General features: G+C 52.4%; 52 protein-coding genes (1 of these 52 running past the window's edge). 26 read left to right on the top strand and 26 right to left on the bottom strand.

The annotated features are described in order from the left end of the window. Positions 1-297, top strand: partial view of a cysteate racemase gene (gene cuyB, locus CRO57_RS21320; RefSeq protein WP_097155548.1) — the 3' portion only. 1,134 nt of this gene lie to the left of the window's left edge; the window shows 297 of its 1,431 coding nt (coding positions 1,135-1,431); its start codon lies off the left edge, out of view; it ends in the stop codon at positions 295-297. Between the two features lie 174 nt (positions 298-471). Beyond that, the gene (locus tag CRO57_RS21315; RefSeq protein ID WP_244580179.1) at positions 472-1,770 is read left to right on the top strand and encodes a dicarboxylate/amino acid:cation symporter; all 1,299 of its coding nucleotides are present in this window, start codon (positions 472-474) and stop codon (positions 1,768-1,770) included. 109 nt (positions 1,771-1,879) lie between these two features. On the opposite strand, the gene CRO57_RS21310 is transcribed toward CRO57_RS21315, so the two are convergent. Then, positions 1,880-5,020: a bifunctional diguanylate cyclase/phosphodiesterase gene (locus tag CRO57_RS21310; protein ID WP_097155547.1), complete on the bottom strand. Its 3,141-nt coding sequence runs from the start codon at positions 5,018-5,020 to the stop codon at positions 1,880-1,882. A gap of 507 nt (positions 5,021-5,527) precedes the next feature. Further along, positions 5,528-5,956: an organic hydroperoxide resistance protein gene (locus CRO57_RS21305; RefSeq protein ID WP_097155546.1), complete on the bottom strand. Its 429-nt coding sequence runs from the start codon at positions 5,954-5,956 to the stop codon at positions 5,528-5,530. Between the two features lie 103 nt (positions 5,957-6,059). Between CRO57_RS21305 and CRO57_RS21300 the strand changes: the two genes are divergently transcribed. After that, positions 6,060-6,497, top strand: a complete 438-nt coding sequence (locus CRO57_RS21300; RefSeq protein ID WP_097155545.1) for a MarR family winged helix-turn-helix transcriptional regulator — start codon at positions 6,060-6,062, stop codon at positions 6,495-6,497. A gap of 26 nt (positions 6,498-6,523) precedes the next feature. Here CRO57_RS21300 and CRO57_RS21295 read toward each other — a convergent pair whose 3' ends face one another. Then, complete coding sequence (locus CRO57_RS21295; protein WP_097155544.1) at positions 6,524-7,219, bottom strand: class I SAM-dependent methyltransferase; 696 nt, start codon at positions 7,217-7,219, stop codon at positions 6,524-6,526. 101 nt (positions 7,220-7,320) lie between these two features. Between CRO57_RS21295 and CRO57_RS21290 the strand changes: the two genes are divergently transcribed. After that, on the top strand, positions 7,321-7,740 hold the full coding sequence (locus tag CRO57_RS21290; RefSeq protein WP_097155543.1) for an Rrf2 family transcriptional regulator: 420 nt from the start codon (positions 7,321-7,323) through the stop codon (positions 7,738-7,740). 352 nt (positions 7,741-8,092) lie between these two features. Here CRO57_RS21290 and rlmF read toward each other — a convergent pair whose 3' ends face one another. After that, positions 8,093-9,031, bottom strand: a complete 939-nt coding sequence (rlmF, locus tag CRO57_RS21285; protein WP_097155542.1) for a 23S rRNA (adenine(1618)-N(6))-methyltransferase RlmF — start codon at positions 9,029-9,031, stop codon at positions 8,093-8,095. A 179-nt stretch (positions 9,032-9,210) separates the two neighbouring features. On the opposite strand from rlmF, the gene CRO57_RS21280 reads away from it, so the two are divergent. After that, complete coding sequence (locus CRO57_RS21280; protein ID WP_097155541.1) at positions 9,211-9,696, top strand: RidA family protein; 486 nt, start codon at positions 9,211-9,213, stop codon at positions 9,694-9,696. A gap of 372 nt (positions 9,697-10,068) precedes the next feature. Further along, entirely contained in the window at positions 10,069-11,046 is a 978-nt protein-coding gene (locus tag CRO57_RS21275; RefSeq protein ID WP_141401306.1) for a hypothetical protein, read from the top strand. A 51-nt stretch (positions 11,047-11,097) separates the two neighbouring features. On the opposite strand, the gene CRO57_RS21270 is transcribed toward CRO57_RS21275, so the two are convergent. After that, positions 11,098-11,994, bottom strand: a complete 897-nt coding sequence (locus CRO57_RS21270) for a LysR family transcriptional regulator ArgP (protein WP_097155539.1) — start codon at positions 11,992-11,994, stop codon at positions 11,098-11,100. A gap of 100 nt (positions 11,995-12,094) precedes the next feature. Between CRO57_RS21270 and CRO57_RS21265 the strand changes: the two genes are divergently transcribed. Both CRO57_RS21265 and CRO57_RS21255 read left to right on the top strand, forming a co-directional pair. Continuing rightward, positions 12,095-12,703 carry a LysE/ArgO family amino acid transporter gene (locus CRO57_RS21265; protein ID WP_097155538.1) on the top strand — a complete coding sequence of 203 codons (609 nt, stop codon included), beginning with the start codon at positions 12,095-12,097 and terminating at the stop codon, positions 12,701-12,703. Positions 12,704-13,045: 342 nt separating this feature from the next. After that, positions 13,046-14,329, top strand: a complete 1,284-nt coding sequence (locus CRO57_RS21255) for a DUF1963 domain-containing protein (protein ID WP_097155536.1) — start codon at positions 13,046-13,048, stop codon at positions 14,327-14,329. A 19-nt stretch (positions 14,330-14,348) separates the two neighbouring features. Here CRO57_RS21255 and CRO57_RS21250 read toward each other — a convergent pair whose 3' ends face one another. Together CRO57_RS21250 and CRO57_RS21245 are read right to left on the bottom strand one after the other, a co-directional pair. After that, the gene (locus CRO57_RS21250) at positions 14,349-14,570 is read right to left on the bottom strand and encodes a hypothetical protein (RefSeq protein ID WP_097155535.1); all 222 of its coding nucleotides are present in this window, start codon (positions 14,568-14,570) and stop codon (positions 14,349-14,351) included. A gap of 102 nt (positions 14,571-14,672) precedes the next feature. Then, positions 14,673-17,663 (bottom strand): choice-of-anchor D domain-containing protein, encoded by a 2,991-nt coding sequence (locus tag CRO57_RS21245; protein WP_170956204.1) that lies wholly within the window; start codon positions 17,661-17,663, stop codon positions 14,673-14,675. 98 nt (positions 17,664-17,761) lie between these two features. Here CRO57_RS21245 and CRO57_RS21240 point away from each other — a divergent pair, with 98 nt between their 5' ends. Continuing rightward, the gene (locus tag CRO57_RS21240; RefSeq protein ID WP_097155533.1) at positions 17,762-18,664 is read left to right on the top strand and encodes a LysR substrate-binding domain-containing protein; all 903 of its coding nucleotides are present in this window, start codon (positions 17,762-17,764) and stop codon (positions 18,662-18,664) included. A gap of 62 nt (positions 18,665-18,726) precedes the next feature. On the opposite strand, the gene CRO57_RS21235 is transcribed toward CRO57_RS21240, so the two are convergent. The 7 genes from CRO57_RS21235 to CRO57_RS21205 all read right to left on the bottom strand — a co-directional run bounded on the left by CRO57_RS21235 (position 18,727) and on the right by CRO57_RS21205 (position 26,334). Beyond that, positions 18,727-20,007: a spinster family MFS transporter gene (locus CRO57_RS21235; RefSeq protein WP_097155532.1), complete on the bottom strand. Its 1,281-nt coding sequence runs from the start codon at positions 20,005-20,007 to the stop codon at positions 18,727-18,729. Positions 20,008-20,309: 302 nt separating this feature from the next. Continuing rightward, positions 20,310-20,921 carry a uridine kinase family protein gene (locus CRO57_RS21230; RefSeq protein WP_097155531.1) on the bottom strand — a complete coding sequence of 204 codons (612 nt, stop codon included), beginning with the start codon at positions 20,919-20,921 and terminating at the stop codon, positions 20,310-20,312. A 649-nt stretch (positions 20,922-21,570) separates the two neighbouring features. Then, positions 21,571-22,857: a hypothetical protein gene (locus CRO57_RS21225; protein ID WP_097155530.1), complete on the bottom strand. Its 1,287-nt coding sequence runs from the start codon at positions 22,855-22,857 to the stop codon at positions 21,571-21,573. 96 nt (positions 22,858-22,953) lie between these two features. Next, entirely contained in the window at positions 22,954-23,325 is a 372-nt protein-coding gene (locus tag CRO57_RS21220; RefSeq protein ID WP_097155529.1) for a hypothetical protein, read from the bottom strand. Between the two features lie 26 nt (positions 23,326-23,351). Next, positions 23,352-24,857, bottom strand: a complete 1,506-nt coding sequence (locus tag CRO57_RS21215; RefSeq protein WP_097155528.1) for a tripartite tricarboxylate transporter permease — start codon at positions 24,855-24,857, stop codon at positions 23,352-23,354. A 10-nt stretch (positions 24,858-24,867) separates the two neighbouring features. Beyond that, complete coding sequence (locus CRO57_RS21210; RefSeq protein WP_097155527.1) at positions 24,868-25,332, bottom strand: tripartite tricarboxylate transporter TctB family protein; 465 nt, start codon at positions 25,330-25,332, stop codon at positions 24,868-24,870. Positions 25,333-25,368: 36 nt separating this feature from the next. Further along, the gene (locus CRO57_RS21205) at positions 25,369-26,334 is read right to left on the bottom strand and encodes a Bug family tripartite tricarboxylate transporter substrate binding protein (RefSeq protein ID WP_097155526.1); all 966 of its coding nucleotides are present in this window, start codon (positions 26,332-26,334) and stop codon (positions 25,369-25,371) included. Between the two features lie 173 nt (positions 26,335-26,507). On the opposite strand from CRO57_RS21205, the gene CRO57_RS21200 reads away from it, so the two are divergent. Next, complete coding sequence (locus tag CRO57_RS21200; protein ID WP_210200964.1) at positions 26,508-27,158, top strand: GntR family transcriptional regulator; 651 nt, start codon at positions 26,508-26,510, stop codon at positions 27,156-27,158. 97 nt (positions 27,159-27,255) lie between these two features. On the opposite strand, the gene CRO57_RS21195 is transcribed toward CRO57_RS21200, so the two are convergent. The 3 genes from CRO57_RS21195 to CRO57_RS21185 all read right to left on the bottom strand — a co-directional run bounded on the left by CRO57_RS21195 (position 27,256) and on the right by CRO57_RS21185 (position 32,051). Then, positions 27,256-28,860: an alkaline phosphatase family protein gene (locus CRO57_RS21195; protein ID WP_097155706.1), complete on the bottom strand. Its 1,605-nt coding sequence runs from the start codon at positions 28,858-28,860 to the stop codon at positions 27,256-27,258. 270 nt (positions 28,861-29,130) lie between these two features. After that, complete coding sequence (locus tag CRO57_RS21190; RefSeq protein ID WP_097155525.1) at positions 29,131-30,168, bottom strand: TAXI family TRAP transporter solute-binding subunit; 1,038 nt, start codon at positions 30,166-30,168, stop codon at positions 29,131-29,133. Then, complete coding sequence (locus CRO57_RS21185) at positions 30,165-32,051, bottom strand: TRAP transporter permease (RefSeq protein ID WP_097155524.1); 1,887 nt, start codon at positions 32,049-32,051, stop codon at positions 30,165-30,167. Before CRO57_RS21185 ends, CRO57_RS21190 begins: the two co-directional genes overlap by 4 nt. Positions 32,052-32,217: 166 nt before the next feature. Here CRO57_RS21185 and CRO57_RS21180 point away from each other — a divergent pair, with 166 nt between their 5' ends. From CRO57_RS21180 to CRO57_RS21165, 4 genes are all read left to right on the top strand, one after another. After that, positions 32,218-33,009, top strand: coding sequence for an IclR family transcriptional regulator (locus CRO57_RS21180; protein ID WP_097155523.1), 792 nt, complete (start codon positions 32,218-32,220; stop codon positions 33,007-33,009). Between the two features lie 256 nt (positions 33,010-33,265). Beyond that, a complete protein-coding gene (locus tag CRO57_RS21175) occupies positions 33,266-35,551 on the top strand; it encodes a bifunctional diguanylate cyclase/phosphodiesterase (protein WP_097155522.1) in 2,286 nt (761 codons plus the stop codon). A 96-nt stretch (positions 35,552-35,647) separates the two neighbouring features. Continuing rightward, on the top strand, positions 35,648-36,856 hold the full coding sequence (locus tag CRO57_RS21170) for a GGDEF domain-containing protein (RefSeq protein WP_141401305.1): 1,209 nt from the start codon (positions 35,648-35,650) through the stop codon (positions 36,854-36,856). Between the two features lie 575 nt (positions 36,857-37,431). After that, the gene (locus tag CRO57_RS21165) at positions 37,432-37,983 is read left to right on the top strand and encodes an RNHCP domain-containing protein (protein ID WP_210200963.1); all 552 of its coding nucleotides are present in this window, start codon (positions 37,432-37,434) and stop codon (positions 37,981-37,983) included. A 64-nt stretch (positions 37,984-38,047) separates the two neighbouring features. Here CRO57_RS21165 and CRO57_RS21160 read toward each other — a convergent pair whose 3' ends face one another. Then, on the bottom strand, positions 38,048-39,712 hold the full coding sequence (locus tag CRO57_RS21160) for a GMC family oxidoreductase (RefSeq protein WP_097155519.1): 1,665 nt from the start codon (positions 39,710-39,712) through the stop codon (positions 38,048-38,050). A 205-nt stretch (positions 39,713-39,917) separates the two neighbouring features. Between CRO57_RS21160 and CRO57_RS21155 the strand changes: the two genes are divergently transcribed. Next, positions 39,918-40,838: a LysR family transcriptional regulator gene (locus CRO57_RS21155; protein ID WP_097155705.1), complete on the top strand. Its 921-nt coding sequence runs from the start codon at positions 39,918-39,920 to the stop codon at positions 40,836-40,838. Positions 40,839-40,955: 117 nt separating this feature from the next. Here the strand turns inward: CRO57_RS21155 and CRO57_RS21150 are convergent, their stop codons facing one another. The 4 genes from CRO57_RS21150 to CRO57_RS24835 all read right to left on the bottom strand — a co-directional run bounded on the left by CRO57_RS21150 (position 40,956) and on the right by CRO57_RS24835 (position 44,699). Further along, positions 40,956-41,729 carry a 2-keto-4-pentenoate hydratase gene (locus tag CRO57_RS21150; RefSeq protein WP_170956203.1) on the bottom strand — a complete coding sequence of 258 codons (774 nt, stop codon included), beginning with the start codon at positions 41,727-41,729 and terminating at the stop codon, positions 40,956-40,958. Between the two features lie 122 nt (positions 41,730-41,851). Continuing rightward, positions 41,852-42,967: a TauD/TfdA family dioxygenase gene (locus CRO57_RS21145; protein WP_097155517.1), complete on the bottom strand. Its 1,116-nt coding sequence runs from the start codon at positions 42,965-42,967 to the stop codon at positions 41,852-41,854. Between the two features lie 507 nt (positions 42,968-43,474). After that, a complete protein-coding gene (locus tag CRO57_RS21140; protein ID WP_170956202.1) occupies positions 43,475-44,077 on the bottom strand; it encodes a DUF4304 domain-containing protein in 603 nt (200 codons plus the stop codon). 49 nt (positions 44,078-44,126) lie between these two features. Then, entirely contained in the window at positions 44,127-44,699 is a 573-nt protein-coding gene (locus CRO57_RS24835) for a hypothetical protein (RefSeq protein ID WP_170956201.1), read from the bottom strand. Between the two features lie 235 nt (positions 44,700-44,934). Between CRO57_RS24835 and CRO57_RS21130 the strand changes: the two genes are divergently transcribed. Together CRO57_RS21130 and CRO57_RS25030 are read left to right on the top strand one after the other, a co-directional pair. Further along, complete coding sequence (locus CRO57_RS21130; protein ID WP_097155514.1) at positions 44,935-45,132, top strand: DUF3955 domain-containing protein; 198 nt, start codon at positions 44,935-44,937, stop codon at positions 45,130-45,132. Between the two features lie 6 nt (positions 45,133-45,138). After that, a complete protein-coding gene (locus CRO57_RS25030; RefSeq protein ID WP_210200962.1) occupies positions 45,139-45,315 on the top strand; it encodes a hypothetical protein in 177 nt (58 codons plus the stop codon). Positions 45,316-45,406: 91 nt separating this feature from the next. Here CRO57_RS25030 and CRO57_RS21125 read toward each other — a convergent pair whose 3' ends face one another. Together CRO57_RS21125 and CRO57_RS21120 are read right to left on the bottom strand one after the other, a co-directional pair. Next, on the bottom strand, positions 45,407-46,885 hold the full coding sequence (locus CRO57_RS21125) for a methyl-accepting chemotaxis protein (protein ID WP_097155513.1): 1,479 nt from the start codon (positions 46,883-46,885) through the stop codon (positions 45,407-45,409). Between the two features lie 372 nt (positions 46,886-47,257). Then, positions 47,258-48,025, bottom strand: coding sequence for a helix-turn-helix transcriptional regulator (locus tag CRO57_RS21120; protein ID WP_141401304.1), 768 nt, complete (start codon positions 48,023-48,025; stop codon positions 47,258-47,260). A 304-nt stretch (positions 48,026-48,329) separates the two neighbouring features. Between CRO57_RS21120 and CRO57_RS21115 the strand changes: the two genes are divergently transcribed. The 9 genes from CRO57_RS21115 (at position 48,330) to CRO57_RS21075 (ending at position 56,298) form a co-directional block, all read left to right on the top strand. Next, the gene (locus CRO57_RS21115; protein ID WP_097155511.1) at positions 48,330-48,731 is read left to right on the top strand and encodes a hypothetical protein; all 402 of its coding nucleotides are present in this window, start codon (positions 48,330-48,332) and stop codon (positions 48,729-48,731) included. A gap of 11 nt (positions 48,732-48,742) precedes the next feature. Beyond that, positions 48,743-49,306: a hypothetical protein gene (locus tag CRO57_RS21110; RefSeq protein ID WP_141401303.1), complete on the top strand. Its 564-nt coding sequence runs from the start codon at positions 48,743-48,745 to the stop codon at positions 49,304-49,306. A gap of 78 nt (positions 49,307-49,384) precedes the next feature. Continuing rightward, positions 49,385-50,914 carry an SH3 domain-containing protein gene (locus CRO57_RS21105; RefSeq protein WP_141401302.1) on the top strand — a complete coding sequence of 510 codons (1,530 nt, stop codon included), beginning with the start codon at positions 49,385-49,387 and terminating at the stop codon, positions 50,912-50,914. A 10-nt stretch (positions 50,915-50,924) separates the two neighbouring features. Next, the gene (locus tag CRO57_RS21100) at positions 50,925-51,599 is read left to right on the top strand and encodes an SH3 domain-containing protein (protein WP_097155508.1); all 675 of its coding nucleotides are present in this window, start codon (positions 50,925-50,927) and stop codon (positions 51,597-51,599) included. Then, entirely contained in the window at positions 51,596-52,627 is a 1,032-nt protein-coding gene (locus CRO57_RS21095; protein ID WP_097155507.1) for a hypothetical protein, read from the top strand. Before CRO57_RS21100 ends, CRO57_RS21095 begins: the two co-directional genes overlap by 4 nt. A gap of 5 nt (positions 52,628-52,632) precedes the next feature. Next, entirely contained in the window at positions 52,633-53,208 is a 576-nt protein-coding gene (locus tag CRO57_RS21090) for a LemA family protein (protein ID WP_097155506.1), read from the top strand. Positions 53,209-53,233: 25 nt separating this feature from the next. Further along, entirely contained in the window at positions 53,234-54,571 is a 1,338-nt protein-coding gene (locus tag CRO57_RS21085; protein ID WP_097155505.1) for a hypothetical protein, read from the top strand. An 11-nt stretch (positions 54,572-54,582) separates the two neighbouring features. Further along, entirely contained in the window at positions 54,583-56,046 is a 1,464-nt protein-coding gene (locus CRO57_RS21080) for a vWA domain-containing protein (protein ID WP_097155504.1), read from the top strand. A gap of 42 nt (positions 56,047-56,088) precedes the next feature. Next, on the top strand, positions 56,089-56,298 hold the full coding sequence (locus tag CRO57_RS21075; protein ID WP_141401301.1) for a hypothetical protein: 210 nt from the start codon (positions 56,089-56,091) through the stop codon (positions 56,296-56,298). Between the two features lie 216 nt (positions 56,299-56,514). Here the strand turns inward: CRO57_RS21075 and CRO57_RS21070 are convergent, their stop codons facing one another. Together CRO57_RS21070 and CRO57_RS24830 are read right to left on the bottom strand one after the other, a co-directional pair. Further along, positions 56,515-56,826, bottom strand: a complete 312-nt coding sequence (locus CRO57_RS21070; RefSeq protein ID WP_097155502.1) for a hypothetical protein — start codon at positions 56,824-56,826, stop codon at positions 56,515-56,517. Positions 56,827-56,840: 14 nt separating this feature from the next. Next, positions 56,841-57,671, bottom strand: an 831-nt coding sequence (locus CRO57_RS24830; protein WP_210200961.1) for a CdiA C-terminal domain-containing protein, incomplete at its 5' end; no start/stop codon positions are given.

Raw genomic sequence — 57,671 nt, 5'->3', positions numbered from 1 at the left:
CAGAATGCCCTGGAGGAGGTCGGACTGGAAGCGGTCATTCCGGATGGACCTTTTCAGGCCAAGGTGATGGAATCCATCTATGGGCCACAGGGCGTGAAAGCCGGATATACGGACGGGCTTTGCAAGGAGCAGATCATGCAGGCCTTTGTGCACTTGATTGAGAAAGGTGCCGAAACGATCATTCTTGGCTGTACCGAGCTTCCGCTCATCGTCGCTGATGGTCCGGACTGTCTGGGTGTGGTGCCGGTTGATCCGACCGATGCGCTGGCGCGCCGGTGTGTGCGGCTTGGTTCATGATTGAGGTCATGAGCGTACCTTTTCATCACTAAATTTTCGAGTGATCACAGTGGCTTGCAAAATTTGCAACGCCATTTCGCAGTTTGCACGGCTTTGAAACGCGGCTTGGTGTTAACGTGGCGCAATTTCATGCAGCTTCACCACATTTGCTGCATAAAAAACAGGGAGAGAGAAATGGGTAATGTGAAACAAAAGACAGGGCTTTTTGCCCCGTGGCGGAATATGCTGCTTTGGAAGCAGATCGTGGTCGGGCTGGTTCTTGGAATTGTGGTTGGCTGTGTGCTGAACATGACCGGTAATGCGGCGATTGCCGGAACCATCAAATATATAGGAACGGTGTTCCTTTCGCTGATCAAGATGCTGATTGTGCCCTTGATTTTTGTTTCTCTGGTCTGTGGCATGGCGTCAATCGGCGATATTGCCCGGATGGGACGGATCGGTTTGAAGGCGATTGTTTTCTATCTGCTTACGACTGCTTTTGCCATCACCATCGGCTTGGTTCTGGGCACCCTGTTTCAGCCTGGTGTCGGAATTGATCTGGGTACTGCCGTTGCCATGGAGGCGAAAGCCGCACCGTCATTCCTGGATCAATTGGTTGCAATCGTTCCTAAAAATCCCATTGCGGCAGCTGCCGATGGCAAGGTGTTGCAGATCATTTTCTTCGCCATCCTGTTTGGTCTTTCGATCAATCTGGTCGGGGAGGTCGGAAAACCGGTCAGAGATTTCTTTGAATCCCTGAATTCCGTTGTTCTGAAACTGACGGAAATCGTCATTTCATTTGCTCCCTATGGTGTCTTTGCGTTGATGGCATGGGTTGCAGGCACATATGGTCTGGATCTGCTTTTGCCATTGGGAACCGTTATCGCCGCTCTTTATATCGGCTGCGTTCTGCATGCCATCTTTGTTTATGGTGGCCTGATAACTGCTCTTGGACGTCTGAACCCCGTGCGCTTCTTTCAAGGCATCGTTGAGCCTCAGATCGTTGCTTTCACCAGCACCTCGTCCTCGGGTACCTTGCCGGTGACCATGACTGCGGTGCAAAAGAATCTGGGTGTGAACCGCTCTGTTGCGAGCTTCACGCTTCCTCTTGGAGCAACCATCAATATGGATGGCACTGCCATGTATCAAGGGGTTGCAGCTTTGTTCGTGGCACAGGCTTTTGGTGTCGATTTGGGCATGTCGGAATATGTGACCATCATTCTGACCGCCACCCTTGCTTCCATCGGTACTGCCGGAGTTCCCGGTGCAGGCCTTGTCATGTTATCGCTTGTGTTGTCTTCGGTTGGTTTGCCGCTGGAAGGTGTCGCGATCATTGCGGGTATTGACCGTATTCTTGATATGGCGCGTACATCGCTCAATGTTACCGGCGATGCTGCTTGTACCGTTCTGATCGCCAAATCCGAAAATGAGCTGGAATTGGCTGCCTATGACAAACCGCATGTGTTGGAAGCAGCTTCTCTTTCAAAGACATAGGGCCAAATTCACTCTTTGAAAGCAATCCGGATCATGGATTTGCAATTCCGGGGATCCGTTTTCCCGGTCGGCTGCCTGGTTTCAGGTGGCCGACTGTGTGGTGCAATTTCTATGCTGCGCCGAAGAGCGGTTGAATTTTGTCGATTTCGGCCAGGAATCGAGCGGGATGCCAGTGTTCGATCCAGCTTTCCGTTTTTTGTTTGTCCATGGGCCTTTGAATGAAATAGCCTTGGGCAGAGCAATTGCTGAATTGCCGCAGGATCGTGAATTGTTCGCGGGTTTCCACCCCTTCGCAGACCACATGCATTCCCATCAGATTGGTCATCGAAATGAGTGATGAGACGATGCCGCTTTGTTTGATGTCCTCATTGATTTCGCGGATGAAGGATTGATCGATCTTCAGGCCATTGACCGGCAGGGACGATAGATGCGACAGGGAAGCATAACCGGTGCCGAAATCGTCGAGCTCTACCAGAATGCCACGCTCGCGCAGCAGGGTCAGGATATTGGCAATGTCCGAATTGGGATCATCGAACAGATAGGATTCCAGCACCTCTACAGTCAGATGGTTCGGACTGACCTGATGCTTTTGCATGGCAGCGGAGAAATCATCCAGGAAATTGCCGCGTTTGAGATGCTGTGGGGACAGATTGATGGCGATCCGTCCAAAATCCACGCCTTTGTTCGACCAATCTTTAGCGGTGGTCATGGCCTGATCCAGAACACAGCGACTGAGTGCAGGACCAAGGCCCGTATTCTCGGCAATGGGAATGAAATATGCCGGTGAGACCAGACCTTGTTCCGGATGGTTCCATCGTACCAATGCCTCGAAGCCGGAAATGGAGCCGTCGGAGAGATCGATCTGCGGCTGATAATACAGCTCCAGCTGATCTGCCTCGATCCCGACACGCAGATCTGTCTCGATCCGGGCCTCCATATCAATCTTGTCCTTCATCTCGCTGGTGAAGAATTGATAGCCATCGCGACCCAGTTCCTTGGTTTTGTAGAGCGCGAGATCGGAGAAAATCATCAATGCATCAAGGCTGTCGGCATCTTCCGGATAGCGGGCAATGCCCAGGCTCACGGTAGGATTGAGCGTGGAACTCTCATATTTGACCGGAATGGAGATGATGTCGGTGATTTCTGCGCAGATATCGTCAAGGCCATCGCTGTCATATCCTGCGACAATGGCCAGAAATTCATCGCCGCCCCAACGATAGGGTTTGAAGCCGGGCAGATCATTGGACAGATGAATAAGGCGATTGCCAAGGGTGCGCAACAGATGATCGCCTGCTGCATGGCCCAATGTGTCATTGACGCGCTTGAAATTGTCCAGATCAATCTGTACGAGGGCAAAGCCGGACTGTTTCGGATTGTCGGAAAACTGCTCGGTGAGATCACGCTGGCAGCTGGCCCGGTTGGACAGGCCTGTCAACTGATCATAATAGGCAATATGCTCCAGTTTCCTGACGAGATTTTCATTCTCGGTGACATCCATATAGGTGGTGATGAAGCCGCCACCCTTGATCGGGAAATCATGAATTTCCAGAACGGTGCCGTCGATATCGCGATTGCGTCTGCGATATTCGCAACCTTTTCTGACACGGGATATTTCGTCGCTGATATGGCTGTCGATATCCTCTCTGTTCTGCTCGTCCCGATGGGCCTGATGACGCACGATATCCTTGAAGTTCGAGCCGACCGGAAAGTCCTCCTCTGATAGATGCAGGGTCTCATAGAAGGCAGAATTGGCTGCAGTCAGGTGCAGAGCTTGCGAATAGACACCGATGCCTCCGGGGAAGTTTTCGAAGGTTGATTTGAGAATTTCCAGATTGGCGGAGAGCTCATTCTGAACAGACTGGAGCTTGTGCTCGCGTTGGCGGTGCTCGGTGACATCAATCAGAACCGTGATGACGCTGTTATTTTCAAGGGCATGGCGCTCGATGATGATTTCGCGGCCATCGGCATGCTTGCGCTCTTCCGATGTGAAAGACGCGCTGCGGCGAAAGGCTCGCTGTTGCTTGTAGAATTCTTCATCCGAGCGTTCATCCTTGCCCCAGATGCCATATTCTCGAAACAGAACCAGCAGGGTGTCGTGGGACAGGCCCGGCTTGATGAAGTCTTTGATCGGGTCAACAAGGTCGAGATAGGCGGAATTGGCCATGATAAGTTCGTCATCGGATGACCAGATGGCAATGCCGTTGCGCATGGCATTGACCGAGGCCAGCAGATGCTGCTGGGTGGCGTTCAGGTCTTTGCGGGCATGATCAGCAACCCCGCGCTGTTCGCGCGCGACGAAAAGCTGATAGATGATAAAACCAAATGCCGTCGAGAAGATCAGGCCAAGAACGGCTACCCACTGGGTGAGTTGTGAAGAATGCGCCTTGATGAAGGCCTCGGTTGGAACTGCATGTACACTGAAGGCCTGATTGGCATAAGCAAATTTGATTTTGGCTCCGGGAAGGCTGATGGCATCTTCGGCGACCCTTGATTCATGGATCAGCATATTGTCCATATGAACAGAAAGATTTACCCTTGTGACAAGATCAACCAGCAGGCTGTCCTCGGGTTTCCATCCGCCCATCGTGATTGCCGCATTCTCAAAATGCGCCTTTGAGTAAAGCGTGTTGAGCCAGGTTTCGATCTTGAAGACAGCCAGAATGAATCCGTCAAACTGATTGTCGCGCAGAAGCGGCAGATAAACCAGCATGCCCTTGCCGCCCTGAACCAGATCAATGGGCTGGGAGAGGGTAGGACCTTCTTTGATTTTGGCTTTTTCCAGCGCCCTTTTTCTTCTTGGTTCCTTGCCGAGATCGAGATTCAGCGCTGCCTCATTGCCTTTTAGTGGTGCGACCCAACGGGCAATATAGTTGGTGTCCACCCATTCCAGTGCCTGATAGCCGGGCTGGTCCTGAATATAGGCTTGGGCATCTGACAGAAATTCATTTCTGGGTGTGCCGGTACTCGCCTTCCAGCGATCTGCCATCCGTTGCAGGCTTTTAACACGTGTCGACAGATCTACCTTGATGACCGAGGCAAGCACCGCTGCCTCGCGCTCCAGCTCCGAGGCAATTCTGAGGCGATCATCATGCTGCAATTTTCCGACGAGGCCGAATATGATGAAAAGACCCAGAAAGGTCGTGATAAGGCCAAGAACATGTGGTCTGAAGCGATGGGCTATTGCCTGATCCATAGACGACTCAGCAGCTTTTTTTAAGGTTTTGCCTTCATTTTCAGCTGATCCAGCCATGTTGCATCCCCCATATTCCGTTCGTCTGATAGATCAGATCCGAATTTTGGTCACGATCAATCAATATATATATTGAAGTCTTCAGTTATTTTTGGTTTTCTCTGTCTTTTATAGTTTAAAAATTATATATTGATCTAATATAACAATGTATTAATTATATAATTTTAAGTTTTGATCATTTATGTCAAAATATTTATTCCATTCAATATTTCCATTGATGAATTGATTATTGCTCAATTCGTGGAGATGGCTAAAACTATCCGTTGATCGTTCGGTCGGGAATGGATATTGGCCTGGATCAGGCTTTCTGTTCTTTGTGGCATCGGTTTTTTGGGGTATGCGAACAGACAAACACCCCTGGCACCGGGTGGTGAGGGGTGTCCGTATTTCCAGGTCTATGTCTTGAAGCGCTTTCTTATCTGAAAAGTCTACAATTTTTCGCCGAACAGGCTCATTGTTTTAAGCGAGTTCTTATCTGAAAAGTCTACAACTTTTCAGGAACACGCTCTAAACCAGCTCGGTTTTCACATTGACATTGCCGCGCACGGAGTTGGAATAGGGGCAGATGTGATGGGCGGCTTCGGTCAGACGCTCGGCTGCACCAGCCTCCACGCCGGGTAGGGACACTTTCAGCAGAACGGTCAGGCCAAAGCCACCGGCATCCCGTGGACCGATGCCGACTTCGGCGGCCACATTCACATCATCGGGGACCTTTGGCAGGCTGTCATCCTGAGTGGTGGCGAACTTCATCGCCCCGATATAGCAAGCGGAATAGCCCACCGCGAAAAGCTGCTCGGGGTTATAACCGTTGCCATCGCCACCCATCTCGGTTGGCGGGGCGAGATCCAGAACCAGATCGGTGCCGGTGACTGAGCCTTGACCATCGCGGCCGCCAGTGGCTGATCCATGTGCGGTATAGATTGGAGAAACAGACATCACTTTTCCTTTTATCGGTGGCGATTATATCGTGAACGATATATTGATGCCTTTCAAAATGTCAAGGCTTGCGATCAAATCGTGTCCGATATAAAAGAGAAGCATGACAAAACGCACTCTTCCCCTCAGCCAGCAGCTTTGTTTTGCCCTCTATTCGGCCAACAATGCCATGGGCCAGCTCTATCGGCCCCTATTGGCCGAGCTGGGCCTGACCTATCCTCAATATCTGGTGATGCTGGCTCTTTGGGAAAGGGATGCGCTGAGTGTGGGCGAATTGGGCAAATCTCTGGTGCTGGAAAGCAATACCCTGACGCCGCTTCTCAAACGCATGGAAGCGGCTGATTTTGTAATGCGCAATCGCGACAAGGATGATGAGCGCGTCGTGATTGTCTCCCTGACAGACAAGGGAAGACAGCTCGAGGAGAAAGCCCATGATATCGGGATTTGCGTGATCCGCAAGGCAGAGGATGATGCGGTCGATCTCCTGGCGCTTCGCGATCAGATCTTCGAGCTGGCTGATCGTCTGCGCGGGACGGAGTAGGGCCGCAGTTCGTTTACGCCCGGATGCTATATGGCATTGTCTTTGTAGGCTACCCAACCCTTAAATGTGAATGCGGTATAAAATAACTGGATGTTCCCAAAGCCAGCATCTTCTAGAATGTTCTCATCTTCTGTTGGTGTCAGCACGGGTAGTTTTTCGCGCATCGCTTTGATACTGCTCTTGGATTTATGGACATCGACACCAGAAGCGCTGATGAATTCAGAATAACGGTTAAGCCACAGATCTTTCTGCCCTCCTTCAAGCGGAAAGCTGTGATGGGCTACAATCAATGGGGATCTTGTATCAAGTCTGCGAAAAATCTCACGGACTGTTCGTAAGCGTTCTTTCAATGGAAGAAAATGCAGGGTCAGGAGGCAGACCGCACCATCGAATAGACCCTGTGGTGCGTCATCTATATAACCGTTTACAAGAGTGACACGCTCCAAGTCTCCACCCAACGTGACTGCAGCCTGATTTAACATGTCCATAGATGGGTCAACGCCGGTGAATTTCCAACTTTTATATTGTGTAGCAAGGGCTTTGAGTTCCATTCCTCCGCCCGCACCCAAAACAAGAATATGACCATCTTTGGATACTCTTTCTGAGAGCAGGACACCGACCATTTGATGCAGGCTTTGCAGTCCTGGAACTTGCCTCTGCACACGTTCTGCATAACTTGCTGCATTCCCTGCTTTGGACAGGGCGCTTGGATTGACTTCCATTTTTGGCAATTCATAATCTCCATTATTGATTATTGTATCTTTAAATGATACGAATAATGATATGTATCGTCAAATATCTATTGGGAAATCGAATTGTTGGGATGAACAAAGACACGCGATTATCTGGAGTCCTGCACGTTCTTCTACACTTGGATCATGCAAAAAACCCCCTGACATCAACGACTTTGGCGAAAACTATGGATACAAATCCAGCTGTCTTTCGACGAATGATGGCAGGACTGAGAGATGCAGGAATTGTGCGATCCGATAGAGGGCCTGGAGGTGGTTGGAAGCTCGAACAACCATTGGATAAGATAACTCTTCTGGACGTCTACAAAGCAATTGGGCAGTCTGAAATATTCTGCTTCGGTCTTCGAAATGATTCATCAGATTGTAAGGTGGAACTGGCAGTAAATGATGTGCTTTCAGAGGCAATGGATGACGCCAAAATTATCTTACTCAGACAATTTGATGAGATTTTTCTGAGCCAAATTGCCAAGCAAATTGATGTCTCAGCTTAACAAAATCCGGATTTTCGTCAGGTGTTTTGTTTGATGAGATCCTGATTGGTATTAGGCCGTAGACTCATAAATGCGGTGCATTTGGTAGAGGCAAGTCTTTCTGCTCACAAGGAGAAAGAGTGAAGACAATGTGGTTCATTTTCAAGCTCTTACGACGTGGTGAGCAGAAAGAATTGCCCTATGCCCTAGCATATATGTTTGTTTTAGGAATTTCGAGATGACCGCTCCAGAAGAAAGGCTATGTGAACTCGGGTTGGAATTGCCAGCACCGACCAAAGCGCCAGAGGGCGTGCATCTGCCTTTTCCCTGCCGCATGGAATGACCGCCTGGTATGGTGGTGTCAGAATAGGCCTCATCTCTCTGCGGGCTTGTTTGCGTCTTTCAGATAGGAAGATCGCTGGCTTTTCTTGATGTAAGTCCAGGCAATGAAACGGCTTGTCTTTTGACCCTGTGCCATTTCGATGATTTTGAAATCGGCCACTTTGGTTTTTGCCAAAAGTCTGGAGAGGGGCTTGAGATTGTCCTTTTTCGACACCAGCGAGCTGAACCACAGGCACTGGTCGGCGCATGCCGTGCTTTGCTCGATCATGCGCGTCAAAAATTTTATCTCGCCGCCCGGACACCAAAGCTCGGCATTTTGACCGCCGAAATTGAGCTTCTTTGACTGCCCTTTGCCAAGATTGCGCCACTTGCGCCGGGTGCCTTTGTTCGCTTGCTGCATGGAAGAATGGAACGGCGGATTGCATAGGGTGATGTGAAAGACATCACGGGGTTTGATCACGCCTTTGAAGATATTCTCTGCCGTCTTTTGTCGTCTGAGATTGATGTTCAGCTTGTTGAATTCGCAAATCTGTTGTGCCGATTTGATGGAGACCGGGTCTATATCGACGCCGGTGAAATGCCAGCCATATTCGCTTTGGCCGATGAGCGGATAGACCAGACTGGCACCGGTGCCGATATCCAGCGCCTTGATATGACGTCCGTGCGGAATGTGTTGATTGTTATCGCAAGCAAGCAAGTCCGCCAGATAGTGGATGTAATCGGCGCGGCCGGGAATGGCAGGGCATAGATATGTCTCGGGGATATCCCAGAAGTCGATGCCGTAATAGGATTTCAGCAGCGCCCTGTTCAGCATGCGGACGGCTGCGACATCCTGAAAATTGATCGTCGTCTGACCAGCAGGATTGCGAAGCGTGAAGGCCTCCAGCTCAGGGGTCTCTGCCACCAGCCGCACAAAATCATACCCCTCAATATGGTGACTACGGGGATGCAGTTTGGTGTTGCTGGCCATGGGGCGTCTTTCATTCGAGTTGATGGTCTAACTCTCTAAAGGCAATCGTCAATGAAAACAATGTTTGGCCCCAAGCTGACGCGCAAGGACCTGCCGAGTAGCTGAAGCGGACGAGGATCCAAGAATCGGATATGTCTTTTGCTAAAGTCTTTAAATATGTCTGTTTTAGGAATTTCGAAATGACCACTCCAGAAGAAAGACTCATTGAACTCGGCTTGGAATTGCCAGCACCGGCCAAAGTACCGGATGGTGTGCATCTGCCATTCTCTTTCATCAATGTTCGTGGAGACAGATTGTTGTTCTCCGGCAGCCCCAAAAGTGCGCCAAACGGAACCATCGCTGGCCCCTTTGGTGTGGTGGGAGCGGATTTCACCACCGAGCAAGCTTATGCCGATGCCCGAATGATTGGGCTGTCGGTGCTTGCCAATATCAAGGCAGAGATTGGAGAGCTGTCCCGCATTGTCGGTTGGAGCCGTGTTTTTGGCATGGTTGCCTCGGCCCCCGGCTATAATGAGCAGCATCTGGTGGTGAATGGCTTCAGCGATCTTGTGATCGATGTGTTTGGACCGGACGTGGGTCGTCATGCCCGCTCTGCCATCGGGGTCTCTGCATTGCCTCTTGGCTTTGCCATGGAGATTGAAGGCGAAGTCCAGATTTTGTGCTGATTTGGCCTGGATTTACAGGGTTTGGATCTCTCTCTGGTGTTAGGCTGGATGGGTGGGGTCGATGTTGCGCACTTCTTGAAAGCGGTCTTTCTTTCTGATCGCAGCAATCTCTTCCATCAGCTGTTTTGATCGCGGATTGAGTGGTTTTATTCAACTTATATTAGAGATTTTATAAGATGCTCTTATCGTGTTGCTAGTGAGATTTTTCGATATAAAAATCCTTCTTGCAAAGCCAATGGACAAAGCTGGTATGGGCGATGAAATCGTCCTCAGTGCGAACAGGATAGTCCGACAATGAGTGATGCACGCTCAACCGATAGAGCAGACAAAATCTCGACAAGAAAGAAGTTGCTGAAAGCCGTTCACCCGGAGTTGGAAGAATTTTTCGAAAGTAAGGAAGCAGAGCGCCTTGTTAAGCAGAACGTAGCTAGACGCGAAAAGGTTCATCTCAGATCCAAAAAGCGTTTGAGACGAAAAGGACTGGATCATCCTCTGGATTTGACCCGGCTTAACAAAGAACTTGAGGCTGCTGATTTGCCGCTGAAACGTGCAATGGAGAAGCATCGAGAACTTCTTCAGCAGCGCCCTGAAATTCCAGTTACAATCTCACATGAGCCGCTTTCTCCTGCTTCAAACGGCCCGGAATTTTACCTCGCAATGCAGGCAACAGCCGATGGCAATCATATTAGTGTTGACCATTTTCGGCTCGGGATCGGTTTCTTTTCTGATTTGTCAGATTTTCTAAGCGATCAAGAGGCATGGCTGCAGGGTCTTCAATCATCTGTCTCCGTGGAAAGGCTTTCCTATAATTCTTTGCCTGCCAAGCTGGTTCTGGAAGAATATGAAACCGAAGATACATATATTCGGTACGGGAGTGGAAATAACGGCTTTCGTGCGGAACTGTTTCTTCAACCCAGTATATATGATGCTCTTCTGGGTGTATTGCCGCAACACGAAGAAACAGAGCAATTTCGCGGGGTTTTGGGCTTGGCTCTTCGCCCTTTCGTTGTTGCCAGAATAAAGTGTGCGCCCTTTTCTGCCCCAGAAAAGAAAAAATTTGAACCAGGCACACCTATTGCCGACGCAATTTCGAAAACCATCGAGATCGAGCAAATCACATTCACGCATCTTGAGCTGCTAGATGATGCCGAAGACGTGCGTGATGCGGACTTTGTCAGCAAGGATCAAAAAAAATATCGAACCACAGATCAATGGCATGTCGTTCAAACAAAAGCTCCCGCCAGCGAAAATGCAACTTCAAAGCAGGAAGTGCACCCTGCGACGAAATTTATTATCAAGGCGGGGTTTTGGTCGGTTGCGCTCTATCTCCTGTATATCAAGATTTTTTGACTTATCAGACAAGGTGTTCGGGCACTAAGTGTCTGGATCTCTCATCGCTGATCACTCTGTGGTTGCGCGAAGGGCGGCGCGGCCTGCTTTCAGCACGGCTTCGCTGACCTTGGCGATTGATGCTCCGGCGACACGGTTGGCTTGCCAATAGAGCGGCACATCAAATGGTGTCCCGGGCACCAGCGGTGCCAGCCGTCCGCTGGCGATATGGTCGGCCACCAGAAGCTCCGGGTTCATGCCCCATCCGATCCCGGCAAGGGCTCCTTTCACAAAGGCATTGGTGGATGGCAACCAATGGGATGGGGGAGAGAAATCCTGACCAAAGACCTGTTTCATCCAGCGATATTGCAGCTGGTCCTTGCGATCAAAGATCATGCAGGGCGCTTGTTTCAAAGCATCAAGCGTCACCTGACCATCGGGGAAGAATTTCTCGATGAAGACAGGGCTGGCCGTGGCCTGATAGCGCAAGTTGCCGATCAGCTTGCTGTCGCAGCCCTGAATTGACTGGCTGCGGCTGGTGACGGCACCGGCCACTTCTCCGCGCCTCAGCCACTCATCGCTGTGGTCCTGATCATCCACCACGACATCGAACAAGACATCGGGCAGCTCCGCTATGGCGTTGACAAACCATGTGTCCAGACTGTCCGCATTGATCGCTATGCGAACTGGGACCGCATGGCCCATTCCGTCGGCACTGCCAGGCAGAGCATCGCGCACATTGCCTTCCATAAGGGCGACCTGTTCGAGATGTTGACAGAGGCGCAATCCGGCCTCAGTCGCTTCGCAGGGTTGACCCCGCACGACCAGCACCGTTCCGACGCGCTCCTCCAATAGCTTCACCCGTTGGGAAATGGCGGAAGGGGTGACATGGAGCTGTTTGGCCGCCCGATCAAAAGAGCCGGTGCGAACAACGCTGGCGAGGGCTTCCAACAGGTCATAATCAAACATGAGATTAGAATTTCTAATTTATCATTAGCAACATTAGTTACTCTAACTCATCTCATCCTGATAGCAAAGGAAAACACACAGACTTCTTGAGGATAGCACCATGATGCAGGCCTTCATTTCCGGATTTTTGCTCAGCTTTGGTTTGATCATGGCAATAGGATCGCAGAATGCCTTTGTGTTGCGTCAGGGCATTCGCGGCCAACATGTTTTGCCGCTGGTGCTGACCTGTGCCATATCCGATGCGCTTCTAATCACAGCAGGGGTCGTGGGCTTTGCGCAGATCATTGCGATGGTGCCCTGGCTTGATCAGGCCATGCGCTATTCCGGGGCATTATTTTTGCTGATCTATGGCGCAATCAGCATGCGCTCTGCCTTTCGCGGGCAGGCGGAAGGGCTCAATCCCGTTGATCAAGCTGACAGTCCCCTTTGGCCGACGATTCTAACCTGTCTTGCCCTGACATGGCTGAACCCGCATGTCTATCTCGATACGGTTGTGCTGCTGGGAACGGTCTCCAGCCAATATGACCCCATGGCCTGGAGCTTCGGCATGGGAGCGGCATCGGCGTCCTTCGTCTTCTTTTTCTCGCTGGGCTATGGCGCCCAGATCCTGCGCCCGGTCTTTGCCAAGCCAACCTCCTGGCGGGTCCTTGACGGGCTCGTCGCCCTGATCATGTGGAGCATCGCCGCCGGTCTTCTCTTTGGGAGGTGATGGGGGGGGGTGGGCACACAGGTGCGCGATGGGGATTGAAGGCGAGGTGCTGGTTTAGCGCAGATTTACCGTTCGTACTGGGTGCAGCGAACTCACAAAAAGTGCCCATTGTGGCGAATGCTGCGTGTAGCAGGAATGTCTGCAAATGGAATTTTACCTTGGACCCAATAGTGCCTCATATCGCTATTGGCAACGTTAAAGCCAACGAGTTCTTATAACAGAGAATAGGATTGAGTTGGCGATAATACTTTTCACAAACCGAGCCAAATTAACCGCAACTTAAGTTGTGAATTCTAAACCCCTGCGTGTATTGGGTGTTTGTAAGCGCGTGGAGAGTTTCTCATGTTTGGTCGCAGGAGCAAGAAGAAGTCAGATGGTAACGCAAAGACTTTCTTAAAGAATTTTATTGACCATCAAGAAAAAACAGAACGAATGAAGGAAACTGCGCGCGCTGAAACGCGGCCAATCGCTGTGCTCAAACCGCAAATCCCGATTGGAGCTGGGCCCTCTGCAGGTTGGTTTGGCGGTAAAACCGCACTCCCAGAAAAAATGCCTTGGCCCGAACAAGACGGCAAGAAGCTTGTTTTCGTGGGTCAAATAGACCTCGCTGCGCTGCCACAAGATCTATGGTCGGGTCTTGGCCCACGATCAGGTTGGCTTGCCATTTTTCTGCCTGCAGAGGGGGAACTTAAACCTACCTTGTTGCATTTTGAAGGACCGTTGGCCGAAGTTGCTACCCCATTATCCAGGCAGTTTCCAAATGATGCTAGCTGGACCCGCTGCCATGACTTTAAAAACCCAGAAACTTTTGTGCTCCCGAAGTGGCCGATCGTCGTCGAAAGACGTTCTGGCAATGAACAGCACGAAATAGGCGCGCCAATATTGGCAGAGGACCAGCAGTCTGGCACACTTATAGATCCGGCTTACCACCCGTTCAATGAACAAACAACATCATTGCTCCTTGATTGCCTCTCCGAAACCGTGATCGATATGGCAAAAAGTATCGTAAGGTTTCCAGCGATGAAAAAACTACGCCCAGAAGATGCAGCGTGGTTTGAACGCCAGAAACCAATAATGCTCAGCACCTTCGTTCGGTTCTTTGAAATTGAGGGCCAGATGCGCGCAGAAAGGAAAATATGCGAGCACCGGATAAATGGCTATATAAAAGAACTTCAAAAACTTGATTGCTATGATTTTGAATATTCCCGTACCGATGGGGATGGCTATTGCGAGTTGGTCCTACGAGAAACGAAACTTCTCGACCCACTACCAGTTCGGACAAGCATTGAAGGATGGTGGAGCCGCTACAACGCCTCTCTGACTAACCACGCGTTGACGGCTTACACATCCAAGTCTCAGGCCCTTCCAAAGGCATTACAAGATCGTTTGGAAGCAACTTGGCAAAAAGAAGCTCAGCAGGGAATGGGCGTGATGGGCCATGCTCCAGTTGGCCACATTTACACACCACATGGAATAGAAAGTCCAAACGAAATACTTCTAGAGCTTCCCACCAGCAAACTAACTGGCTGGATTTGGGGAGACTGCTATTCTCTGGTTCTGCTAATTAAGCGCTCTGATCTTAAAAAGGGAGACTTCAGCTCTATTATGTATGATATTACAAACTAATAGAGGTGCTTGACAGTATTTATAAACCGCGCAGCGGCGTGTCTGTTTCAAGCACAATTTTTGCAAAATCAGATTGGTCGTCCATTGATTGGTCCAGAACGGATGATCCGCATGCTACATGTTGAAGAAGCAAGCCCAAAAAGCGGTCATTTACACGAACTGTGTGAATGTCGTAAATGTCCGCATTTTGTGAGTTCATGGATTGCACAGCGAATGACTGCTGACCAGCTACTTTTGTCATTGAACACAGCGCTCGAAGGGGCCAAGCCCTAAACTGTCTCTTCCGATCCCATCACGCGGTTGATGATAATTTCACCAGTGACACTTGGATGCGGTGCGTTGGTCAGTTTAATGGAACGCGGATACCGAGCTTGAAGCCATAGCTGGTCGTGTTTGTACCGACGCCGTCATATTTGCCCGAAAGGGAAAAAGCGCTACCAGTGTGCAAATTCAGATCCAGGCCGGTCTCAATTGACGCTGAGAGCCCGATATTGGCATCACCATAAGATCCATTGGACGGCTTCTCACCCCTATTGAAGGCATATTGGCCTTTTGTTTCCAGCCAGGATGTCAGTGCTCCACCTTTCTCAAATGGGGCAGTATAGGACAAACGCGGCGCGAAACTGACTTGCCCTTGCGCCACTGTCTGGTCGGGTATCCGAACATTCAAACTGTCCGTATAGGCGCTCTGATATTCCTCGATATAGGCAAAGGCCAATGTGGGGTGGAGCGTCCATCGATCCAGGACATATTGCCCGGTCAGCGATCCATCCACCATCCAGCGGTTGGTGGTGAACTGATCCTTGTAGGTGCCAAAGGGAGAGATGGAATTTTCCGACATGCCCCAGGTGCTGGACAGATCAAGAAACAGGCTGTCAGTAAGCGCGACTGTTGCATAAGGGCCGACCATGAAGCCGGTCCCCGATACCTTGCCGGTGGTGGCGGCAAAGGTCTGGTCCATCCAGTCGATCTGTGCCTTGGCCCCAAGCAGAATATCCTTGCTCAGCAAATAGTCAGCGCCAAAATGCACGATGCCAAACTGCCCGGACTGGTCTTTCTTGTCGTCGAAAATATTGAAACGCCCTTCCGACCAGATGTCCCATCGGCCCATCTGCGGCAGTTCGAAACTGCGCGTTCTGTTGTCAAAAAAGCTAAGAGCTTCCTGTGCACTGGCCGAATAGGACAGCAGACCTTCATTCAAGGTGAGGGCCATGGGGGAAGGCAATTGCGCAACAAAACCCAATGGTGTGGTGACGCTTGCCGTGCGCTCCCGTGGTGACGCGCCTTGTTGCAAGCGGGCGAGCCGACGTGTGCGATCCGCCTGGTTCCGGAGGATCAAAGTGTTTCTTGCGCTCAGATAGTCAACAATCATCTGGCTGGTCACGTCCCGGCTCTGTGTCAATGTGAAAGTGCAGGTTACGCTCTCATTTGCTGCGAGCCGAATGGTTGCAGAACGCGCTGCAGGGTCGGTGGTTGAATCATCATCCGAACAGGATATGGCCGATATACCATAGCCCAGTGCACCGAGATCTGCCGCCACGATCCGATGAGTACCCGGCGCTATCCCTGTCACATTGCTTTGCGCCGATCCGCCCGCTGAAGTGAGTGAGAGATTCAGCGCGCCGGTCGCAGAGGTGAAATCAAGATTTGTATCCGGTCCCGCCACATTCAGCACGATCGTCACGCCGCCTCCGACAGTTGTGCCCGTCCCCGCAATGGCAAAATTGTAAGGGTTCTCATCCGCATCATCACTGGCAATGTTCAGAGTCGCGGCATGAGATCCCACAGCCGACGGATTGTAGGTTACAACAAGTGTAGAACTGCTGCCCGCGGCGATGGTTGCGGACGGCTGGGTGGTAATGGAAAACTCTCCCGCATCGGGGCCTGACAGGGTTGCCGCGTTAGCACCAAGGGTCAGGATACTGCTGCCCGGATTGCGGATCGTATAGGTACGGCTGATCGTGTCTGTCGCGATGTCCGCCGCACCGAAATCGGTGTGGTCGGCTGTGCTGGGCGAACTATCGCCATCAATGATCGCCTGGCCATTGCCTGTTACATCGATTTCGGCGGCGCTGGCAACGCCCAGGCCGTAAAGGTTGATGTAAAATGTGCTCTCATCTGCATCATCACTGTTTATGAGCAATCCAGTTATCGTTCCTCCGAGCCGCGACGTGAATCGCACAATCACATCACTTGATTGACCCGGCTGTATCACCGAGGCGGGCTGAGCGAGAACGGAGAAACCGGCGGTATTGTTGAGTATACTCGCCGCATTGGGTCCCAGAGTAAGAGGAGCCGTCCCGATATTTGAAATTCTGAAGACTTTATCGACGGCAATGGCGTTTGCGTCGACAGGGCCAAAAAATGTGTAGGTTGATGGGTCACCAAAATCAAAGCTTATATTTGAAGCGATATCGCTTCCAAGATGTGTCACCTGGACTTCTGCAGCACCGGCATCACCCGTTCCTGCAATAACAAAATCGAAAGGCGATCTTGACGGATCATTGTTCGCAATGGTGACAAGAGCGGTACGACGGCCAACCGCGCCGGGATTGAACTCTATCGTGAGATAGCCCCGCTGACTTGGTGTCAATGTGCCAGCGGGTTGCTGTGTTACGGTAAAATCGGCGGCATGGGCACCGCTAATCGTAACGTTACCGGGCAACACAAGATTTTCCGTGCCAATATTTCTCAACTGAAATAAACGGCTGGATGTTCCGCCATTCACGTCAACTGAACCAAACTCGGTGCCGGTTCTCGCGTGCGTAGTGGTGCTTCCATCAAGCACTTCGAAACCAAACAGGTCGGTGTAGCGAACCTGTATGCTGGGCCCTTCGCCTGTGCCCGAAATCGCAAAATTGTAAGGGTTTTCGTCTGCATCATCATTCGCGATGTTTACCGTGGCACTCAGGGGCCCTGTATCAGCGGGATCGAAGGTGACGGTAAAGGTTGTCGAGCTGGCGGGAGGCACCACGCTGAGCAAGGGCTGGGTGACACTGAAATGAGCGGTATCGTCCCCGGTCAGTGTGACCGGGGTCGCCCCAATCAAATTCAGCGGATCAGTCCCAGAATTATGGATCTCATAGGTGAAGGTTTGCGAGCCGCCAACAAGCGGCTGAGATGAGAACCGGGTGCCAGAAGCAGTAGATGTGGATGTAAGATTATCAGTAATCTCCCGGTTCGCAGGGCTACTGTGAGGCGCTGTAACGGACATTTCCGGCGCTGCATGCGCTTCGCTGCTCAACAGACTGGTCAGACACAGCAATGCCAGCGTGCAAATCACATATGTCGCTCGACTGGAAAACGAAAAAAGGTTTGACGACATGGTACGCATATACAGCCCGCTATTCATCTTTTGTTAATGGTTGCGGGATGCTAGGTGTCTGGTGTTATCATGGAAAGACGGTAACGTGAATAAGGGTTATTTCCGCTATGAATATGCGTGACTTTGATTTGAACCTTCTGCTGGTCTTTGAGGCCATATATTCCTGCGGAAACATCTCGCGTGCTGCGGATAATCTGGACCTGAGCCAGCCAGCCGTCTCCAATGCCTTGTCGCGCTTGCGAAAACAGATGGATGATCAACTATTTGTGAGAAGCGGCAATGGCGTCGTGCCAACCTTGCGGGCGGAGGCAATTATCGGACCGGTGCGCAGTGCGCTTTCCACATTGCGTCAGTCCATCGGCTCTCCTTCGGCTTTTGACCCCAAGGTCTCCAAGCGGCATTTCAATTTGTTGATCGCAGAACCGCTTGAACAACATATCATGTCGCGACTGCTCGACCAGATCGGCAGCGACAGCCAGATCAGCTTTGAGTTAAGCCCCCCTCAATTGATGCCCCTTGAAGAGGCTTTGATGACCGGGAAAACGGAGCTTGCGGTTTTTCTGATGCATGGCAAGCAGCCCGAGCTTGAAAGCAAGCCCCTTTGTCCCGTTGATGTGGTTTTGGTGGCCCGTCAGGATCACCCAAGGATAGGCGCACCGCTGACCGTGCCTGAGCTGAAACAGGAAGGCTTTGTCAGTATCTCGCTGGCACCTGGAAAATTGGCAAACTCAGAGAAAGTGACTTTCTGGCAGAGGCTGAATCCGCGAGAGGTCTGCCAGGTCTATAAAATCAGTTCCATCACTCAGTTGGTCGCAAGCACGGATCTGCTCGGTATTGTCCCGCGCCTCTATGCCGAGCAAGTGGCCCCCTCACTCCGGCTGCAGGTCCTTGATTTGCCGATGGAGCTCAGCAATCAGCAATTTCATCTTATCTGGCACAAACGAGCGAGCGAGGATGACGGCCTTAGATGGCTCAGCGAGCAGATAACATCCTGCTTTGCGGAGCATTAAAGCACTTCTCACAATCGTTGAATCGTGGGTAGTGCTTTAACGCTTTGATTTAAAGCGAGTTCTTATCCGAAAAGTGCTTCAACTTTTCGGGAACGCGCACTAACATCACTCATGGCGCGTCCTGCAATCCAGAAATGAACCGCAGCCCAAAGCCCCGCTATCTGCAAAAGAACCAAGGCATAGCGCAAGGATCCCTCGCCCTCGGTCGGAGCAAGCATATCACTTATCAAACCGACAAGGGTTGGCCCCAATCCCAGCCCGACCAGATTGATCACGAACATGAGGATTGCGGTGATCATCGGGCGGGATGAGGCTTCAAAGCGTGAATAGAGATGCGAAAAGGACGGGCCGACAAACATGGCACCGACCATGGCGGGGATAACAAATATCACGAGCGCAACCATGGTCTGGTCCTGCAGATAAAACAGGATGGAAAATGGCTTGGCGATCACTATCGTCACTGCGACAAACTTCAAACGCCAGGTCGGGTTTTTGCGCCCCAGACGGTCTGACAGAACGCCGCCGAGCCAGGTCCCCACGGCCCCTATGATGCCAATGGTCACCGCGAGATAGACACCCACCTGCGCGATTTCCAGCGCATGGACGCGGATCAGAAAGGTAGCGATCCAGGCCGATGCGCCCAAGCCGACCATTGCGGTCAAGGCAACGCCAATCAGCGTGTGCCGCGTGCTTTTGTCTGCAAGCAACGCTCTTGCAAGGGACGCATAGCTTTTCTTCTCAGACTGTCTATCAGTGGACGCAACAGGCGATGCAGGCTCATCAAGTTTGAAATAGATCCATATGGCAAGCGCAATTCCCGGCAGACCAGCCGCCAGAAAAGCAATACGCCATCCGAACTTGGCCGTTAAAATCCCGCCAACCAGAAAGGCCAGAAAAATACCGATATTGGTGCCCGCAGAATAGAAAGACAGAGCACTGGCCCGCTTCTCCGGTGGAAAAGCATCGATGATCATGGAATGCGAGGGCGGCACGCAACCGGCCTCGCCAACCCCAACACCAATCCGGGCCAGCAGCAATGTAACGAACGAGCCAGCTATCCCCATCAACGCCGTCATGGTGCTCCAGAAGGAAAGCGCAGCTACTGCGATGACCTTGCGATTTCCGGGCCGGACGAGACGAGCTACCGGAAAGCCGAACACCACATAAACAATGGCAAAGGCGATGCCTGAAAGACTGCCAAGCTGTAGATCTGTAAGGGAGAATTCCGCCCCTATATCATTGAGCGTTATGTTCAATATCTGACGATCAAGATAGCTCAGTGAAAACATTGCCGTCAGCAAATAGAGCAGCTTTCTATTTGCTGGATTCCCCTTTTGCGCCATGCTTTCCCCCCTCAAGACACCGACACTTTCACTGGTAAGGCAAAGATTCTCAAATTACCAGAGATGTTTCAATGGCCAATATGCCAGTGTTGGCTCGAGGGAGCTTTTGCAAATATACCTGCTTGAAACCAGTTCTTTTTGAGAATCAGGTGCCTGTCCGAATGCATCGCACCAGTATTTTCGAAGCTGATCTTCCCCGAATGTCCGTTACGACTGGAGGCATCAAACTATTCGCTCCTGAAGTGAATGATCGCTTCCGACTGGTTTCTGTCTCTGAATGTAGCGCAAGAAGAGTCCACGCTCTAAACCGTTTCCTCCGATCCCGTCACGCGGTTGATGATGATTTCGATATAGCGATCCAGGCGGGACGGGTTCTTGTACATGCTGAATTCGTTGTTGATGATGACATCGGCCACATATTTGGACGGGTAGGTATAGCGATAATGCATCGGTTTCACCTGTTCCAGATATTGATTGATGATGTCTTCCGGGTCACGTTTGCGTTCGATGATGTCGCGTGCCATGCGGCGGGCGAGACGGATGTCATCTGGGGCATCGATATAGACCTTGCAATCGGCAATGCGTGACAGCTTCTTGCGATAGAGGATCTGGGTACCTTCCAGGATCAGCACATCCTTTGGTTCCATGACTTCCACTTCTTCCGAGCGGTCATGGATTTTCATGTCATAGCGCGGCACTTCGATGCTGTTGCCCGCTTTCAGATCATTGATGTGCGAGAGGATCAGGGCATGGTCCTTGGTGTCGATATGATCGAAATTGCCCTCCACCGCACCAAGATAATAATCATCTTCGCAAATCAGATTGGCCTTGTCCGTGCCAATGCGGTTCTGAAGCCTGCGAGCAAATGAGCTTTTGCCAGATGCCGAACCACCTGCGATGGAAATGATCTTCATGTTGTCATCCTGGATGTGCCGAAATGATGTCTTTCGGATCCTATCTATAGGCCGCGTACTCTGTTTTGACAAACATCACAACTTTGAAAAATTCCGGACCGGGTCTTTTGTTCTTTGTCCTCTCTGTTTTCTCTCTCCCAAACGCCTTTGATGCTACCATGCGGGTGGTTATACCAACGAGGGGGAACATGTTTGGAGGATTTGGGTATGTTTGGGGAGGTTTGGCACCTTTGTGGCCTTTTGACCCTTTGAGATTTGGCAAATTTTGCGACAGAAAGTACGTAAGTCAAGAAGAGAAAAATTTTGCGCGAAATCGACCTTTTTGAGGATAGGGACCTTTGACCCCTTTGCACCCTTTGGACCCTTTTTGATTTTCCAATTCTCTCTATTTTCTGGACCTTTAGACCCTTTGAACCCTTTGAAAATGAGTAAAAGAAAGAAAAAACAAGGATCGGGAGACGGGTATATACATGATACGCGCTTATAAACGGGCCTCCCGATCGTCCTTTTTGGTTTTTCCGACGAAATTTCAAAGGGTCGAAATGTCCCAAAAGGTGGGCCGGACGGTATGAAGGCAAAGAAAAACCCCGCGTCACGACTTCACGTTCTGCGGGGTTTCCTTGCGGGGGATGTGTTCGGGAAGCAGAGTTCAAGAGTTGGCTGCCCGGGCCATGCTTTGATCGTTCAGGATGTGACTGACATCAGCCAGATAGAGTTGGCGGGTGCCTTCGTGGACGGAATCGATGCAAACGCGTTTGTTGTCGTGGCTCCAGCGTGGATGCAGGTCACAGCGATTGTGCTTGCCCAGATCCGGCGGTGTGAAGAAGGAGCCGATATCGTGGCGGGTCTGGCTGTGGGTGTCGAACAGGAAGAGGATGCGCTCGTTGGTATTGGCATCGGGATAGGTGTCCGACAGGATCCAGCGCCCATCGCGTGAATAGGTCATATGGCCATTTTCGGTCAGAATGTCCGGCCCGATGATGTCCACCTTGCCCGTTGCATCATGATAGAGATGGTAATGGATGGCGCCATCATGAGGGCCCCAGACGATGATTTCCTCATCGGACTTCCACATGGGATGGGAGATCTGATATTCGGATTTTTCATAGTCAAAGGTGCCGACTGCATTGGCGTCGAAATCCGCTGCCAGTTGCGGCAAGGGATGGTCGGAGCATTCCAGAAGGCGCAAGTCGCTGCCATCACCATTCACGGTGAAGAGGCGATGCAGGAAGCAGGTTTCATCCTCCACGCGCTCGGTCCAGCGATGGATGAAAAGGAAGCGACTGCCAGATGGATTGGCTTCCAGATGGGTGATCCAGTGAATGGCCTTGTCCATGGAGGGGCGGGGATCAAAGGCACGCAATTGTGCCAGACTGAGGATCAATTGATAGTCGCCGCTTTTGATATCCATGCGATAGATTCCATCATCCGCCGGAGCCTTTTCCAGCTGTGGTTCCTGATGAGATGCCGGATAGCCGATGGTTTTATGGGTCACCATGAAGCGAGAATAATTGACGCTCAAGGCATAATGCCCGTCCGGGGATAGCACATAGACCGGCAGCGGAAGGGTGCGTGTCTCGCCATTGTCCAGATCATGCAGCTTGGAACAGAAATCCGGATAGGGGGTATCTCGATCCGAGCTGTCAGTGCGGGCGTTATAGATGATGCGGTTTGAATTGCCGACCCATTGCAACTGGCTGCCCATTTGCCAATTCCAGGTGGTGGTTTGGCCAATGGCGTGAAACTGATCATTTGCTTCCAGATCGAAATATCCCAGCGTGGCTTTTTCCTTGCCGGTAATGTCTCCGGTGAAACGGTCCACGCGCTGCGCCAGCAATCGCTTGTCCTCACGGTCGAAATTCGACTTGTTGTAATATCCGAAAAAATGGTGGGCGCTGGCGTCGCCAACGCGGCGGATCAAAGTGGGGGAGGTCATGCTGTTCTTTCAAAAGGATCGGGCAAAATACTCGGGCAAAAGCGCGGGTGCACCTGCCCGATGGCGGGCAAGCGCAAGTCTTGAAAAGAGGGTGGCCTATTTCTGGAATTTGATTTTGGTGGCGGCCAGTTCGTTGAAGTCGTCATCTGTCGCGGACAGGGTGAAATCACCTGCGGCAACCAGCTTTTTCTTGACGAAGCGGCCATAGGACCATTGGGTGTTCCAGTTGCCTTTGGCATCTGCCACTGGCTCTGGCTTCAGGGCATAGCCGATTTCCGAGGTTACGCCGTCTGCAGTGGTGAAGAGCAGCAGCACCGGCTCATTGGCCTTGAAGCCAGAGCCGGAAATTTCCAGCATGCCTTTCTTGTCCAGTGCGGCAGAAGCGGGGACTTTCAGCTCTTGCGCGGCCAGGCTTGAAGACATGGCAACAAGCAAGCCCAGAGTGGTGATCGTCAGAGTGCGGTTCATTTTATCGTCTCCCTTTTGATATGATTTTAGCTATCGAGCATGTGAGAATTGCGCCGGTGCTGAACCACGCCCTGATAGAGGGCAAAGGCGCACAGGATGAGCAAGACAATGCAGATTGGCCGCGTGACCAGTTGCATCAGGAAGGCCGGAACATTGCCGCTGACCAGCGCCAAGGAGCGCGCCAGCTCGCCTTCTGCCAAGGTGCCAAGCACCAGTCCAAGCACCAGTGGTGCGCGCGGCACGGCGAAGAAGTTGAAGCCGAAGCCGATGATGCCAACGGCCAGCATGATCAGGATGTCTTCGACTGAGCCGCGAATGGAATAGGAGCCGATCACGGCAAAAGCCAGAATGCAGGGGGCGAGAATTTCCCGCGGGACCGTGATGACCTTGGCGCAATAGCGGGCAAAGATCAGTCCGACCGGAACAAACAGGATATTGGCCAGCAAAAGGCTGAGCATGAAGCCATATGTGATCCCGGCATTGAGGGTGAAAAGATCAGCACCTGGACGCAGGCCATGGATCATCAAGCCGCCGAGCAGCACGGCTGTTACCGGATTGCCGGGAATGCCAAGGGTGAGAAGCGGGATCAGCGTGCCGCCGGTCACCGCATTGTTTGCAGTTTCACTGGCGATGACGCCATCTGGCGCGCCGTTGCCGAACTCTTCCTTGTTATGTGCGGCGCGTTTTGCAGCATCATAGGAGAGAAAGCCGCCAACACTGCAGCCAACACCGGGAATGATGCCCACGATGATGCCGATCAGGGAGGAGCGCAGGATATTGAATTTGCGTCTCAAAACCTCGCCCAGATAGGAAAAGGGACCGCGATCTCCGCTGATGCCGGTTTGGGCCACCAATGTGGTTTTGCCGCTCATCATCGAGATGACTTCGGGGATGGAATAGAGCCCGATCAGGGACACCACCATCGGAATGCCGTCATAAAGTGATGGCTGGCCAAAGGTGAAACGCAACTCGCCTGTCAGCGGATGAGAGCCGATGGTGCTGAGCAGCAGACCCATTGCCCCGGCGATCAAGCCTTTCGACATGGCCCCGGCAGACAGGGATGCGATGACGGTGATGCCAAAGACCGCCAGCAGGAAATATTCGGGCGAGCCGAATTTCAGCGAGAATTCAGCCAGCGGTGGGGCCAGCAGCAATAGCGCAATGACGCTGAGCAGACCACCAATGCTGGAGCCAAAGGTGGCCAGTGCCAGCGCCCGGGTGGTTTCGCCCCGTTTGGACATGGGATGCCCATCCAAAAGAGTGGCTACGGCGGCAGGTGTTCCGGGAATATTGAGGATGATGGCGCTGATGGACCCGCTATAGGTGGAGGCCAGATAGATGCCGCCCAGCATGGCCAGCCCGGCTTCGGGGGGCATGGAGAAGGTCAACGGGATGAGAAGTGCCACACCCATTGTGCTGGTCAGTCCCGGAAGGGAGCCGATCACCACGCCGCCAATGACACCGATGGTCACTGCGAACAACGCCATTGGCGTCATGAGGGCATCAAACCCGAGCAGAAGATTGTCTAGCATCTGATAGTCCTCAGATCAGCTCGAAAAGAAGGGCCTCAGGCGGGTAAACACCCAGGAACCAGAAGAAGAGGAAATACAAAAGGCCGGTCAGTCCCAGCGCCACCGGCAACACCAGCAAGGGGCGCCGTTCGCCGGAGATCACCATCGTCAGGGACAGAAACAAAAAGGTAGCCAGTGGGAAGCCCACCACGAGCATCAGTCCTGTATAGGCAAGGATGCTGATGACCACCTTTGCAAAGCCTGCCAGATCCGCCAGGTCTCTGGATTTTTCAGCTTCGGCATCTGCGGTGGGGTCCGCAGATGCTTTCAGTCTGTTGATGCCCAATGTCACCGCCAGAATGGCTATGAATATGGCCAGTAATTGCGGGAAATAGGCCGATGCGGGCTGATAGCTGAAACTGGTTATCAGCACCGCAGAGGCCGCGATAAAGGTTAGACTGCAAAACAGGATATCTTTGCTGCGTTCATTGAACATGATCACGGCCTTCCCGGTTGGTTATTGCAATGTCGGTTACTTCAGCAGCTCGACATAGCCGCCAATGCTTTTCTCGGCTGAGGACAGATAGTCGCCGAATTCAGCTGCGCTCATATAGGTCAGAGGCAGGCCCAGACGTTCGATATGGGCGATGAATTTCGGATCATTGACCACATCCTTGAAGGCTTTTTCCAAAACGGCCTTTTGCTCAGGCAAGACACCTTTTGGCACCGCGACACCGCGCATGGATGCGCCGATATTCTGAACCTCGGTGCCGGAAGCCTCCGCGATGGTTGGTACATCCGGCAGATAGGGATAGCGCTTGGCGGCAAAGACGGCGAGTGCGCGCAAGCGTCCATCTTTCACCTGACCAGTGGCAGAGCTGGCAGAGGGCACGGAAGCATCCACCTGTTTGCCGATGGTTGCGGTGATGGCAGGGCCGGAGCCGTTGAACGGAACAAAGTTTACATCAATGCCAAGCGCATCTTCTGTCACCACCAGCTGGAGCTGGTTGTTTGATTGTGGCCCGTCACCGCCCACGGTCAGACCGCCCGGCTTGGCTTTGGCTGCTTTGGCAAAGTCGGCAAAGGTCTTGTAGGGGCTGTCGGCAGGTACTGTCAGAACAACCGGATCCAGTTGGATATTTCCGATGGGTTCGAAGTCAGACATATTGAACGGCACATTCTCGCGCAACATCTTCACCAGAAAAATCGACGGGATATTGATGAAGCCGATGGTGTAGCCGTCATTCTTGGCACGTGCCAGCGCCGAAAAGCCAACCTGACCGCCCGCGCCGGGCTTGTTGCGGATGATCAGTCGCTGGCCAAGATGCTTGTTCATGTAATTGGCCAGAATGCGCGCAGCGGTATCGGTGCCGCCACCTGGCGAATAGGCAACAATCATACTGACGGGCTTTTTGGGATAATCATCTGCCATTGAAAATGTGGTGCTGGCAACTGCCATTGCAGCTCCGATCAGGATTGATTTCATTGCGGCATACATCGGCTTCCTCCTGGTTGGTGCACATTTTTCATGAAATGTACTTTTATGCATACAATCATAAACATTTTGAAAAATCAATCGTAATGTTCTAAAAGTGATCCCAGATAGATGCAGTCGATGAAAATGCCAGCACATCAGTGTGTTAGGGTTATTTAAAGTGAGTTCGGATATCCATGTCAGCCGAAAATTCAGATTTGCCCTTGGCAGAAAAAGTGTATCGCCAGCTTCTGGAGGACATTCGCGAAGGGCAATTTCATCCCGGAGAGCGCATCAAGGAAGCCTCGATTGCCAATCGATTGGGCATCAGCCGTACGCCGGTGCGCGAGGCCATTCGCCGGTTGCAGTCAGAAGGGCGCGTCACCATCGAGCCGCAGCGCGGGGCTGTGGTGGCCGAGCTGGATCGGCTGGAAATTTCCGAGCTGTATCTCTTGCGTCAGCAATTGGAGGGCATTGCCGCGCGCTTTGCTGCGCAGCATGCATCTGATATGGAAATCGAACAGATGCAGGTCATTCTCGACAGGGCGCATGGCGAGAATGCGGACAAGCGGGCGCTGAATCAGGGCAATTGGGATCTGCACAAAGCCATTTTCTATGCCGCGAAAAACCGCTTCCTGCTCAAGACCTTCAATGCCTTGAGCGATGATCTGGCCTTGCTGCGTGGTGCCCGATATATCCCGCAAGGGCGACCGGCGGAATTGTATAAGGAACACAAGGCCATCGTCGATGCCATCCGCGCCCGGGACCCGGACCGCGCAGAACAGGCTGCGAAAGATCATATCGAAAGCTCCTATCGCATCCATCTGCAAATCGCGTTCGAGATGTGATATCCGCGTTGCAAAGGGCGGAAGATAGCATTCTTGCAAAAGAAAACCCCATGTGATCAGCACGGGGTTTTGTTGCGGGGGATGACAGAGACAAAGTCTAGTCCTTCATGTCTTCCAGTTCCTGCTCGTTCCAATAGCCAATGAGGATGCCGACCTTGGCTTCGCCTTTGCTGGCATTGCGGCCACCAATGTCTTCGTCGGACATGGTGGTGCGCTGGTTTGTGCGGCGGCACCAGTTAAAGAACAGCCGCTCCATTTTTTGGCACTGATCGGCATAGTCCGGCAGGCCCCCCAGATCTATCCGCTCATCAGGGTCATGCTCCAGATCGAACAGCATGGGACGGAAACCCTCGGCATAGATATATTTCCAGCGACCATCGAATAGCATGGTGAGTTTGGCATCCGCCACTTCCACGCCAAGGCGGGTGCGGACATCGCGCATGGAATAGTCATATTCCGAGACGGCAAAGTCGCGCACTTTGCTCACGTCGCCATGCAGCACCGGCAAAAGGGATTTGCCTTCCAGAATATGGGGCACTTCCTTGCCGCCATAAAAATCCAATATGGTTGGCACGATATCGATGGCTTCGATCAGGGTATCGCTCTTGATGCCTCTTGTGGCGTCGGCCTCGGGGCTTGGATCGACCACGATCAGCGGAATGCGTGAGGACGGATCATGGAACAGCTCCTTTTCGCCCATCCAGTGATCGCCAAGATAATCGCCATGGTCGGAGGTGAAGATGATCATGGTGTCATCGCTTAGGCCCTTCTCGTCCATGAAACGCATCAGCTCGCCGATCTGATCATCGAGCTGTTTGATCAGACCCATATAAGCGCCAATTACGCGGGTGCGGACATGGTCTTGCGAGAAAGCGCGGGAGACGCGCTCTTCCATGAAAGCGCCAAAGACCGGATGCGGATCTTCGCGCTCGGCCTCGGATTTGACCACCGGCATATGGGTGTTTGGCCCATACATGTCGTGGTAAGGGGCTGGCACGATATAGGGCCAATGGGGCTTGATATAACTAAGATGCAGGCACCAAGGTTGGTCGCCCGCCTCATTGATGAAGTCCATTGCCCGGCGGGTGATGTAAGGGGTCTCGCTTTGCTCGTCCGTTGCGCGGGCCGGTTTGTCGGCATGTTCCATGAACCAGCCGCTGAGGATATTGCCCTCGTCATCTTCGGCGCTGTTGGCAACGCTGTTCCAAGGATTCTCATCCTGCCAGCCTTGCTCTTTCATGTAGCTATCATAAGCCTCATTGCGGGCATAGCGGTTGCCGTCCGGGTGAAGGCCGTCTTCGCGCTCAAAGGGTTCGAACCCGCATTCGGAGACCAGTACGCCGATGGTGCTGTCTGGTGCCAGGCCAAGGCGGCGCATACCTTCGGCATCAGCTGTCATATGGGTCTTGCCGCAGAGCGCGGTGCGCACACCCATCGGGCGTAGATGATCACCAAGGGTCATCTCGCCGACTTTCAGCGGGATATTGTTCCAGGTCGATCCGTGCGAGCTGACATAGCGACCGGTATAGAAGGACATGCGCGATGGGCCGCAAATGGGAGATTGCACATAGGTGCGATCGAACAACATTCCGCGCTCGGCCAGCTTGTCGATATTGGGAGTCGCTAAGTGCGGATGTCCGGTGCAGGACAGATAATCCCAGCGCAGCTGGTCGCACATGATGAAAAGAACATTCTTGGCCATGCGATGTGTTCCAAAGTCTTTGGTTTGGCTTGGTAATTCTGGGCCAGCTCTCTCCTCCTCCCAACCACCCGACATGGTGCCCTGATAGACGATTGGGAGGAGGAGAGGGCTGGATTTCTATTTACAGCGCGTTCTGAGAAAAGTTGCAGACTTTTCGGATAAGAATTCGCTTATACGAGCATCTGACCGGGGCGGAGGTTGCCCCGGCCAGACTTTCCTGTCGGCTCCTTCTCTCTGGAAAGATGAGAACCGAGGATTTCTGTCTTGGTTTTAGGAAACGGGCTTGGCCGCATCCGGAATGGTGACGCCAAGCTCGGTCAGGGCGCGATAGGCCCCGGCATGAAGCGGCAGATTGATGTCGGCAACGGCGGCCTCCGGGGTGACGACTTCCAGCCATGGGGAGGAGCCTTTCAGATCGGCCACGCCGGCATAGAAAGCCTTGGTCATTTCATAGATCATGTCGTCGCCAGCTTTCTCGTTGGTGACCACGCCCACGGTGACGCCAAGGGTGGTGACATCGCCTTCATTGACCTGGTTGTCGCCATAGACGCCCTTTGGCAGGGTGGTAGCCTTGAAGCCCGGACGGCGGGTCAGCTTTTGCACGCCTTCTGTCTTCAGCTTGTCTGCCGGGATGCCAAGGAAGCGAATCTTGTTTGTGACCGCAATCTGCGTCAGAACCGGGCTTGGGGCATTGGTCGGATTGCAATAGACATCGAGATTGCCATCCTGAAAGGCAGCGGCGGCTGCATCCCAGCCCAGTTTCACCGCTTCATAATCCTCGCCTTCTTCCAGACCTGCAACGGCCTTGAACAGGCGCTTCATGGTGGTGAAGGCGGCCCCGCCCGGAGGGCCGAGGAAGACGCGTTTTCCCTTGGCGTCCGCAATGGATTTGATGCCGGAGGAGTCATAGACCGCGATGTGATAGAGACCCATGGGGAAATTGAAGACCGTGCGCAGTTTGGTGACCAGTTCCGGGGCCTGCTTGATCTTTTTATACATGGCCAGATTTTTGCGCATCAAGGCATGGATGGTGGGAGAGGACATGCAGAACATGCTTTTGCCCATGGCGACTTCCAGTACATGGCGGGTGGCGGCACCGGTGGCATTGACCTGAATTTCATAGTCTGGCAGCTGCTTGTTAACGATGCTGGCAAACATGGTCATCACAAGGTTCGGGCTGGTGCCCGGGCCAAGGGTCGACATGCGCAGCAGCTCTTTGGACAGGGCCATATTGGGAATGAGGCTGGCTGCCGTCATGGCGGTTGCGCCCTTGATGAGGGTGCGCCGGGTCAGGACTGGTCTGGTCATTTGGTTTCTCCCATTTTATCACTGGATTTCAAAAAGAGGTTCATGGCTCCATCATCAAAGAGCAAAAGAAGAAGGGTGGCCGCGGTCGCGATCCAGGAGACAAGCGGGCCAAAGAAAAGAAGCGCAGCTGCCAGACCCAATCCGACGGGGATCATGTATTGCTTATCAGTTCGTGGATAGCAGGCCCGCGAGATCATCAGCACAGAGAGCAGAACGAAGAGAATGGATTGAGCTGATTGCGCCAGCTCATATCCGGTGCCAAGCAAAAGCGCTGGCTGATAGACAAAGGCAAAGGGAATGACAAAGCCGGGCAGGGCGAGACGAGAGGCCTCGAACGCCGTTGCCATGGGGCTGGCTCCGGCCCCGGCTATGGGGGCGGCGGCAAAGGCGGCCAGCGCTACGGGCGGTGTCACGGCAGAAAGAACCCCGAAATAGAGCACGAACATATGAGTATGGACGATGGGGATGCCCAATTGCTGCAAGGACGGGCCCATGATCAGCACGATGATCAGATAGGCGGGCACGGTTGGCATGCCCATGCCCAGCATCAGGCAGGCGACCGCCATCAAGACCAGTGAGATGGCGAGATGCCCATCGGCATAGCTGGAGACAAGAGAGGCGAAGCGCAGACCGACGCCGGTCATGTTCAAAACGCCAATGACCACACCAACGGCGGCGACAATCACCACCAATTGTGCCGAGATCAGCCCGCCAAGACGAAGGAAGCGGAGCCAGCCCTCGCCATCCAGCAACAGATCTGGTCGAATGGCAAAGCCGAGAATGGCGGCGGTGATCAGCCCGATGAAACCTGCATAAGCTGCCGAGAGGCCATTGACCATGGCCACCACGATGGCAGTCAGGGAAAGGACGAAAACGGCTATTTGCGCCAGTTCGCGCCAATCGAAGGAGATGGGCTCGACCGCTGTTTCCTTTGGGGTCAGGCTGCGGGCGGCGCTGGAAATGGCCATGAAAAGGCCACCATAATACAGCGCGGCAGGCACCACGGCGGCAAGGCAGATGGCAAGATAGGGCACGCCGGTGATATCGGCCATGATGAAGGCCACCGCCCCCATGATGGGCGGGGTGATCTGCCCGCCAGATGAGGCAGCAGCTTCCACGGCGGCGGCGAATTTTGGTTTGAAGCCATGTTTCTTGATCAACGGAATGGTGATGACCCCGGTGCCGACTACATTGGCCACCGCACTGCCGGAAATGGTGCCGAACAGGCCACTGGCAATGGTGGCGGCCGCCGCGGGGCCGGAACGCAAGCCGCCGGTAGCTCTGAGCGCCAATTGCACCAGCACCCGGTCGATACGCAAAAGCTCCAGCACCGCACCGAATAGAATGAAGATGAGAATGGTGGCGGTGACCGTCGCCATGGGACGGCCAAAGACACCGTCAAAGGAGAACCACAGGACCTGGATGATTTCTTCGGTCGAGATGCCCGCATGGCGCATCAGGCCCGGGGCCATGTGTCCAAACAGACCATAGAGAAACAAGGAGCTGGCAACCACGGCCATGACAGAGCCAACGGCGCGTCTGGTCAGCTCGATCACCGCGATGATGCCAAGGATGCCGAACCAGATATCCTGACTGGTGAGGAAGTAAAGCCCGGTTTCGATCTCTTCGGAGGCGCGGAAATATTGAAAGACCGCCAGACCCAGCAGACAGGCGACAGCGAGTGACAGGATGCGATAGAGCAGGCTGCCCTTGGTGTAATCATCTGATAATAGCAGCAAAAGGCTGCTGACCAGCAGCATTCCGACCCGTAGGTAAGAGTCATTGAAGACGCCGAAAACGGAGACATAGAGAATGGTCGAGACAATGATCAGCGACAGTGATTGAGCCGTCACCCGGCGCGCCGATGAAGCGATATTGGTCAATTTGGTTCCTCCCCACGCATCTCACCAAAACCCTCATTCTTATTTTTCAGTTGAAGGTTTTTGGTGCATCTGCGATGGAGGGCAGTCTAGGATGGAATGCGTATAAGCACGAATGGGTGTTTCATTAGATGAAACGCACTTTGAAAAAACAGGATCAGTCTCGACGATGAGCCTCACTCTCAATCGATCCGTTTTGCGGGCCATGGATATTTTGAATGTGATTGCCGAACATGGCCCTTCGTCGCTGGCGGCGCTGGCTGTTCGTACCGGTTTGCCCAAGGCGACCATCTTGCGGCTGTGTGCCACGATGGAGAGCCAGCGTTGGCTGGTGCGCCGGACCGGAGACGGCGTCTATCAGATTGGCTCGGGCATGCCGGGGCAAGGGCAAAAGGTCGCCGGTTTTGATCTGCTGGTCGAAAATGCCAAGGATATCATTCTCGATCTGTCGCAAAAGACCGGACTGGCAGTGGATCTAGCCAGTGATCTGGGCAATGGCAGGATTGAGATTATCGACACCACCCGTTCTTTTGATACCCACGGCATTTATCCCTATTGCATCGGCTTTCGCCCGTCGCCCTTCTGTTCGGCTCTTGGTCTGGCCTTCCTTGTGGCCTTGCCGCAAGAGGATTTGAAGGCTGCTCTGAAAGATCTGTCCAAACATGCCATGAAGACGGAATTGCCAGCGGTTCATCGCTTTGATGTGCTTGTCAGGCAGATCCGTGCCAACGGCTATGCCCAGCGCGAAAAAGGCCATTGGGGAAGGGCAGTTGATTACGGGGTCATTCCTGCGGCAATTGCCGTGCCGATCATACAGGATGGCAGGCCCATTGGTGCGCTCAATCTGGTTTGGGCCGAGAAGAATTTTGCGATAGACAATGTGGTTAATGAATATTTGACAGATCTGACGGCAGCTGCGCATAGAATTGCTCTCAAGTCCAATGTAGTGGGGCGTTTATAGAAAATTTTTCACTATCTGAAGCTTTGCTATATTGCCAATGTTCAAAGATGTTTTGCTTGTTTCAGATCGATCAATCTTTATATTATTGATCACATTGCTGAATTGTCTTGGTTTTTTCAGTGAAATTGTTCGTTTGTTCTGATATTTTAATCATTATACAACAAAATAGTGTAATTGTTTGGCTATGTTTTACCAAGCGACGCTTGAATATTACCTGCGTTGAAGGATAGGCCCGTTATTCTGATGAGTGGTCAATATGACAGTCAATAAGCAACAGTCTGGATCAGATCTTGTTCTGCCCATCGGCAAGGCGTTGGCCAGTGTCGGAGGAGGTTTGGGCAAACCTGGTTGTGTGCATGATGATACGTTTCGCAGAGCTTTTCAGGCGCTTTTGAGTGTCTCGGAACCTAGCCAATCGATTGATACTTTTCTTGCCAAATGTGTCGAACAGATCTCCGTGGCTTATGGCAGTCGTTATGCCTTCATCGGCAAAGTACAGGATTTGAACGACAGAAGTCATATAGAGACGATCTCTTGTTTTGTTGATGGTGAGCTTACGTCGAATATGGTCTATCCGCTCTGTGGTTCCCCTTGTCAGGAAGTGTTGCAAAAAGGTGAGCTGTATGTGGATGAAGGGCTCTGTGCGAGATATCCTGATGACGAGCTTTTACAGGATATGGGACTGGCGAGTTATTATGGCAGTGTCCTGAAAGACAGTCAGGGTACGGCGATTGGTCTTGTGGTTATTTGTGATACTGAGCCGCTGGATCTGAATGACTGGAATCTGCCACTTTTGCGTTTGTTTGCCGAGCGGATTTCCCATGAGATCGAAAGAGAGCTGATTGAGCAGGAATTGCGCCTGTCGTCGAGTGTGTTTCAAAACAGCCATGATATTGCTGTCATCGTGCAAAATGACTGGAAGATCATCAAGGCCAATCGTACCTTTGAGACCATGACCGGCTGGAGTGAGAGTGATGCGCAAGGGCAGCATATCTTCCTGTTGCGCTCGGACCGTGAAGATGACGAATTTTATCGTGCATTGACCATTCAGTTGCTCAAGACCGGTTTCTGGTCCGGCGAGTTATGGGTCAAGCCCAAAAATGGCAAGATTTTTCCCGTTGACTGCACCATCAAAGGTGTCGTGGATCCCTCTACCGGGGAAAACAAACATTATATCATGATCTTCTCGGATATTTCGGAGCGTAAATATGCCGAGGAGCGGATCAATCGTCTGGCCTATTATGATGCGGGGACTGATTTGCCCAATCGTACGCATTTTCAGGACGAGTTGAAGAAGGTTCTGAGCCAGCAACGTGACAAAAGTGCTCGTTTCTCCGTGATGTTCATGGATCTGGATGGTTTCAAGGCTGTCAATGATCGCATGGGCCATGCCGCTGGAGATCAATTGCTGCGCGAAGTGGCTGATCGTTTGCGCGCTCTTCCTGGCAGGAATGCTTTTGCTGCTCGTCTGGGCGGTGATGAATTTGGCATATTGGTCAGATATTCGGACAGGAATAGCAGTATTGTTCTAACCAGTGACCAGATCGCCAATCAGATCATTTCTGCCATTGGGCACCCTTACGAGATTGAAGGGGAGCCAGTCAGAATTTCCGCTTCCATTGGCGTAGCCCTTTATCCTGATCATGGCGAGGAAAGCAAGACCTTGCTGCGTAATGCCGATCTTGCGACCTATTATGCCAAGTCCGAGGGGCGCAACAGAGTGGAGTTTTTCCATGATGCGCTTTGCGAAAAGGCCGATTGTGAAGCGGCCATGATGGCGTTGATGCATAAGGGATTGAGGGAAGATCAGTTCTTCATGGTCTATCAATCCAAGCATTCCGCCAATGATGAACGCGTTGTGGGAGCGGAAGCCTTGATGCGTTGGCGTCTGGATGATGGAACCATGATCAGTCCGGGGCAGTTCATTCCGGTTGCCGAAGAAACCGGTCAGATTTGTGAATTGGGCCAATTTGCCTTGCGATCTGTCTTTGAGCAATTGGTCGCCTGGGAAGGTCTGGAAGGTGCGCCAGAACGGGTTTCAATCAATCTGTCCGGTCGACAATTGATGTCGCCGATTTTCCTGTCCCGCCTGGAAGACATGGTCAAGGAGACCGGTGTGAATACCAAACGGGTTGAGTTGGAGATCACCGAGACATGGCTGATGGAGGATCCGGATCATTCGGCGCGGCTCTTGAAAGCGCTTAAAAATCTCGGCTTTTCGCTGTCAATTGATGATTTTGGTGTTGCCTATTCCTCGATGAACTATCTGCGCCATTTCCCGGTTGACGTCATCAAGATCGATCAGTCCTTCGTGAGAGACGTGATGAGTGACAAAAGTCTGGTTGCCATCATTTCCGCCATTATCGCCATGGGCCATAGTCTGGATCTGAAAGTGCTGGCTGAGGGCGTCGAGAATAGAGACCAGCTGGAATTGTTACGCGCTTTGGGGTGTGATGAAATTCAGGGCTATTATTTCTCACGACCTGTCGAGGCGGACCGGCTGAAATTCGTGCATTCGGTTGCAGCTGCTTTGAGTGCATAGTTTAAATTGAAATTTTCTATGTGAAACAATGATTTAGTGTAAATTAATCTTTGGTTGGTAACTTATCCGGAAAAGATCTGGTGAGTGGACACAGCTTTGTCATACGCATATTTTGACCATCTCACCGATGCCGTGATGATTTTGGCATCTGACCGACGATTGGTCTATCTCAATCAGAGCGCATCGGACATCCCTCGGGAAGACTTGTCGGCCATATTTGAGGCGGCTGAGAAGCAAAATATATGTGAACTGACCCTCTCGACGCGCAGCTGGCTTCTCTATTCCTATCCGCAAGACGACACCATCATCATTATTTGCAAGGCCGAACTTGGGCTGGATCAACGGGTCCAGCGCGTGAAAGCCGAATTTTCTTGTCAGGTGCAAAATGGTGTGGAAGCGCCAGAAGCGGCGGCCCGTCTGTTGTATCGCGAGCTTGGCTGGAAATGGATTGCTGTGGCTCATTATCTGGATGATGAGCGCTTTGAGATCGATGCCTTTCTGGAAGAGGGTGCACTTTATGGACCGATCATTCTGGATATTGCCGATACCCCTTGTGAAGTGGTGCGTGATGCGCAGAATTTCGTCTATCTGAACAATGTCGGCAAACGTTTCAAGGCGGCAGGTGAACTGGGCGCGCAGAATTATGCCGGACTGGTTTATCGCGCGCCCTGTGGCAAGGAAATCGGCCATATCTATATGCTGCATGATAGCGAGGATGTCGATATCTCAGCCACCAGCAGCATCATGGGCGTGCTTTGTACCGAGCTTGGGATTTTCCTGGAGCTGGAAAATGCCAAACAGGAGCTGGTGACCAGCCGGGAAATGTCGCTGACAGATCCGCTGACCGGCATCGGTAATCGCCGTTCTTTTGATGCAGATTTTCCCATGCGTCTTGAGGATATCAAACAAAGTGACGGTGATTGCGCCATTGTTTTTCTGGATCTGGATGGCTTCAAGATGCTCAATGACAAACATGGTCATGAGGTTGGCGATCGGGCGCTGATCAGGATTGCCGAAAAAGCCAGCGAGCTGTGTAGCTCAGATTGCAAGATCTATCGCTATGGCGGGGATGAGTTTGTCATTCTATCTTCCCGGCCCGCGCGCTGGCGCGGCAAAATGCTCAATGATATGCGGTCCATGTTGCAGGATCATCTGATCCATGCGGGCTTTGACTGTCTTGGTGTCAGCCTTGGCGCTGCCACTTATCGCGAAGCGGGTGGTGACAAGGAACAGATGCTGCGCCTTGCCGATGAGCGTATGTATGAAGACAAACGTCAGCGCAAGGAAGCCGAGCAAGTCGTTTGATGGCGGTATGTTTTCCCGTCACCTTCTTTTCCCTTTCCTTTTCTGTTGTATTTGGGTAACAGGCCTTCAAAACCAGTCCGTATCGGGTTGTGTTGGTGGAAAGTCTGGTGCTAGATGACGGCGGATTTTGAGAGAAGGGATTTTATGTACAAGTCTTCTAACAATGAGTTTGTGCTCTGCCCGGCATCGGTTCTCGTCGGTGCCCATGGGACGTTTGAACGTCGATAGACAGTCTGGCGAGACCAGACCATATCGCGGTGAATTGAATTCACCTTGAATGGTCCGGCTTTTTGCTGGTGCGAATCTTTTTCATTGGATTGTGAGGCAATCCAATGAGACGCGCATTATCGAGTTTGAGCGGCCATCTTCGGCAGCAAAATCTTTCGATCCATATTTCTCTGAAGTAACAAATAGAAACGGACCCGGCGCGTCTATTGCGTGATGGTTTCGCTTGCTGGCATCTGCATGTCTTGTAGTACCTGCTTGTGAGCTGACGCATCTGCACGGCTTATGGTCCGTACCAATTCGAGATTTTTGTCTGCCTTTTCATCCTCTTGATGAAGAATGGTAGAAAAGTGAAACACGCTAGCAAGACCGTACGTAATACCTGGAACAAACACGAAAATTCAAACCACAAACGCAAAGGCAAACAGCATCGACAGAAAAGATGGCAAGTGCTCAACAAGCCCTTTCGCTGTGCGAACTGTCGGCAAATGATCTTCCCAAGCGATGGCATCGGCACTGTCCATCGCAATCATTGCCCAAGTTGTCTCTGGTCCTTGCATGTCGATACCAAGCCGGGCAACCGGGCCTCTGACTGTCAGGGGCGTATGGAGCCCATTGGCTTGACCTTCAAGCATAATGGCTTTGACAAATATGGTCGCCCAAGGAGTGGCGATGTGATGATTGTTCATTCCTGCAAATGCTGCAGCGAGATCAATATCAACCGCATCGCCGGAGACGATTGCACCGATGGCATCTTTGCCTTGCTGGACAAGCAGGAAACCCTGCCGCCACACACCAAGGCTCTGATTTCGAAGGCGGGCGTCAGTCTGATCTCTGACCAAGAGCTGCCCCAATTGCGCACTGCCATCTTCGGCAAAAGCAATATGGAGGGTGTTTTCTAATCAAAGAGTCCCCTTGCGATGTAACTTCGTAAGGGGACTTTTCTCTTTCATCTGATGCTGGCTTTTATTGACCGGCGAGAATCCAGCGAGAGGCTTTTTCGGCGATCATGATGATCGGCGAGCTGGTGTTGCCGCTGGTGATTTCGGGCATGATGGAAGCATCCACCACACGAAGGCCACCAATGCCTTTGACGCGCAAATGCGGATCGAGCACTGCGGTGGGGTCGTCTTCCTTGCCCATTTTAACGGTGCCGACCGGATGGAAGATGGTGCTGGCAATGTCGCCCGCCAGTTTGGCCAATTCCTCATCGCTTTGATATTGGATGCCCGGCTTATATTCGATTGGCTCATGGTGCTGCATGGCGTTTTGACCCATGATGTCGCGAACCTGGCGCAAGCTGTCGGCGGCGATCTTGCGGTCTTCGTCTGTATCCAGATAATTTGGCGCGATTTCCGGTGGTTCTGAGGGATCGGCCGATTTGATGCGGACATGGCCACGGCTGGTCGGGTTCAGATTGCAGACCGAGACGGTGATGGCCGGGAAGTCATGCAGGTCTTCGCCGAAGGCTTCCAGACTGAGCGGCTGGATGTGATATTCCAGATTGGCATGTTCCTTGTCCGCGTCCGAGCGGGTGAAAGCACCAAGCTGGCTGGGGGACATGCTCATGGGGCCGGAGCGTTTGAACATATATTCCAGCCCGATCTTGACCTTGCCGACAAGGCTGTTGGTCAGGGTGTTCAGTGTGCGTGTGTTGCTGACCTTGTAGATGGCGCGGATTTGCAGATGATCTTGCAGATTTTCACCAACGGCTGGTGCGTCCAGCACGATATCGATGCCTTTGGATTTCAGCAAGTCAGCTGGGCCAATGCCGGAAAGCTGCAGGATCTTTGGGCTGTTGATGGCACCGGCAGAAAGGATGACCTCTATTGTGGTGCGAATTTCGATCTTGCTGCCATCCTTGTTTATGCGCGCGCCAGAGCAAATGGCCTTGCCATCTTTGCTTTGCGCAAAGGTCAGGCTGTCGACCGTGGATCTGGTCCAGATGGTCAGGTTGGGGCGGGACTTGATGGAATTGAGGAAAGCCTTGGAGGCATTCCAGCGCCAGCCCTTGCGCTGGTTCACATCGAAATAGCCAACGCCGCTATTGTCGCCAGCATTGAAATCATCTGTCTTTTCAATACCAGTCTGTTCGGCAGCATCGGCGAAACTGTCCAGCACCTCCCAGCTCAAACGTTGCTTCTCGATGCGCCATTCGCCGCCATGGCCATGCAGATCGGAGAAATTGCTGCCATCTGCTCTTTTGGGATCGGCTCCATTGTCCAGACGATAATGGTCTTCATGGGCCTTGAAATCTTTCAGGCAGTTTTCCCAGTTCCAGGCATCCTCGCCGGTCAGTTTGGCCCAATTATCATAGTCGCGGGCCTGACCGCGCATATAGATCATGCCATTGATGGAGGTGCAGCCGCCCAAGGCCTTGCCACGGGGATAGATCAGGGTGCGACCATTCAGGCCCTTGGCTGGTTCTGTTTGATACATCCAGTCTGTGCGTGCATTGCCGATGCAATAAAGATAGCCGACCGGAATATGGATCCATGGATAGGTGTCCGGGTCGCCAGCCTCGATCAGAAGGACCCTGTTGTCAGGATTGGCGCTCAGCCTGTTGGCCAGCAAACATCCGGCTGATCCTGCCCCCACAACCACATAGTCGAATTCTGATATCGCGCTCATAGCTATCCTCCATCCCTTGCTCTTTTAGGTCGCATCGCCAGCCCTCTCCCCCTCCCAAACCACCCGTCATGGTACCCTCGTGGGCGGGGTTAGGGAGGGGGAGAGGGCTCGGCTCAGGACTTTAAATTCAGGCTTTTGAGATTTACGAAGAGTGGAGCGAGAAAGCTAATGACAAATCCCTATGAATTATATTAGAGTTTTTTATATGGCGAGATTTTCAAATATAAACAGCATATTGGCGTTTGTGACCGTGGCACGCGAGGGAAGTGTGTCGCGGGCGGCTGAGTTACTCAATCTCACACAACCGGCAATCAGCCACCAGATCAAGCGACTGAGTGAGGAGACAGGCCTCGATTTGTTCGTCAGAACCGCCAAAGGATTGCAGATTACCGCCGATGGGTCGGCGCTGTTGTCCGAGGCTGAAAAAGTGCTCAGTGCCATGAATGACTTTGTGCGAGTGGCCAGCACAAGACAGGAGAATATAACCGGAAGTCTGAAGATCGGCACCATTGTCGATCCGGAATTCATTCGTCTTGGACAGCTCTTGAAGCTTCTGTCTATAGAATATCCTTATATCGAGACGGAGCTGAGCCATGGGGTGAGCGGTGAGATCCTGACTTGGTTGGCAAGCAAGCAAATTGATGCCGGCTTTTATCTGAGCTGTCCGGATGAGGATTTTTCGCCCTCGAACGATGGTGCGGAAGCGGTGCATTTCATCAAGCTTGCAGACTTCAATTACAATGTCATTGCGCCCGCCGGGTGGCAGAAGCGCATTGAAGATGCCGATTGGCCTAAGCTTGCTGCCCTGCCATGGATTGGCACACCGGGGGTCTCGCTGCATAACCGGCTTTTGCGCCGCATTTTCGCCGAGCATGACTGCAAGCAGAATATCGTGGCGCTGGTGGATCAGGAAGCCTCGATGCTGGAAATGGTGCGCTCTGGCGTCGGCCTCAGTCTTTGCCGTGCCTCCATGGCTCTGCATGAAAAGCAATCCTTCGGCCTTGCCGTTGCACGCAATATCTCAATTCCTGCCTGTCTTGGCTTGGTGGTTCTGGAGCAAAACAAAGATGACAAAAGCGTCGTCGCGCTGCTGGAGCTGATCAAGCGCATCTGGGAAGAGCGCTAGTCACTTATTTTATAGTGCCGAGCCAAGCCCTCTCCCCCTCCCAAACCACCCGATATGGTACCCCTGTGGGCACTTTGGGAGGGGGAAAGGGCAGGGCTTTTGGGTTCAACTCTCTCTCTATTTTGACAGAGACATTGTGACCGTGCCCAAGCTGGCAAAGTCCGCTTGAATGTGATCGCCTGGCTGACATTCGATGAGGTCGGAGACCAGTCCGGTGGCAATCAGGTCGCCTTTTTTCATGGTGATGCCGCGCTCGCGCATATGATTGGCCAGCCAAACCAGAACAGAGACTGGATCGCCCATGGCGTTCGAGCCGATGCCATCTGATTGTTTTTCTTCGTTCACCGACACGCTGACAGTCTCATCTGGCAACTGCATGCTGGCGTCATAGGCAAGGGCTGGTCCACAAATGATGGCCTGATTGATATTGCCATCGAGAATGAGCCATTCCGGCTTTTCTTTCACTGTACCGGGAAGGCGCTTGTTGACCAACTCGAAGATGGGGAGGACGTTCTGGATGGCTTTTGTGATGTCCTGGCGCTCATAGGGGTGCTGTCTCGGACCAAGGTCGGATGCCAGAGTGAAGGCAATCTCTGCTTCCAGAAGCAGCAAGTCACCTTCTTTTATTTTGATTGTGCTGCCATCCTCATAGATTGAGTTTTCGAACAAAGGCCCGGAGAGAGGCTCGGAAATGGAGGCTGCCTTGCGGGCGGTTTCAGACGTGAAGCCGACCTTCCAGCCGGTAACCGGCGCTGGTATTGCTTCGATCATATGTTTTTGTGCTGCATAGGCTTCGGCAATATTGGCTGGTTCATCAGCGGGGTAGCTCTCCAGACGGATGCCATTGGTGCGGGCTTCGGCCAGAATCCGGGCGGTATTTTGCAAAGACATTTGGTAATCCAAGAAAGATGAACATAGGTGAGAGTGCCATCCTACTTGAACCATCATGGAAAGCAAGGCGAGACGATAGGGAGCATGGCACCGAATGATGCCATGCTCAGTCAGATTAGCCCTTAATCCTGACTTGGGCTTAGCAGTCGCAGACGAGAGAAAAATTCGCCCCGATCCACATAGCAACCGTGCAAGTGACGGAAGCCGGTTGAGGGGTCGAAGGCTTCTCGGCCATGCAAGACGCGGCGATTGTCGAACACCACCATTTCACCGGCTTTCAGCTTCAGCGTCAGGCGATATTTCGGGTCGCGTGTCTTGGCCATATAGGCGCGATAGGCCTTGTAGAAGGCGGGCATGATGTCTGCTGGCATATCAAAGATCGCGGCAATATGAGCGTTATAGCGAATTTCGCGCAGACTGCCGTCCGCTGCCAGATCGATGACCGGATGATGGACGCGAATGTCCGCATCCTTGTCATGGAAGCGGAACGGGATCGGTGTCTCGCACAAAAGACGAAACGCTTCCGGATCCTCATTGCGCAGATCTCCCGCCATGGCAAAGCCATCAGCAAAGATGGAGCCACCGCCGGTTGCTTCATTGGCAAGGCAATGCAGGAATTGATAGCCGGGAGGCACTTCCTGATTGGGCAGATCGGTATGAAGCGGCAAGGCAATCGAGGTATAGGCCAGATTGTTTGGATCGGGCTTGTTGATCACCTCGAAGGTGGTGCCGAAATTGGTCTTGCGCAAAAAGCCGATGCGCTCGGCCAGTTCCACGCCAGCACCCACGTGGTCCTCGACATCATGAACGATGGCCAGACCATATTTTGCGGTCTCCTGCATCCAGCTTTGCAAGGCTTCATCATCGGCCAATATAGGAGTGGCGGCATGGCGGGGTATACCCTCTGCACCCAGATCTGCGCGCCAAAAGATCTCAGGCTGCTTTGCTGCATCAAAGGCGCGCTGGCCGGGTCGATGGGCATTCATCAGGCTGATGGGCATCTGGCTGACATGGCCGTCTTCATACGCCAGCACAGCCACATCGCCGTCTTGATTGGCAGCGGTCAGGATGGGCTCTTCCTCTACGGAAAGTAGATCCAGCAGGCGCTCTTGCGTGTCCGGGTGGAGGCCGGAAGGGCAATTGTCGCGGAGCCAGATAGGGGGAAATTGCGTGCAGCTTTCATCCGTCCAGGTGACAACGAGCATGTTGTCCCGAACGGTCAGGTTCGAAATGGTCATCGAGATATCCGTGATTTGATTTGTTTGCTGGAGGTTGATCGTGCGTGATCAGCCCTGGGGCGGTGGCCACCATTCCTGGGTCTTGCCGTAGGGTGCCGATGCGGCACGCTCTCCAGACACCAAACCTCTCATCAGATACTCTTGGTCCTAATCCTTGTTTCGCTCATTTGTGAGCCTGATTTTAAAGTCCTGAGCCAGCCCTCTCCCCTTCCCAACCACCCGAGATGGTACCCTTGTGGGCGGTTGGGAGGGGGAGAGGGCTGAACATGCAGCCTATAGCGGGTTCCCGAAAAGTTGCAGACTTTTCGGATAAGAATTCGCTTTTAAAAGTCTCAGTGAGAGACTTTTATCAAATCAGACACTGAGTTCGGAGGATCAGGAAACACCATAAAAAGCGCAAGATCAATGTGCAGAGCAGCATAGAGGATGTGGGGGATCGGCTGGTTGCCGTGGCATAGGGTTTATTTCCGGCGAACCAAATGGAGGAAAAGTCGGATATATCTGCTATCAAGGCTTTGTGGAATGGAGCCTTTTTTGAACTTTGCTGACGAGTGTTGAATGACTGTCGGAGTAGGAGCTTACTTCATCAAACAGGGTTTCCGCTTCCTCATATTTTCCCAGAGAGTGAAGTATTGTTGCCAGCTGCACTTTTTCTATCGGAGGAATATGAAAGGTCTGGAGGGCATAAAGATTGCAGATTTCTTTGTAGTTCGAGAGCTTCTCGAGGTTGGGAAGAATGACCTCTTCCATTTGTTTGATAATTTCTGCTCCGATTGGCTCAATGCCTGTGTCGGGATCGCAATTCCACCATATCTCGGATAGTTTTTTATCGACAATTGGCAAATTTCCAACGCGGAACCTTGGAAAGGAGTCAGTCTCGGAGATAAATAGGGGAGGAGATTTTCCCCATAATGCTTGATACACATAATCAAATGATATTCCCCAGTTTATCGTGAAGGAAATATCCTCTTCCGTATTCCACTGACTTTTCTGCACGTTGACGACTTGGACATACTCTCCAATTCTTTTGTTCCAAGTTAGTCTCTTCTTTTTGAAGCCATTTGCTTTCAGGTTTTTTGCAATATATTGGGAAACTATTTGATCAATCATATCGGCTTGCTCTGTTTTGATAGGTGAAGCCAGTTTTGTGTGAGAACCCTTACTGGACAGGCAAAGCGGTCTGGTCAGGGGCGGCGCCGAGGCTGGCGGTTTGATACCAGCTGCGGATGCTGGCGCCGGATGAGGTGATGAAATCATCCACCTGCTGGATGTCCTTGTCATTGACCTCGTTGCCTGCAAATTCGGTCGATAAAAGTCCGGCGTCATAGCCGACTGTGCTGTGAGTGGTGTTGCTACGCTTATGGGCAAAGTCGATGATCATGCCGGTAGGCGAGACCAGATAGGCATAATGATCATAGCGCACGCCCTGATCGCCAAAGGAGACGGAGCCGAGGGATGTAGAGGAATTGCCGGATTCCTGACGGGTTTGGTGGTAATAGATTACTTGGCCATTTTGCAATTGATGCTTGCCGACATATTTGCCGATGATCGGATTGCGCTCCAGTGTGAAGTCTCGTTGACCCGCGACCTCTGCATAAGGCTTGCCGATATTCTTCTGGGCGAAATAGCGCGTTGTTTTATCGCCGAAAGATTGTGCCTGATTGTTGATGGACGAACATCCGCTCAACATGGTCATGATCAGCAAGGCGGTCAGCACAGACATATGTTTCATGAGGTCGGAACTCCCTGTTTTCCAAAGTGCTGACAGATGAAGCGGCTTGGCTTTTCACCTTATCCATGCCGGGCCGTCGGTCACGATTGGTCGATATGCGCTCACTCATGAGGCGGGTATAAAGCGCCGAGTGCCCGGCTGCAACCATCAGGCCCTAATTTCGCAATATTGTGGCTCTACAACGCTGACTTGAATTCGATCGCGTGTTTGCATCAATGACAAGTGGATATGAGTTATGTATTTGAAACGGCTTGCAATTTTTCTGCTTCTGATGGCAGGTTTGTCCGCTTTGCTTGAAATGGCTTTCTATGGCTCGATAGATGCTGCCGGAGTTTTGCAAGAAAGCTTCTTCCTGCCTATGGCATGGCTATGCGGTTTTCTGGGATTGATCAGTCTGGGTGGCTATTTCATATGGCGAAAATGGCTCTCCTAGAGCATTTTGAATGAATACCCGGTCAATGAACAATGCCTTGCCACCTGGCTGGATTGGCGACTGGTGGATCATGTGAAGAGGGATGCCGTTCAGGTTCTGCTGCTATTTCTGGACAGAAACTGGATCGTGGATCAGTCAGAGCTCTGTTTTGATGATCGACTGACACGCAAAGTTTTCAAATGATGGATCAACTGAACACCAGAGAGCCTTCGTGTAAAAAGCGCCACTGACTTGATGGTCAGATGGCGCTTTTCTCTTATGACTTTCGGTTCGATCAGGCCAGAGAACGAGAGGCTTCCCGAATATTTGAGGTCGCCGTGTCGATCTCACCAGTTGCAGAAGAGATGGACTGCATATTGGCTGTGATCAGTTCTACTCCTTGTGCAGCGGACTGCATATTGGAGGAGATTTCATTGGTGACCGAGGATTGCTGCTCGACTGCGGTGGAAATGCTTGATGCAATCTCGCCGACATTGCCGATGACCGACATGATCTTTTCAATGGCGGAAACCGCTTCCTGAGTTGTTTCCTGAATGGAATTGACCTGAGAGGAAATGTCTTCCGTTGCCTTGCTGGTCTGTGAAGCAAGGTTCTTCACCTCGGATGCCACAACGGCAAAGCCTTTGCCTGCTTCGCCCGCTCGGGCAGCTTCAATCGTAGCGTTGAGGGCCAACAGGTTGGTCTGGCCTGCAATGCCTTCAATCAACTCGATCACGGAACCGATGGTCTTGGCATCTTCGGAGAGGCCGGACATGATTTCACTGGAGCGGGAGGCTTCGCCCACGGCATCTTGCGAGACTTCCAGTGCCACCTGCACCTGACGGCTGATTTCGCCAATGGAGGCAACCAGCTCTTCCGAGGCAGCAGCAACGGAATGCACGTTGGATGAGGTTTCCTCAGACGCGGAAGCAACGCTTGCAACTTGCTCAACCGCGCCGGCTATCGAGCCGCTCACTGCTTTCAAATCATCATCGATCTTGGCCTGTGTTTCGGCACGTCTTTGACGTTCCATGACTTGCTCGGTGATGTCGGTGGCAAATTTCACGACCTTGAACGGGCGACCCGCTGCATCAAAGATCGGATTGTAGGAAGCCTGAATCCAGATCTCGTTGCCGCCTTTGCCAAAGCGCTTGAACTCATCCGCCTTGAATTTTCCTTGTGCGAGCTCTTCCCAGAATTGGCGATATTCACTGCTGGCCGCATAGGATGGGTCCACAAACATGCGGTGATGCTGACCTTTGATCTCGGAAAGGGAATAACCAACGGCACCGGTGAAATTCTCGTTGGCATCCAGAATGGTGCCATCCAGTTCGAAATGAATCACGGCTTGAGAGCGATTGATGGCATTGATCTGGCCTTCGATATCGGCTATGCGCAGTTTCTGCTCGGTGATATCGGTTGCAATTTTGACGACCCGTACGACCTTGCCTGATTTGTTCATGACCGGATTGTAGGAAGCCTGAATCCAGATTTCGTTGCCGCCTTTGCCAAACCGCTGGAATTCTGCTGCATTGAATTTGCCATCGGCCAAATCGGACCAGAAGCTCTTGTATTCATTGCTGTTTGCGTAAGCAGGATCCACAAACATACGATGATGCTGGCCCTGAATTTCCTCCAGTGAATAGCCTACAGCACCGAGGAAATTCTCATTGGCTGTCAGGATGGTTCCATCTGGCTTGAATTCAATCATTGCCTGGGATCGACCAAGCGCATCCAGGATAGACTGACTATTTCCGTTTAATGATTTCAACATATCTTTGTCCCCGGTGCTTAGCAGTTGCCAATAATGCTAAGTTGTATTCATTAAGAAACTCGCACCCAATCCCCGAAATTTCTTAATATAAATTCATGGTCCGAGTAAATTTTTACCGATAAATAGTAAATAAAATGGAAATCATTGTTAAGTTATAAGTATTTACCTCTTTATATATATATTCTTTAATGATTAATCACATAGGTTGTATTTTATTGAAAACTGCTCAGAAATTAGGCATTTACCTGATTTTCAGCCATGAATTGTACGTAATTCCCAGTATAAAATGCATTTTGTTCAACTATGGATACTTTGGTATTACTTTGGATGAAATTGGTTTCATACCAAATCAGGATCTGTTTCATGAATTTGTCACAAGTTGATTTCGCCATTGATAATGGATTTGGCTAGCGCTTCTTCGCGTGTCGCGGCATTCAGCTTCTTGCGGGCATTCTTGAAATGCATGTCGACGGTGACCAAGGCGAGACCTAGTTTTTCTGCTATCTGGGCGGATTTGAAACCGCTTGCAAGCCAAAGCAAGCATTCCCGCTCGCGACTGGACAGGATGCCAGTCTGGATCTGTGACTGATCCTGATCGATCTGGCGGAAGGCTGCTTCCTGCAAATGATCATGAATGATGAAGCCAGCCAGGCGCAAGCTCTGACCATTGAGTTGGGTGATCTTGTCAAACTCGGTCCGCTTCAGACTGGAGCCGAAATTCCAACCACCGAAATGACCCGGATTGATCAATTTTACCGGACTGGACAGGCCGCTGCGCACACCGGTCTCGGATGCTTCCTGAATGAAGCGGATCTCATCTTTCTCCAGCATATGCTGATTGTCGTCCAGATAATCGGCGCCGGTCATGAAGGCGGTATAGGTTGTGCAGGTCTTGAAGAAGGGATCGTGGCGGGCGCGGTCCTCATCCAGATAATAATCCATCCACCATTTGGGCATGTTGGCCATGGCCAGAGGCCGGTCCTCGGGCGCGCTTGGGCGCATGAACATATAGATCGGGAGATCTATGCCATTGCTGTCCAGAAACTTGCCGGCCCTTTGCCAGACTTCATTCACGCATGTAACGCCGGAAAGGCTTTCGGTCAGGGACAAGAGCGGGTCATCCGCAATTGGTTTTTGCAATTGTCTGGCTCCGAGGAAATAAATTGGTTTTCCCAAGGGGAAGAAATTGGATGTGCAAATTTTCTACAAATTACACTTCAAAGATGCAAAGGATTCAAGTTCTTATTTCATTTACAAAATCAAATATTTGTCGGAATCTGGCCCTGAAATGCTGCAGTGCTCATATGGAATTCCATATATGGATCCATTTTTCCCCTCTGGTTACCCCTAAATGGTGATGGGGCGCGCGATCACGTTTTTGGCCTTTTGGCCCAGATGACAGACCGAAAATTCGGACTGGACATCCACGTGAAATCTAGGGGTTATGCAATTGAAGAAAGAATGCATTTTGGCAGCAGCCGGTCTGGCTGTGGCTTTGTCCGTTTTTGTCACCACGCCATCCTTTGCCTTTGGCAAGGTCTGCACCATTCATGCAGCGCGAGGCGTTGCAACGGATTACACCCGCAACAAGGCCATCCGTAAGGCGAAACGCGCTTGGGCAGATGTGGTGCGCAACAAGTATGGAAAGACCATGGGGCTGGTTCGGGCTATCAAGTCCTCGAACAACAAGACCTGCGAAATACTTGGAAGCAAATATCGCTGTTATATCATTGCGCGTCCATGTCGTCGTCCCGAGAACAACTATCTCTCTGTCAATAACAAGTGTCTGCCTGAGCCGGATTATCAAACGGCGAAATCCAATCGTTGTACCTGGTTCAGGAAGTGAGGGTGGGTGTGATGAGACGATCAAATAACCTGACCAATTCCTTGCGTTTGCTTGTTGCTGCCATGGTTCTGATGCCCTTGATGATGTCAGAACCAGCAAAGGCCAAAGGTTGCGTGCATGTGATGAAGGCTACGGGCAAGACGGCGCTTCGGCAAAGCAAAGCTGAAAAAAATGCTGTGCAGGCTTTTCTCAATGTTGCCTATAGTCGTTTTGGAAATGCTGCCTATGCTCAATGGGCGCATGTACCGGGACGTAAGCTTATCTGTCGCGGTGGAGCCCGCAAGACATGTGTGGCCAGTGGCCTGCCTTGCCGGGCGCAAAAGGCCAAAACCACTCGAACGCTCTGTCCTCAGAGATCGGGCGACAATGGCAACAAGCACCGAGCTGTCTATACGATGTTTGTGGATGGTGGAAACAACATGAGCATGTCTCGCAAGCGCGATGTCTGCGAGGTTTCCTGGCGGCGGACACGGGGTAGTCTCCAGGTGCTTCCTGCGCCTCATTTCCGAAAGCTGACATGCCCAAGTGGTTATCGCTATGTGGTGAAACAGGGCCGGGATGTTTGCAGCAAGTAAGCATGCCAACTGCGTAAGCAGCGAGGCGGCATGACCGCCTTGCCAAATCATCATTTTGATTTTGGAAGGAGAGCTGTTTTGCAGACATGCTGTTCCTATCTTTCGTCCGTCCTGCGCCGGGTCTTTTATGCCCTTGTTGTTGCATTGACCGTCTGTGTCGGGTTGGTTTCTGCTGCCGCCACCGCTGTTCATGCACAACAGGCCTTTGGGCCGTGGCATGGGGGCTATTCTATCCAGAGCGGGTCCAGGGATATCGAGATCACGCTCAATCTGGATCAGCTGAAAGGCGGGCGCGCCGGACAGGCCGAATTGTCGATCTTTGCCTTGAAAGCCAAGCCCAAATGCCCGCGCAGTCTGCACCCGGCCTTTTGTGATGAGCTGGCCAAGCGCTTTGCCTCTGGCGACCGAATGGCCTTTGATATCAAAAGTGCAGGGGTGCGCTATACCGGAAATCGTGCGGTGATTGCTTTTCGCTTTGCCGATGAGCGCCCCAGTCGTCTGCTGATCCTGGATCGCAAGGCTGGCAGCCCCACTGGCTATTGGGCACGGCTCATTCATTATGCGCGCGGTGTGGACCTGGTTGGACGGGCCAGTGAGACCAAGCATCTTTGTCAGTTGGCAATGTGCGGGCCGGATCGGTTGAAAGAACTGGTCGAGCGACCCAAGCGGATGCTTGGTGTTTTGGCGGACAAGGGCTTTGCCCGCAATTATCCGATCAAGAAGGATGAGCGCAAAGCCGTATGGTCCCAAAGGTCTGGGGCTAATTGGTCTGGGACTGGCAATGCTGGTGGCAAACAGGCTGGTGGTTTTCAGGCGAGTGGACAGGGCATTAGCCCTTATCGCCCTGCGCGACCCAGCCAGGCATCATCTTCCATGTTTGGCCTGACCGGGCTCTGGTACTTACGCAGTCAGAATGGCAAGGCCTTGGGCAAGTTGCGTTTCAATCGTCAAAGCAATGGCAGCGTGATGGGCAGTGGTCGTCTGGCCGCCAAATGGGGCGGTATGCAGCAAAATGTCGGCATCCTGCTGATGCAGGAAGGACCGTCTGCTCTGGATCTGGCTCTTGGTTTTGTGGGGCAGAAACAGGGCAAACCTCGCCTGCTTCTGTCTCTTGCCAATGGTGCGGCTGATCAGCTTGAGGGCACCTTGATACAGGATCGTCACTGGCAGCTTGTCAGGCTCACACGGGACAAGAGTGGACCTGCCACTGGCGGCTCTTCTGATCAATCATCTGGCCAAGCATCGGGCCAATCATCAGGCATCACCAGCGATCCGTCCGACTTTGCGGCGGAGGAGCCGATTGAAGGCGATATGCCCGGCTCTGGCGTGACTGGCCCGGCCTATCGCATGCGCAATGTGCCGGAAGGGCGTCAGCTGGCGGTGCGCTCTGCCCCTGATCGTTCGTCCTCTTCTGTCGGCACGCTCGCCTGGAATGCCAGCGAGATTCTGGTTCTGGGATGCAGGCCCAATATCAATCCGGTGGCCTTTGATCGGGCCGATCTGGGAACCAAGCGGCGTTTTCTGGCCCGTGGCTGGTGCGAGATTGATCACGAGGGCCTGCGTGGCTTTGTCATCGGCATTTATCTAGATCCAATTTTAGATCGCTAGGGAGAGAATAATGAACCAAGTGATCAAACATATCGGCCTTGCCTCCTTGGCCATGACACTATCGGTTGCGTTACCGGCCATGGCAGAGACGCGGGTCTATAATCATAATGGTTCGGCGGTGGAGCTGACCCGCAATGGGCAGCGTGTGACCATCAAATATCGTCTGCCGCGTCCGGGCTTATCCAATATTGGCATTCGCAAAGGCACGATCCTGTTCACCGGCAAGCTGGATGGCGGGGCTTATATGGATGGGCAGGCGCGCCTGTTTCGCAAGGGCTGTAAACCCATCCCCTATTATGTCTATGGCGATTATCGCCCCGGCAAGACCTTCGTGCTCACCGGCACCGCGCCGGTGCTGGCACGCTCGGGCTGTCGAGTGGTGGACAATCGTCACGATATCGATGTGGCGCATCTGAGCTTTCAGCCTCGCACCCATGATGTCTCCCGCGCGCCCAAAAAGGCCGGACCCGGATTTGGACAAGGTGGTCATTGTGTTCAGAACATTTCGCAAAATGGCCTGCTCAATCTGCGGGCTGGTCCGGGTGGCTCTTATGGGGTTCTGGCGCGGATCAAGGCTGGCACCTGCGGGCTGACCATTCACAAACGTCAAAATGGCTGGGCGGCTCTGTCCATTGGCAGCTATCGAGGCTGGGCATCCTTGCGCTATGTGGGAGTGAGCCAATGAGTGTTCTTGACCAAGCTGTTTCATCAGATGCGCCTGCAACCGGGCAGGCCAACTCCAAGCCTCCTTCCACTATGTGGGATCCTTTCAAAGGGACTGTGCCGTTTCAGCGTCAGACATTCAAAGATCCCGGCAAGGGCATCAAGGTTCCGGCCAAGATCCAAAGCTTTGTCGTCACGGTGCTGCTGCTCTCGGCGGTTGGCATCATGATCGGTTTTCTTTGGATTACAGCGGCTTATTATGCAGGGCCGGCTCTGGCAATTTCGGTCCTGCTGTTGGCACTGTTTTCCTGGTTGAGCAAAGAGCATGCCCGGGAGCGCTATCGCTTCTTCAAGGTAGCGGAGCGCCATGGCTGGGGCTTTGTGACTGTCAGGCCACCATCGGATAGTGATGTCACAAAGAAGAAGAGTGATGGAACTTATGAGCGTGAGCGGCGCTATGATCCCAAGATTGAGCCAGCTTATGCGACCGTGCCGGATTTGATGCGAGCGCGGTTCGGGCAACCGATTCCGACCGTTGTGCGGGCCATCTTCTGGGGGCGCACGCGGCGCTATGGCCTTCCTTTCTGGCTGGCGGCCGGTAGCCTTCAAACTTTCGGGGGGCCGGAAGCCAAACGCACCGGCCAGGATGTTGGCTATACCTTCACCATGGTGACTGCCTATCGGCTGGACCGGGATATCGGGATTCGTGCCAAATTGTTCGCCGAGCCTCCGGTCATGAAAAACCGCAAGGATGTGCAGACCGAGTCTGTTGCCTTCAATGACATCTTTCATATCAGTGTCACGGATGATCCGGATGGCGAAGCCTCGCGCTTGCCGCTCATTCGCACGCTGACACCAGCTTTGCAGACGGTGCTGATCGATCTTTGGGAGCGCTACAAAGCGCAGGTCATCATCGATGGCGATATTGTCTATCTCGCCGGATATCAAACCATCATGAGCGAAGATGACGACGTGCTGGATGACTATCTGATCAACCTGATTGAAGACTTTGCCGAAGCGGCTCAATCCTTCAAAATTTATGCGGAGTAAGGCCCATGTTTGCACTTATCGTCGTGCTGCTTATGGCAAGCGGACTTCTCACTTTCATCTATATCATTAGCTTCAACGGCCTTGCCACCGGTCACACCAAGGTGGAGGAGGGCTGGTATGGCATTCAGGTGCAGCTGAAGCGTCGCCATGATCTGGTGCCGGGTCTGGTCAAGGCCGTGAAAAGCGCCATGTCTCACGAAGAGACACTTGTGGATCGTGTTCTGGAAGCGCGTGAAAAAGCTATTGCTGCCCTGGCGGGGGAGGATCGTGATGCCATCGGCGAAGCGGAAGTGGCCTTGAGCTCTGGCTTGCAAGGCATCTTTGGCTATACCGAGGCTTATCCCGATATCAAGGCCACGGGCAATATCGAAACCCTGCAAAAGCAGTTGGAAGAAACCGAGGATCAGATTGCGGCCTCGCGCCGGATCTTCAATTCCAATGTGCAGGCCTATAATGCGCGGCTTTTGAGCTTTCCCGGCAACATGATCGGCCCGCGTCATGGTTTTGAACGCAGCAAATCCTTCGAACTGCCCGAAGCCGATTTGGCCGCCATGCAAACCGCCCCTTCCATTGATTTGTAATTGTCCCGCAAGCCCGGAGACTGACATGCTTTCTCATATTTCACAATTCAAACCCGGCAAACTGGCCCGTCGCCTTGGTCTGGCAAGTGCGCTTTGCCTGCCGCTGATTACCTCGCCTGCCGCCCTTGCCGATGAAGGCAAGGACATGCTGGAAAAACTCTTCACGGCCCATAAGACCATGACTGACTTTGGCATGCCCGGCGTGATCAAGAATGCCGGAATGCGTCTGCCTTTCTTTGAATATCAATCCATGCTGAAGCTCGATGCCTTGCGCAAACGGGTGCATCCACTGACCGGGGGCAAAACGGCAAAGGTCGAGGATTACAAGATTTCCGGCAAGGCAAAAGATGGCCCCAATGACAGCCGCCGCTATCTGGTGATCGTGCGCAATGAGGGCAAGTCCAATCTGCTGAAGATCGATGTGATCAAAAATGGCGTCGGCATGCAGATCGTCAATATCACCGGTGAAGACGCTGCGGGCACCTGGTCCTTGCTGGATGGCAAGGCGGACACAACCCTGAAGGCTCCAAAGAAGGCTGCGGAGCAAACGTCAGATCAATCGGCTCCAGCCAAACCGGATCAGCAGGCATCCACGCAAACTGAAGCGGCGCCTGCCCCTACTCAAGGTCAGACAGAAGCTATTGTTGAGCCGTCAAAGCCTGCGCAATTGACTGCGTTCAAGGCGGATTTTGATGGTAGTGACTTGGGTGCTGGCTGGCGCGTCGAGAATGAGGATCGCAATCTCTATCTGGTTGAGAATGGCGAGCTGATGGTGATCAATCGCAGCCGCCATCCCGAGCATCTGGAAAATAGTGATCTGAGCAATCTGTTTCTGCGCGATGGAGCTATTCCGGATGAGGATTTTCGCATCGAGACCAAGGCACGGATCGATATCAAGACCGGCCATGAGAAAGTCTCCATTGGCTTGCGCGAGTCTGAAGACCGCTATCTCGCTGCCAATCTGATGATGCGCAAGGATGGCTGTGGTCACAATCTTTGGATGACGGTCGAAAATCGCCGCCCGTTGCGTGGCATGGAAGAGCGCTCGCACACCACATTGGTGGAATATTCACTGTTCAAGGATAGATGGTTGCATAGCCATTGTGGGGAGGAGCCACGCAAGAAGGCGGATGCCATTCTCGCTCGTCTGCAGAAGGAAGGGGCTGTTCTGTCCCTTGCCAAGAGCGGGCTTTTCTATCGGGCCGAACTGGAAGTGGGCAAGGATCAGCCTTTGCGCTTTGTCAGCGATGAGTTCAGCCATTTTGAGCCTCTCTCCAATGCCTTCCTGCATATCTCGGAAGGCTCTCACGATCAGGACGAAGCCGTCGTGATGGTCGAACATTATTCCCTTTCAACCAATTAGGAGGCGGGACCATGGCTGAATTTTTCAAAAATGCTTTGCTGCGCTCCGCCCTGCTTGCCGGATTGCCTCTGTCCATGATGTCTGCCCCTGTTGTTGCGCAGACCAGCATCGGTGATCAGGCCAAGGCCAGCCAAAGTCCGGCCAAAGTGATTGTGCTGGATGCATCGGGCTCCATGTGGGGCAAGATTGATGGCAAGGCCAAGATCCAGATTGCCCGTGATGTTGTGTCTGATCTGCTGGGGCAGCTGGACCCGTCTTCTTCGCTGGGTCTGGTGGCTTATGGGCATCGGGTGAAGGGCGATTGCAATGATATCGAAACGCTGGTCAGCCCGGCGCCCGGCAGTCTGGATGCGGTGCGCGGGGCGGTTCGCTCCATCTCGCCAAAGGGTAAGACACCGCTCAGCGCTGCGGTGAAGGAAGCAGCGCGGCAATTGCGCCATACCGAGGAAGCGGCGACCGTCATTCTGGTTTCCGATGGCAAGGAGACCTGCAATCTGGATCCATGCGCGGTGGCAAGCCAGCTGGAAGCCGATGGGGTGAATTTCACCGCCCATGTGGTTGGCTTTGATGTGGCCGCGCCAGAGGATATCGCGCAATTGCAATGTATGGCCGATCAGACCGGCGGCCGATATCTCAGTGCCAGCAATGCCCAGGAGCTGGCAGGGGCGCTGGAAGAAGTCAGCCAGATTGATGAGATTGCGCCATCGGATGATGACTTTGCTCCGCCAGAGCCATCAGAACCATCTGGGCTGCCAGAACCGGCCAAGGCTTTCTTTGAAGATCATTTCGATGCGCCGGATCTGGCCGCGCACTGGAAGGTTCTGCAGGATGCGCCCATCTTGCGCAAGCTCACGGACAGCAATCTCATTCTGGCGGCGGTGAGCGAGCATCACTGGTTTGAGGAAGACAAGGCCCTGAACCGCATGTTGCTGGAGCAGGATTTGCCCTCTGGTGACTTTGATCTGAGCATCGACTTCACCCTGAAAGCCCAAACAGGTCGGGATGAGCCATTGATCGGTCTCTATAGTGATCAGAATAATCAGGTCACGGCATCCTTGTTGTTTGAGCGGACCGGTTGTGGCCTCAGACCTGTTGTGATGCTGACTAATCTGAGTGGCCCCAAAGATGGCAAGCCGCAACGGGTGGAGTTCCGCAAGGACGTCTTCGAAGCGATTGATATGCGCGGTTTTTGTGATCGCGGTGCCACCCATCCGGCAGAGATTGTCGAAGCCATTGCGCAAGGTGGGCAGACCAGCCTGACCTTGCAGAAACGCGGGCGGGATTATTCTGCCCGGCTGGATACGCTCATCCCGGCTTACAAGGATAAGCCCGAGGAACGTGTTTCCATCTCCACTGAGCCCGTGACCTTGCTTCGCGCGCCTGCGACCCTGCAAGTCATGTCGGCTCAGCGGGCCCCATCAGAGGGCGAAAGCATCCTGTTTGTTGATCGTGTTCACATCCGGGATCAGTTCTGATGGGGGCGCAAGAGAGCAGGGTTTCGCGTTGCAGCGTTGCTGTTGTCAGGTATGACCCTGCCGGTGGAACCGCGCGCTGACGATGGCCCGACTGGTGCCATCGACGCGGCCCTGCTCACTTGCGCAGTGACTGCAGATTGCACGGATCTGGCCATGTTTCCCGATGAGGCCATCTTTCTGGACGATGGGCAGAGGAAGATCATGTGTGCTGCCGGGTGCATATGCGATCCCGTCCTATCGAACCCAGCTTGAACAGTCCTGCAAGCAATGGATCGCAGACGGCTGGCAATCCTCAAAAAAAGCTGATAGATCAAATATTTGCGCAATAGGACAGGGTCTGGTGAAAGATCCTGAAAAGACACCAATAACAACGAGGGGACGGGATTTCAGGAGACCCAACGCAAAACCGGACAGCGCGGGCCGTCCGGTTTTGGCGGTGTGGTTTCATCGTTGGCTTCAGTCAACGGGTTATATGATTGCATCCATTTCCCAGAGTGCAACGATTTGATCGGGTTCAAACTCACCTTTGACCGCAGCAACCATGTCGCTAACAGAATATCCCTGCGCTCCTCTTCGCGGCCAAGCCATAAAATGGCTCGATACTTTGAATGTAACCCCCATATTTGCAAGCAGATCATGATCAAATTCATCAGGGTCAAATGCTTCAGACATACCAAATTCAGAAGGGAAGATAAGCGCATGTTTGGTCTGTATATATTTCAGTTTTTCAGCCAGTTCGTCTTTGCTAAGAGAGGAAAAGAAATTTAGATCAAGTGACATATTACTGTTTCCATTTATTTTCTTGCAATAATCATGACTTCAACCAAGCCTTTTACGGGATGTTGGGCGAGTTCATCACTCAGTTCCTGCAAAGTCACTGGGGTTTCAGTCATATCAATAATTAAGCGTTTTGTTTGTTGTTTTCCGCGGACTTTTTTCCAGATGCCGGATCTGATACCTCCAGCGGAGGTTTGGTTTGCCAATATTGAATAGCAATCCCAAATATCTCCATTGATGCGATAATCTGGCTCAGATTTCATACTTAGACCATCGTCAGGAACTACTTCGGGTTGAAATATTACGTCCTCCGTCTGCGCCAGTATATAACCCGCTCGTCTCTCATGCCTTATTCTCGTATAGTGTCGACGTGCATCAATGTGCACTTTTTTTGATTGAGGTAGAGGAGTTGGAACTCCTGTTATTGATCCTTTGCGTTTTCTATCTCTCTGGTCATCAATAGTTTTTTTGAGAGCCTGCGAGAAAAAGGATCGATACAGAAGCAATTCTTCTGGAGGGCCCGGATCTTCCGGATCTGGCTGCGCAAGAACGACTTCATATGTAAAGTTTTCGACTTTAGCAAGTTCCTGATTGTCATCTATGCGTTCACCTTGAGCGCTACTTCCCTCGTGCTCTTCTTTCAGTTGTTCCTCATCGATAGGTTCGACACCAGACGGGATTGAATTGTCACCAATTCGAGGAGGGGGACGCTCTCCCTCTTCTCCATCTTCTGCACTCTCACTGTTCAGGACGGTTCTGACCCCTGCAAATGTGAGGGCCTCGGAGAATGATTGAAGTTCACTTGCCGAGAGGTTGCGGCCATTGACAGTTCCGCCTGTCAGGGCAAG

The sequence above is a fragment of the Cohaesibacter gelatinilyticus genome (assembly GCF_900215605.1).
In the GTDB taxonomy this organism is placed as follows: domain Bacteria; phylum Pseudomonadota; class Alphaproteobacteria; order Rhizobiales; family Cohaesibacteraceae; genus Cohaesibacter; species Cohaesibacter gelatinilyticus.
The sequence above is the reverse complement of the archived record's forward strand: the minus strand, read 5'-3'. Positions and strand labels throughout refer to the sequence as shown.

Bases quoted from the DNA above. Each gene is read 5' to 3' on its own strand.
- CRO57_RS21315 (WP_244580179.1), top strand. From the start codon at position 472: ATGGGTAATGTGAAACAAAAGACAGGGCTTTTTGCCCCGTGGCGGAAT.
- CRO57_RS21310 (WP_097155547.1), bottom strand. From the start codon at position 5,020: ATGGCTGGATCAGCTGAAAATGAAGGCAAAACCTTAAAAAAAGCTGCT.
- CRO57_RS21305 (WP_097155546.1), bottom strand. From the start codon at position 5,956: ATGTCTGTTTCTCCAATCTATACCGCACATGGATCAGCCACTGGCGGC.
- CRO57_RS21300 (WP_097155545.1), top strand. From the start codon at position 6,060: ATGACAAAACGCACTCTTCCCCTCAGCCAGCAGCTTTGTTTTGCCCTC.
- CRO57_RS21295 (WP_097155544.1), bottom strand. From the start codon at position 7,219: ATGGAAGTCAATCCAAGCGCCCTGTCCAAAGCAGGGAATGCAGCAAGT.
- CRO57_RS21290 (WP_097155543.1), top strand. From the start codon at position 7,321: ATGAACAAAGACACGCGATTATCTGGAGTCCTGCACGTTCTTCTACAC.
- rlmF (WP_097155542.1), bottom strand. From the start codon at position 9,031: ATGGCCAGCAACACCAAACTGCATCCCCGTAGTCACCATATTGAGGGG.
- CRO57_RS21280 (WP_097155541.1), top strand. From the start codon at position 9,211: ATGACCACTCCAGAAGAAAGACTCATTGAACTCGGCTTGGAATTGCCA.
- CRO57_RS21270 (WP_097155539.1), bottom strand. From the start codon at position 11,994: ATGTTTGATTATGACCTGTTGGAAGCCCTCGCCAGCGTTGTTCGCACC.
- CRO57_RS21265 (WP_097155538.1), top strand. From the start codon at position 12,095: ATGATGCAGGCCTTCATTTCCGGATTTTTGCTCAGCTTTGGTTTGATC.
- CRO57_RS21255 (WP_097155536.1), top strand. From the start codon at position 13,046: ATGTTTGGTCGCAGGAGCAAGAAGAAGTCAGATGGTAACGCAAAGACT.
- CRO57_RS21250 (WP_097155535.1), bottom strand. From the start codon at position 14,570: ATGACAAAAGTAGCTGGTCAGCAGTCATTCGCTGTGCAATCCATGAAC.
- CRO57_RS21245 (WP_170956204.1), bottom strand. From the start codon at position 17,663: ATGCGTACCATGTCGTCAAACCTTTTTTCGTTTTCCAGTCGAGCGACA.
- CRO57_RS21240 (WP_097155533.1), top strand. From the start codon at position 17,762: ATGAATATGCGTGACTTTGATTTGAACCTTCTGCTGGTCTTTGAGGCC.
- CRO57_RS21235 (WP_097155532.1), bottom strand. From the start codon at position 20,007: ATGGCGCAAAAGGGGAATCCAGCAAATAGAAAGCTGCTCTATTTGCTG.
- CRO57_RS21230 (WP_097155531.1), bottom strand. From the start codon at position 20,921: ATGAAGATCATTTCCATCGCAGGTGGTTCGGCATCTGGCAAAAGCTCA.
- CRO57_RS21225 (WP_097155530.1), bottom strand. From the start codon at position 22,857: ATGACCTCCCCCACTTTGATCCGCCGCGTTGGCGACGCCAGCGCCCAC.
- CRO57_RS21220 (WP_097155529.1), bottom strand. From the start codon at position 23,325: ATGAACCGCACTCTGACGATCACCACTCTGGGCTTGCTTGTTGCCATG.
- CRO57_RS21215 (WP_097155528.1), bottom strand. From the start codon at position 24,857: ATGCTAGACAATCTTCTGCTCGGGTTTGATGCCCTCATGACGCCAATG.
- CRO57_RS21210 (WP_097155527.1), bottom strand. From the start codon at position 25,332: ATGTTCAATGAACGCAGCAAAGATATCCTGTTTTGCAGTCTAACCTTT.
- CRO57_RS21205 (WP_097155526.1), bottom strand. From the start codon at position 26,334: ATGTATGCCGCAATGAAATCAATCCTGATCGGAGCTGCAATGGCAGTT.
- CRO57_RS21200 (WP_210200964.1), top strand. From the start codon at position 26,508: ATGTCAGCCGAAAATTCAGATTTGCCCTTGGCAGAAAAAGTGTATCGC.
- CRO57_RS21195 (WP_097155706.1), bottom strand. From the start codon at position 28,860: ATGGCCAAGAATGTTCTTTTCATCATGTGCGACCAGCTGCGCTGGGAT.
- CRO57_RS21190 (WP_097155525.1), bottom strand. From the start codon at position 30,168: ATGACCAGACCAGTCCTGACCCGGCGCACCCTCATCAAGGGCGCAACC.
- CRO57_RS21180 (WP_097155523.1), top strand. From the start codon at position 32,218: ATGAGCCTCACTCTCAATCGATCCGTTTTGCGGGCCATGGATATTTTG.
- CRO57_RS21175 (WP_097155522.1), top strand. From the start codon at position 33,266: ATGACAGTCAATAAGCAACAGTCTGGATCAGATCTTGTTCTGCCCATC.
- CRO57_RS21160 (WP_097155519.1), bottom strand. From the start codon at position 39,712: ATGAGCGCGATATCAGAATTCGACTATGTGGTTGTGGGGGCAGGATCA.
- CRO57_RS21155 (WP_097155705.1), top strand. From the start codon at position 39,918: ATGGCGAGATTTTCAAATATAAACAGCATATTGGCGTTTGTGACCGTG.
- CRO57_RS21150 (WP_170956203.1), bottom strand. From the start codon at position 41,729: ATGTCTTTGCAAAATACCGCCCGGATTCTGGCCGAAGCCCGCACCAAT.
- CRO57_RS21145 (WP_097155517.1), bottom strand. From the start codon at position 42,967: ATGACCATTTCGAACCTGACCGTTCGGGACAACATGCTCGTTGTCACC.
- CRO57_RS21140 (WP_170956202.1), bottom strand. From the start codon at position 44,077: ATGATTGATCAAATAGTTTCCCAATATATTGCAAAAAACCTGAAAGCA.
- CRO57_RS24835 (WP_170956201.1), bottom strand. From the start codon at position 44,699: ATGAAACATATGTCTGTGCTGACCGCCTTGCTGATCATGACCATGTTG.
- CRO57_RS21130 (WP_097155514.1), top strand. From the start codon at position 44,935: ATGTATTTGAAACGGCTTGCAATTTTTCTGCTTCTGATGGCAGGTTTG.
- CRO57_RS21125 (WP_097155513.1), bottom strand. From the start codon at position 46,885: ATGTTGAAATCATTAAACGGAAATAGTCAGTCTATCCTGGATGCGCTT.
- CRO57_RS21115 (WP_097155511.1), top strand. From the start codon at position 48,330: ATGCAATTGAAGAAAGAATGCATTTTGGCAGCAGCCGGTCTGGCTGTG.
- CRO57_RS21110 (WP_141401303.1), top strand. From the start codon at position 48,743: ATGAGACGATCAAATAACCTGACCAATTCCTTGCGTTTGCTTGTTGCT.
- CRO57_RS21100 (WP_097155508.1), top strand. From the start codon at position 50,925: ATGAACCAAGTGATCAAACATATCGGCCTTGCCTCCTTGGCCATGACA.
- CRO57_RS21095 (WP_097155507.1), top strand. From the start codon at position 51,596: ATGAGTGTTCTTGACCAAGCTGTTTCATCAGATGCGCCTGCAACCGGG.
- CRO57_RS21090 (WP_097155506.1), top strand. From the start codon at position 52,633: ATGTTTGCACTTATCGTCGTGCTGCTTATGGCAAGCGGACTTCTCACT.
- CRO57_RS21085 (WP_097155505.1), top strand. From the start codon at position 53,234: ATGCTTTCTCATATTTCACAATTCAAACCCGGCAAACTGGCCCGTCGC.
- CRO57_RS21080 (WP_097155504.1), top strand. From the start codon at position 54,583: ATGGCTGAATTTTTCAAAAATGCTTTGCTGCGCTCCGCCCTGCTTGCC.
- CRO57_RS21070 (WP_097155502.1), bottom strand. From the start codon at position 56,826: ATGTCACTTGATCTAAATTTCTTTTCCTCTCTTAGCAAAGACGAACTG.